The sequence below is a fragment of the Variovorax sp. CF313 genome (assembly GCF_000282635.1).
GTDB lineage: Bacteria > Pseudomonadota > Gammaproteobacteria > Burkholderiales > Burkholderiaceae_C > Variovorax.
The window spans coordinates 1-56,079 of the sequence record NZ_AKIW01000097.1 but is presented as its reverse complement, the minus strand read 5'-3'; the positions used below and the strand labels follow the sequence as shown (position 1 = coordinate 56,079).

The following is a 56,079-nucleotide window of genomic DNA, read 5'->3' as shown; positions in this document are numbered from 1 at the left end:
GTCCCGCAGGGGCGCGGAGCCCTTGGTGGCAGTGCTGCCGATGGACGGCGCATAGCCGACGTCCTGCTCGGAGCTGACGGTCACTTCCTTGAGCGTCGCATCAGCGCTCTGGGCCTGTGCCGCGCAGTGCGCGGCGGCCAGGGCGGCAACGAACAGGGACGGATGGCGCAGGCGAAAACGCGGCGCGCGAGAACGGACGGACATGGCGAAATTCCCTCAGGGCGATTTGTTTTTGAAATCGCGAAGCGCCACACCGGCTCCCCATCGCTCGGATGGAGAAACCGTGTACGCCCTGCCTGGAGGAAATCTGGGTTGGGTGCCTTCGCCGGCCCGCACCGGCTCGATGGCCGGGGCTTTGGGCGAAGGGATCGCGTCGCGCGACCGCAGCATTCTAGATGCAGCGGCGCGTCAGCAGCAACGCCCCTTGCCTGCCCCGTAGCGCGCCTCCAGCCGTTCGCGGAAGAAGGCCTCGTAGCTCATCGGCGCGCGGTCCGGGTGGGTGGCCGCCATGTGCGTCAGGTAGGCGTCGTAGTCGGGCAGCCCGACCATGAGCCGCAGAGACTGCTTGAGCGAGCGCGCAAAGTAGCGCCCGGCTTCCGGCAATGCGAGGCCCATGGCGTCAGTGCGCGGCCGTGGCAGCGGCAGCGGCCACTGGCTCGAACGGCGTCTCCTTGGTGGTCGGCCGGTTGGCCGCACGCGCTGCCAGGCAGGCCTTGATGCTGTAGACCAGCACGCTCAGCACCACGAAGATGAAGAGCGCGCACAGCGCCGCGTCGAGGCGGTCGTTGAACACGATGCGCGACATGGCCTCGGGCGTCTTGGCCGGAGCCACCAGCACGCCGCTGGCGATGCCGTCGGTGTACTTGGCCGCATGCGAGAGGAAGCCGATCTTCGGGTCGGCCGAGAAGATCTTCTGCCAGCCCGCCGTGAGCGTGCACGCCAGCAGCCACACGGCAGGCGCAATCGCCACCCACGCATAGCGCTCGCGCTTCATGCGGAACAGCACGACCACGCCCAGCATCAGCGCCACCGCGGCCAGCATCTGGTTGGAGATGCCGAACAGCGGCCACAGCGTGTTGATGCCGCCCAGCGGATCGACCACGCCCTGGTACAGGAAGTAGCCCCAGGCCGCGACGCACAGCGCCGTGGCGACGAGGTTGGCCGGCAGCGAATCGGTGCGCTTGAGCGCGGGCACGAAGCTGCCCAGCAGGTCCTGCAGCATGAAGCGGCCGGCGCGCGTGCCGGCATCCACAGCCGTGAGGATGAACAGCGCCTCGAACAGGATCGCGAAGTGGTACCAGAAGGCCATCATGGCCTGCCCGCCGATCACCTGATGAAGGATGTGGGCCATGCCCACAGCCAGCGTCGGCGCACCGCCTGCGCGGCCGAGGATCGTCGTCTCGCCCACGTCCTTGGCGGTCTGCAGCAGCATCTCGGGCGTGATCACGAAGCCCCAGCTCGACACCGTGGCCGCCACCTGCTGCGCGGTCGTGCCGACCAGCGCGCCGGGGCTGTTCATCGCGAAGTAGATGCCGGGCTCGATGCACGAGGCCGCGACCAGCGCCATCACCGCGACGAAGGACTCGGCCAGCATCCCGCCGTAGCCGATGAAGCGCGCATGGCGCTCGTTGTCGAGCATCTTGGGCGTGGTGCCCGAGGAGATCAGCGCATGAAAGCCCGAGACGGCGCCGCAGGCGATGGTGATGAACAGGAACGGGAACAGGCTGCCCGCCCACACCGGGCCGTTGCCCTGCGCGAACTGCGTGACGGACGGCATCTGCAGCGTAGGCATCACGAACACGATGCCGATGGCCAGCGCGATGATGGTGCCGATCTTCAGGAAGGTCGACAGGTAGTCGCGCGGCGCCAGCAGCAGCCACACCGGCAGGCTCGCGGCAATGAAGCCGTAGCCCACCAGCATCCACGTGAGCGCCTTGCCGTCGAAGGTGAAGAGCGGGGCCCACTCGGGGTTCTGGCTCACGGCCTGGCCGCCGAAGATGGCCAGCATCAGCAGCACGAAGCCGATCAGCGACACCTCGCCGATGCGCCCCGGGCGGATGTAGCGCAGGTACACGCCCATGAACAATGCCACCGGAATCGTCGCTGCCACCGTGAAGGTGCCCCACGGCGATTCGGCCAGCGCCTTCACCACGATCAGCGCCAGCACCGCGAGGATGATGATCATGATCATGAAGGTGCCGAACAGCGCGATCATGCCGGGCACCACGCCCATCTCCTGCTTGACGAGGTCGCCGAGCGAGCGGCCGTCGCGCCGCGTGGAGATGAACAGCACGATGAAGTCCTGCACCGCGCCGGCGAACACCACGCCGGCCAGGATCCACAGCAGCCCGGGCAGGTAGCCCATTTGCGCCGCCAGCACCGGACCCACCAGCGGGCCCGCACCAGCGATGGCCGCGAAGTGGTGGCCGAACAGCACGTTCTTGTCGGTCGGCACATAGTCCAGGCCGTCGTTGTGGCGGTGTGCCGGCGTCTTGCGGTTGCCGTCCAGGCCCAGCACCTTGTCGGCGATGAACAGGCTGTAGTAGCGGTAGGCGATCAGGTAGGTGCAGATCGCGGCGGCCACCACCCAGAGGGCGTTGACGCTTTCGCCTCGGGTCAGGGCCACGGTGCCGAGCGCGAATGCGCCGACCACGGCCACGACCAGCCACACCAGATGGCGTCGGATGCTGTGCATGCGGATGTCTCCTCTATATTGAACCCGAGGAGTTTTGCCGGGCTTCGGCGCGGGCGCATCCGTCGGACTGCGCGGAGTGCATGCGTGGCTTTGCGTAATGGAAAACCCGGGTACGGCAGGCGCCGTCCCGCAGTGCAATGCCTGCGGGCCTACACGCAGGAACCGGACCAGGCGCGAACATGTGAGCCCTCATCAGGACGCGATCAGGGGGCGAAAGAATCGAAGCCATGGACACACAACCACGCTGCTGCATCGCAGGTGGCGGTCCTGCCGGCATGGTGCTGGGCCTTCTGCTGGCCCGGGCCGGCGTGCCCGTCGTCGTGCTGGAAAAGCATCTCGACTTCCTGCGCGACTTTCGCGGCGACACCGTGCACCCGTCGACGCTCGAGATCCTGCACGAGCTGGGCCTGCTCGACGTCTTCCTGCAGCGCCCGCACGACCGCATCGAGGAACTGCGCGTCACCTTCGAAGGCCGCTGCATCCCGGTGGCCGATTTCACGCACCTGCCCTCGCACAGCAAGTTCCTGGTGTTGATGCCGCAATGGGAGTTCCTCGATTTCATGTGCGACGAGGCCCGGCGCTATCCGGGCTTCGAGCTGTGGACCGATGCCGAGGTCATCGGCCTGCTGCAGGACAAGGGACGCGTCAACGGCGTGAAGGTGCGGCGCGGCGCCCGCGCGGGCCAGCCGCAGGATGTCGAGCTGCACGCCTCGCTGGTGGTGGCGGCCGATGGCCGGCATTCCGCGCTGCGCGATGCCGCGGCGCTGCCGCACATCAGCTACGGCGCACCCATCGACGCGCTGTGGATGGCCATTCCCAAGCAGGCCGGCGACCCCTCCACCACCGGGGGCTACATCGCGCGCGGGCGCTTCCTGGCGATGCTGAACCGCGGCGACTACTGGCAATGCGCCTTCGTGATTCCCAAGGGCGGCCACGCTGCGCTGCAGGCCCGGGGCATCGGTGCGTTCCATGAAGAGATCGGAAAGGTCGCTCCCTTTCTCGCCGCCCGGCTGCCATCGGCCCTGCCCGGCTGGGACGCGGTGAAGCTGCTCGAGGTGACGGTCGACCGCCTCGAGGCCTGGTCGTGCCGCGGGCTGCTGTGCATCGGCGACGCGGCCCATGCGATGTCGCCGGTGGGCGGCGTCGGCATCAATCTCGCCGTACAGGACGCCGTGGCCGCCGCGAACCTGCTGGCCCAGGCCTTGGCCGGCGCCGCGAGCGAGAAGGAAATCGACGCCCTGCTGCCCCAGCTCCAGCGCCGCCGGGAATGGCCGGTGCGCGTGACGCAGGCGGCGCAGCGCCTGATACAGGACCGCGTGCTGGTGCCCGTGCTCGGCGGCGAGCTGGCGTCCGGCTCCGGGCACCTGCCCTGGCCGCTGCGGCTGCTGGCGCGCTGGCCGCTGCTGCGCAGGCTGCCGGCGCGGACCGTGGGCATGGGCGTGCGGCCCGAGCACGTGAAGTCGCCGCGGGCGTGATGGAACTGGCATTTCGTTACACAGCCGGGGCCTGGGGAGGCCGCCGGGCAGGCCTCTGCGAGAGGTCGCTGTTGTAGACTGCCAGGTTTTTCGATCAGGCGCGTTCAAGCGGTATGGGGCAAGTTTTCAGGCGCACAAGTTTCAACGGCTCGGCGCTCATTCGCTTGCTTTCCCGACTGGCTGACATCGATGCTCGCGAACCCGCACAACCCACCGCCGACCGACTGAGCCAGTGGTTCGGCTGGACCGATGCCATCTCGCTGTCCGCGGCGCTCGATGGCGCACCGGCAACGATGGCACAGCCCGGCACCCGCGCTCCCCGCAACACCGAAGAAGGCGAATGCCAACGCGTGCGCACCGCCCTGGCGAATGCCATCGCCGAAGACAGCACCTTCGGCACCGGCAAGGACGCGACGCCCGAGTTCACCCCGTACCGCCGGCGCTACCTTGCCCGGCAACAGGCGATGGAGGCCGGTGTCGGTTCGCTGCGCAGCCGGCTGCGCTCGGCGCTGGCAGCCAGATCGCCGGCCATGGCCCGGCTGGCATCGGTGGACGTGGTCATGGCGCAGGTGCTGGAGGCGCGCGAGCACAGCCTGCTGTCGGCCGTGCCCGGGATGCTCGAAAAGCACTTCGAGCGCTTGCGCAAGGCCGCCGGGACGCCTGACGAAGCAGAGACAGACAGCGGCACCCAGCCCCCCGATGCGTGGCTGGACGTGTTCCGCAAAGACGCCCAGGACGTGCTGCTCGCCGAACTGGACTTTCGATTTCAACCGGTCGAAGGGCTGCTCGAAGCACTTCGCACCCAGGCCACCAGGACCCCATGACCCGCTTCCTTCAATACGCCGTCTTTGTCGCAGGCCTGGCCGTCGTCGGCTGGGTGGGCGCCGGATACATCGGCACGAACCCGCTGGCGCTGGCCGTCACCGCGATCATCGGCGCGTCCTACCTCATGGGCGCACTGGAACTTCATCGCTTCCAGCAGGCCACCTCCACATTGACGCAGGCCGTGGCGGACCTCTCCACCCCGCCAGAGAACCTCGGCGCATGGCTCGGCCGGCTGCATCCTTCGCTGCGCAACGCGGTGCGCCTGCGCATAGAGGGCGAACGCGTCGGCCTGCCCGGCCCGGCGATGACGCCGTACCTCGCCGGCTTTCTCGTGCTGCTGGGCATGCTCGGCACCTTCGTCGGCATGGTGGTCACGCTCAAGGGCACCGGCCTCGCGCTGGAAAGCTCGACCGACCTGCAGACCATCCGCGACTCGCTGTCCGCTCCCGTGAAAGGCCTCGGACTGGCCTTCGGCACCTCCGTGGCAGGCGTGGCCGCGTCGGCGATGCTGGGCCTGGCCTCGGCGCTGAGCCGGCGCGAGCGGCTGCAGGCCGGGCAATTGCTCGACACCCAGATCGCGACCACCCTGCGCGTCTTCTCGCTCACGCATCAGCGTGAGGAATCGTTCAAGCTGCTGCAGCAGCAGGCCCACGCCATGCCCGAGCTGGTCGGCCAACTGCAGGCCATGATGCTGGCGATGGAACGCCAGAGCCACGCGCTGAACGAACGCCTCGCCACCAGCCAGGACCTCTTCCACAGCAAGGCCGAGGCCGTGTACGGCAGCCTCGCCGCTTCCGTCGACCAGTCGCTGAAGCAGAGCCTGACCGAGAGCGCACGCGTCGCCGGCGCGGCAATCCAGCCGGTCGTCGAAGCCACCATGGCCGGCATCGCGCGCGAAACGGCCACGCTGCACGACACCATCTCGCAGACCGTGCAGCAGCAGCTCGACGGCCTGTCGACCCGCTTCGAGGCCACCACCACCCGCGTGGCCGATACCTGGAAAACAGCGCTCGCTGAACACCAGCGCACGAGCGAAGCCTTGTCGAAGGACATGCGCAGCTCGCACGACCAATTCGCGCAGACCTTCGAGCAACGCTCGGCTGCGCTGGTCGACACCGTCTCCGCCCGCCTCGAGAGCGCCGTGGGCAACGTGTCGGACACCTGGGGCAGCGCGCTTGCGCAGCATCAGCGCGTGAGCGAAAAACTCTCGGGCGATGCGCGCCAGGCCCTGTCGTCGGCCGCCGCCGCCTTTGCACAGCACTCCGCGTCGCTGCTGGACACGGTCGATGGCGCACACGCGAGGCTGCAGACCGACATGGCATCGCGCGACGAGCAACGCCTCGCGGCCTGGACACAATCGCTCACGGCCATGGCCGCCTCGCTGCAAAAGGAATGGCAGCAAGCCAGCGCACACAACGCGGGCCAGCAGCAACAACTCCTCGGCACCATGGCGCAGGCCGCGCGCGACATGTCGGCCCAGACCGAAGCGCACGCGAAGAGCACCGTCGCCGAGATCGCCCAGTTGCTGCAGGCGGCTTCGGAAGCTCCACGGGCCGCGGCGGAGATCGTGTCCGAGATGGCATCGCGCGACGAACAGCGCCTCTTGGCGTGGACGCAATCGCTGGCCACCATGGCCGCATCGCTGCAGCAGGAATGGCAGCAGGCCGGCGCACACAACGCGAGCCAGCAGCAGCAACTGATCGACGCCATGGCGCAAACCGCGCGGGACATGTCGGCCCAGACCGAGGCGCATGCGAAGAACACCGTCGCCGAGATCGCGCAGCTGCTGCAAGCCGCAGCGGAAGCACCGCGCGCCGCAGCCGAGGTTGTCACCGAGCTGCGCCAGAAACTCGCCGACAGCATGACCCGCGACAACGCGATGCTGGAAGAGCGCAGCCGCATCCTCGAAACGCTGGCCACCCTGCTCGATGCCGTGAACCATGCCTCCACCGAACAGCGCACGGCCATCGACACGCTGGTGTCCGCATCGGCCGACCTGCTGGAGCGCGTGGGCAGCCGCTTCACCGAAAAGGCCGATGCGGAGTCCGAGAAGATGGCCGCCGTTGCCGCGCAGATCACCGGCAGTGCCGTCGAAGTTGCGAGCCTCGGTGAAGCCTTCGGCCTTGCCGTGCAGCTGTTCAGCCAGTCGAACGACAAGCTCGTGGGCCACCTGCAGCGCATCGAAGGCGCGCTGGGCAAGTCCATCACGCGCAGCGACGAGCAATTGGCCTACTACGTTGCGCAGGCGCGCGAAGTCATCGACCTGAGCATCATGTCGCAAAAGCAGATTGTCGAAGACATGCAGCAGATCGCCAGCCGGCAGCAACAGCAGGCACCGGTGGACAGCGAAGCATGATGCGCGAAGACCTCGATGCCGGCTTCGACGAACCGGGCGTGCCGGTGTGGGCGGTGTTCGGCGACCTGATGGCGGGCCTGCTCGGTGCCTTCGTGCTGATCCTGGTGTGCGCGATCGGCATGCAGCTGGAGCTCGCGTCCAGGCTGGAGACCGAGGTCAAGCAGCGGCAGGCCGAGGCCAAGCGCCGGCAAACGCTGGAGCAAGCTCTCGCGGGGCCGCTCGCAGCCGGCCGCGTGACGCTGAACAACGGCCGCATCGGCATCAGCGGCAGCGTGCTGTTTGCCTTCAATTCCGCGGAGCTTCAGCCCGAGGGCCGGCAACTGCTCAAGAGCCTGGCCGCGCCGCTGAGCGCGTACCTCAAGTCGCGCGACGAGATCCTGATGGTGAGCGGCTTCACCGACGACCGGCAGATGCGCGACAACGCGCGCCAGTTTGCAGACAACTGGGAGCTCTCGGCGCAGCGTGCCTTGACGGTGACGCGGGCGCTGATCGAATCGGGCATACCGTCGTCGTCGATCTTCGCGGCGGCGTTCGGATCTGAGCAGGCAGTGGCCTCGAATGCAGATGCCGATGGGCGCTCGAAGAACAGGCGCGTGGAAATGGCGCCCACGCCGAGGCCCTCCAACAATGCCAGCGCAAAGCCCCGTGACTGATCACGAGACGTGCCTCGACACCGCCGCGATGGTCGCCGCATCGATCAAGCGCGGCGATCATCGTTTCGATCCCGTACGCTTTCGTGTCATCGAAGCGATGGCCAGGCGCGCGGCCGCGTACAGCGGCGAGGCCCGGCGCATCCTCGACGACAAGGTCGCCACGCTGCTTGCCGTGTACGGCGAGGATCTTGGAAAGGCACAGCCAGCGGATGTTGCGAAGCAGGAAGCCGCACCAGAGCGCGGGGCGCTCGCCGGCCTCGTCGATCACATTGCCCGGCATGCACCGGTGCCTGGCGACAGCTCGCCGCCCGCGGCGGGCAATGCGGCACGCGGCCTCCCCGCCTTTTCGCCTTCCACCGAACTGAAGTCGATCCGCTACTTCAAGAGCACATGGTCCAGGCTCAGCGCGGATCGGCGCTTGACGCAATCACTGGCGAAGGTGCCGGAGAACGCGGGCCCCCTCAACTCGCATCACCTCGTGCACCGTTCGCTCACGCTGATGCGCGACCTGTCGCCGGAATACCTCAACCGGTTCATGTCGTATGTCGATGCGTTGTCGTGGGTCGATCAGTTGAACGGCAGCAGCGCCGCGGCGGGCGCGGCGAGCCCGCGCACCGAGGGCCCTGCCAGGAAGAGCGGTCGCGGCAAGTCCGCCTGAACCCTCAGGGCCGCCGAGCCTGCGTCGGCTGGCGCGACCAATACACGCCGTCGAGCCTGTCGAGCCGCACTTCGCCGCCGGTCGACGGCGCATGCACGAAGCGGCCTCCGCCCACGTAGATGCCGGCATGCGTCGGTGCGAACGAACCGAAGAGCACGAGGTCGCCGGTGCGAACGTCGGACATCGCCACCGGACTGCCGAAGGACGCCATCCGCGCCACCGTGCGCGGCGGCGACTGCCCCACGCTGTTGAGATAGACGTAGCCGATGAGGCCGCTGCAGTCGAAGCCGCCATCCGGCGTGTTGCCCCCATAGCGGTACGGCGTGCCGACCAGCCCCAGTGCATGGATCGCGATGCTGTTGGTTTGTTCGGCCGTCAGCGTGCTGGTGACGGCGGCTCCCGGCCGTGGCCCGGTGGGGCCTGCGCAGCCCAGAACCAGAAGACAGGCCCCTATCGGAAGGAGTCGAAGCAGCCACTGCGACAGCGGCAGCAAGAGCGCGTGGGAACGTTGCGTTGGCACAGGTGCGTCGGGCATGTCTGATGGCTGAGCTTGTGAACGTGCACGGACTCTAGCGCGGAACGCGACGGCTACCTGAAGACGGCCCCTCCGCAGGCCGTGCGCTGCTGCGCCGGCGCCACGGAGGAAGGAAAGAAGCTCTTACTGGCCTGCGGCGGGCGCGTTGACCGCGTCCTTCAGCGCCTTGCCGGCGGTGAACTTGGGCGCTTTGCTGGCCTTGATGGTCATCGGCTCGCCGGTCGACGGATTGCGGCCCGTGCGCTCGGGGCGGCTCGCCACGGCGAAGGTGCCGAAGCCGATCAGTTGCACCGTGTCGCCGCCGGCCAGGGCGCGCGACAGGTTTTCGATGGTGGCGTCGAGCGCGCGGGCGGCGTCGGCCTTGCTGAGGTTGGTGTCGGCGGCAATGGCCGTGATGAGGTCGGTCTTGTTCAAGATGAGGTTCTTTCTTCGATCGGACGGTTGAAGGGAAATGAGTGGCGCGGAGCGCACCGGGCTCGAACTTTAAACGCCCCGCCGAGGGAGCGGGACATGCGCGCGTTTCAAAAGTGAAACATCGTGATCGATGCACGCTGGCGCGGGAAGAATCTGCAGCGCAACGGACTGCACCCACGCATTCACCGGAAGCCGAAGACCAGCAGCAGGTTGTTCGCGGGCATCGCGTGCCGCTCGCGCAACACGAGGCCTGCTCGGTGCGCCTCTGCCGTCACGTCTTCCACGCGGCGAATGCCCCATGCGGAATTTCGGGCGCGCAGATCTTCGTCGAACGCGAGGTTGCCCGGCGCCGTTGGAACTTCATCTTCCAGATACGGCCCGTACGTGATCAACACGCCGCCAGGAAGCAGATGCCGCGCGGCCCCCTGCATCAAGGCAGCGCATGTGGTCCAGGGCGCGATGTGCAGCATGTTGGCGCAGTAGATCGCGTCGAACTTCTTTTCTTCTTCAGCGGGTGCGGAACCCTGCAATGGCCATCGAGGGGCCATCACGTCGAGCAGGAGCGGCGGGCGGAGATTCGGTCGCGCGGCTTCCGCGACTCGGCTTGCAATCGCGGGGAGCATGCGGGCATCTGCGTCGGTGGGTTGCCATACCCATTGAGTCATGGTTGCCGCGAACCAGGCGGCGTGCTGCCCCGTACCGGACGCAATCTCCAACACAGTGCCACGCTCGCCGAGGAGGTGGATCAGCGCGTCCAGAATGGGCTGCTTGTTGCGGTCGGCGGCGGGGCTATGGGGAAGGTCGGGCATTCGAGGGGATTTTGATGAGGTTGTTTGAAGGACATCGGGGCAAGGGTATTTCGATGTTGCCATGAAGGCCTGGCTACCGTGCATCGAGCGCCAACCCGCAAATGAAAAAGCCCCGCCGAGGCGGGGCCGTGCAACGGGCTCGATGCCGATTCAGTGGAACTCGTAGAGCGCCACTTTCTTGCTCATCTCCAATTGGCGGGACGTGCGTGCCCAGAGCTCGAAGTTGTTGACCGACGTGCCCGCGGCGTACTGCAGTCCGAGGCTGCTGTCGCAGTGCAGATCGTTCACGGTCTGCGTCGAGCAGCGCAGGACCACCGAGCGTGCCTGGCTCGCAACGCCCGTGCTGTCGTTGAAGCGCGCGCCCTGCTGGCCCGGGCCGGGGCTCGGTGCGCGCCCGTACGCCGTGAACGACGTGGGGGGAAGCGCGCCTTGCGGCACGGTCCACGCGTCCAGGTTGCCGTCGGCGCTGAAGTCGATGAGGTTCGGATCGTTCTGGCTTGGCGCACCGAAGACGAGGTTGCCCGTGGCCGAGCTTGCCGAGATCAGCTGCGAGCGCATTGCCGCCGTCAGGCCGACGAAGGCGACCTGACGGATCTCCCCGATGCTCTGCGCCCGCGACAGCGTGCGGTAGGACTGCGTCACATTGCCGGGATTGCCGACAGCGCCGCCCACCGGCACGAACTCGAGCTTCCAGACGCTCTGGTCGTTCAGCGCGCTGATCTGCGCGTCGCTGTACTGCGGGTTCAGGAAGAACAGGCTGCTCTCCCTGTCGCTCGGGTTGCCCGCCGTCGCGGTGTTCTGGTACTCGCCGCGCAGGCGGAAGACGCTGCCGGATGTCGGCGTCACGCCATCGTCCTTCGCGGCGACGAGATAGGACAGCCCCGCGGTCGGCAGGTAGACCCGCGTCGAGCCGGTGGGGGTCGTCAGCACCACCTGGCTGAAGATCGAATTGCCGTTGCCGTCCGTCTTGTTGTCGATGTTGACGTTGTAGCCCGTCGTGTAGTAGCTGAAGTCCGGCGTGTTGATCAGCTCGCGATGTTCGGAATAAGGCCGCACGCGGGCGGCATAGGTGTAGCCGTTGCCCGACAGCTTGAGCGTGCCATTCACGTTGCGCGCAACGATGGTGTCGTAGTCGACGTTGCCGGACACGTCCGTCGTGCGGTAGCTCAGGAGCAGGTCGCCGTTCGCGCGAACGTGCTCGAAGTTGCCGCGGTCCCACTTGAGTCCGGTGGTGCCGGGCCTGAACAGGCCCGCGAAGGCGCCGGCGTTGCTGCCGTCGCGCCCCACGTACGAGCCGTTCTGGTAGTAGGTGCCGGGGTCGTCGCCGACGAACATCGTGCGGCAGGCGGGCGCGATCACGTCGGTGGCGGTGCCCGTCACGGCCGACGTGTCGTTCGGCGCGTTGACGCGCTGCGACAGCGGCAGTGCAAAGCATGCCGTGACTTTGTCGAACAGCGCCGCGACCGCCGCGGGCGACGGGACCTGCGCCAGATCGCCGGCCGCGATCGGAGGCAGCGTCGGCGTGGTGCTGTCGCTGGAACGGAAAGTGATCGAAACGGGCGCGCTGCCTTCGGTCGCGGGGACGGTCTTGACCGTGATCTCGATGTTGGCGGCGGTGCCGTCGGGGCGTACGCTCACCGAGATGGCGTCGAGCACCTTGTCCGGGCCGGTGCCGTCGGCCACGAAGACGCCGGAGACCGGATCGAGGGTCCCCTGGCCCAGCGTGCTCAGCAGCGGCTGGAGGGCGGCCACCAGGCTCGTCACCTGCTGCTGGATCGAGGCTTCGGTCAGGGCGCCGGGGTTCGCCTGGATGGCACCGGCCAGGCTGGCGGGGTTGCCGTCCGGCGACAGCCGGGAAACGATGATGGTGGTCAATGGCGAGACGTTGGCCGTGCCCCCCGTGGTGCTGGCGGTCGTGCTGTAGAGCGTCAGGTCGTCGCGCTGGGCCGTGATCACCAGCGGGGCCTTGGCGCTGGCGGGCAGAGGACAGGCGTAGGCCCCTGCGATGTCGGTCTGCGTCGTGCACACGGTGGCGCCGGTCTGGTCGACGACGACGATGCTGGCGCCCGCGAAGGGCGCGCCGGTGGCGGCCACGCCGGACAGCTGCGATGAGGTCTGCGGCGGGTTCGAGGCTGGCGGCGCCGATGGCGGCGTCGACGGCGGGGCCGCTGGCGGCGACCCGGCAACGGGGAACAGGGCGGCGCCGCTGCCCCCGCCGCCGCCGCCACCACAGGCGGCCAACAACACCAGGCTGGTACTTGCCGCAGTCGCACACAGCGTTTTCTTGAAAGATGTCATGTCGGGAGGTCCTCGTAAAAAAACAGAGCCGGATGTCACAAAATGTGGAGCGCAGTGTGCGAAAGATGGCTGAAGGCCGCCTCCCCTGATCGCGGGATACGCGGCCTGTGCAAAGCAGGCAAAGCTCGCGCATCGGAAGCCCACGCGCGCCTGCGTGCGGGCCTGTCACTCACCGGTTCCCAGGAAAGAGACCTGAATGAAAACTGTGCTCGCGACACCCCCTGCGGCCGCGCTGTGCAATGACCGCCATTGACCGCGTCCGCGTCGCGCTGGTCGAGGACGAGGCCGGCACGCGCGCGCGCCTGTGCAGCGCGGTGGCCCAGAGCCCGGCGCTGGAACTGGTGTTCACGGCAGCCACGGCCGGCGAGATCCATGCCTGGCTGCGCGAGGGACGGCCCGACGTGCTGCTGGTCGATCTCGGCCTGCCCGACGGCTCGGGCTTCGAGGTCATCGAGTGGTGCCGCCAGCTCGCGCCGAAGGCCGAGACGATGGTGATCACGATGTTCGGAGACGAGGCCAACATGATCCGGGCCTTCGAGGCCGGCGCGCGCGGCTACCTGCTCAAGGACGGCACCGAGGACGATCTGTCGCGCCACGTACTGCAGCTGCACGCCGGCGGCTCGCCCATGTCGCCGATCATTGCGCGTCAGCTCCTGACTCGCATGGCGCCCGGCACGGCCGCGCCGATCGCTGCGGCCGCGCCCGCCGTCGCCTCGCTGTCGCCGCGCGAGACCGAAGTCCTCGCCCTAGTCTCCCGCGGCTATACCTACCCCGAACTGACGAGCCTGCTCGGCGTTTCGCTCAGTACCATCCAGACCCATGTCAAGAGCATCTACAGCAAACTTGCCGTGCATTCGAAAACCGAGGCGGTCTTCGAGGCCCGTCAACTGGGCTTGCTGGATCGCTAGCCTGGCGCTCGCGCTGCTGTTGGCCGCTCCGCGCGCCGAAGCGGGCAATGCCGGCGATGCGGGCGGTGGGGCCGACGCGGGCTTCGTGCAGATCGACCGTGCGCTCGTCACGCTCTGGCCCGATGGAAGCCCGGCCGAGGCGCCCGTCGAGCGCGCCCTGCCACATCGGTGGGACATCGACCACCCGCACAGCGGCGGCAGGGCCCGCTATCAGCTCATGCTGCCGCCGGTCCGCGGTGCGGAGCCATACGCGCTTTTTTTTCCGCGCATCGGCAACCAGGTCGAGGTGCGCGTCGGCGGCCATCTGGTGACCAAGCTGGGCGAGCTGGGCGATGAATCGACGGACATGGCCAAGCTACCGGTCCTGATGACCGTGCCGGCCGCCCTGCTCTCGCATGACGCCCCCACCGAACTGCAGGTGGATGCGGCGGTGCAGCCCGGCCGCTGGGGCGGACTCAGCGCGGTCATCTTCGGCGTCCAGTCGGTGGTCGTTCCGATGTATCGCACCAATGAACTCTGGCGCCAGTCCGCTCCCACCGCAATCACCTGGGCACTCGTGTTCATGGGGCTGATTGCGGGCGGCCTGTGGTGGCAGCACCGGGAGGGCCTGTATGGCATCTTCGCGCTGATCTCGCTGTTCGGGGTGACGACCATCTCCGGCCGGCTGCTGATCACGCCGCCGCTGCCGTGGCCGGCCTGGGGCGCGGTCGGCGGCATCGCGCTATGCGTGCTCCTGCTGCTGATGGCGCGCTTCGTCATGGTGGCGATCGCCGAGCTGCGCCCCTGGATGCGGGTTGCCTTCTGGGTGTACCTGGGGCTGTGCGTATGCGCCGTCACGGCCAGCTTTCTGTGGCACCAGCCGTTGATCTACACCTTGGTGCTCGGCAGCCTGCTACTGCCGGCGATGGTGATGATGTACAGCATCGTGCGAAAGATGTGGATGGCGCCCACGTGGGAGTCGACGCTGATGTGCCTGGCAGGCGTCACGGCGATCGTCGCCGGTGCGCGCGACTTCATGGTGGTCCGCATTCCCGAGTCGGGTTCGATGTCCTACGCCATGCTGCCGCTGGCCGTGTTCTTCCTGGTGCTGGCGATGGGCGGGACGGTCGTGGGGCACTACGTTCGCCAGGTGGCCGCATACAGGGAGCTCAATGCCTCTCTGGCGCGGCGCATCGCCGAGCGGGAAGCCGAGCTCGGCGAGTCCCATCGGCTGCAGCAGCGTCAGAGCGAGGAGCAGGCCGCGCTGCAGGAGCGCCAACGCATCATGCGCGACATCCATGATGGCGTGGGCGCACATCTGGTGGGACTGCTCAGCATGATGAAGAAAGGCGGCGCCGCGGCCGAGGCGCTGCAGGAACAGGCTCACGCGGCGCTCGACGAACTGCGCATGGCGGTCGATTCGCTGCAGCCGGTGAACGGCGACCTCGCCACGGTCCTCGCCACGCTGCGCTATCGGTTGCAGCCGCGGCTGGAGGCCGCGGGGCTGCGGGTCGAATGGGAGGTGGCGGCGCTGCCCGAGATGCGCAGCCTGACGCCGACCACGGTGCTCAACGTCCAGCGCATCCTGCTCGAAGCCTTCACCAACGTGCTGAAGCACGCAGCGGCCACCACCGTGCGCGTGACGGCAAGGCGGGTCGAAGGCCCCGACCGGCTCGAGCTGCGCGTGCAGGACGACGGAGCCGGTATTTCCGCGGAGCAGGGCCGCGTGTCCGGCCACGGCCTGGGCAACATGCGGGCACGGGCGCAGTCCATCGGCGCGGCCCTTGTCGTCCAGCATGCGCAGCCGCATGGCACCATCGTCGAGCTGAGTTTGCCCATGGCTTAAGCACTAAGCGCACAGGAAGAACGGGATTCTGACAATGTGATTTTGGCAATGAGTCTGGATCTCCGATGACCATCACCATCACCGCCTTTGAACGGTCGCCCGATGGCGGCAAGGACGAAGCCGTGCACAACTGATTCGTTTCGCCTCGGCCCCAACACTAAGATCCAAAATCGCACACCATCTTTGCCAAACCAGGAAAATCAAGGAGGCCTCCATGCAACGAACGATCGTTCTCGCTCGTCTGGCTTTGCTCTTGCCGCTCTTTTTTGCAGCGGCTTCGGCAAGAACTCACCCGGAGCAATTCGTCTGTACCGGCACATTGAGCTCTGGCTCTGGCATGGCGGGTTCATCGCTGGAAAAGAGCGGTCGGGCGACCTGCTTCTTTGAGGCCGACACCTACGCCGAACAACGGGCGCAAAAGATCTGCAGGCAGAACCAGCCGTGCGAAGTCGTCGCCATGACCCGCATCGACGGAGACAAGCGCATCATTGAACAGGTGCTTTCCATCAATGGCGTCCGGCAACCCGCGGGTGCTCTCCATGCACAAAAGGATGATGCTGCTGTGAACGGGCAAGCACGTGCAGAGGCGCTGGATTGCCCCGGCAAAACCTTCGAAACCTTCGTGGAGAAATTCGCAAACAGCATCTCCCTCCAGGCGAAGTTCACGCGCTGGCCGCTGCAATCCACTGCCATCGATGCCAAGGCGGAGCCAGAACCGAAGCCCGTGACGAAACAACTCACGCAGCGGCAAGTGACTTATCCGCTGATGACGGCGCTAGATCGCGCCAAACGCGAAGGCAAGATCATTCGGATCGCAAAGGACGAGGACTCGGGAGGTCAGATCGAAATTGCCGGATCGAACTCCGGAGAGAAGGTCCGCTATCTCTTCAAGCGATCGGGAATGTGCTGGAAGCTGACGGCTATCGACGATCAATCGATCTAGCACGACGTTAAATCTCTCTTGGGCATTGCACCTCTAACGCGAGGTCCGAAATGCGCATTCCTTCCTTCTGGCAGTTGGCGATCCTCAGTAAGCTGGATAGATGATCGTCCCCGTGCTACTCCTGCGACCATCGCGGGCTGGGAGGACGTCAATCAGATGGAAATTCGATATGAAACGACTCTTCCTGGTTTCGATGTTGATGTGGGGCCCAGTCTTGGCATACGCCCAGCAGCCACCTAACAGCGGATCACCCTGCCCGCCTGGAATGATCCCCGGTTACGGAAAATGCTATTCACCTAGCGATCCGGATCTGTATGGTCCAAACGAACAACGGCAACGCAGCGCCAGGCCGGACGGCGCAGCCAACCACGGGGATGGCTGGCTTCGCTATGAAACTGGCAAGTGGACGGAGAGCTTCGGAGCGTTTGCCGACGATGGGAGAGGCGTAAAGGGCTCTGGTGGCAGGTCGGAGGACAGCACAAGCGCCCAAGCTGCAAGAAAGGAAGCATTGCGCGATTGTGGCAAGCAGGATTGCCAGATCAGAATTGAGATGCGCAATGGATGTTGGGCGGTGGCTTATGGAAAAAGGAGCACGTTTTATTTTGGTACGGAGGTCGACATGGTTGGGCCCGACCCGAAAACGGCCGGCTTGAAGCTGGTTTCAAGCAAAGCGTTGGCCATGTGCAAGCAAGCAGGCGATGTGAACTGCGAAGTCAGAAACACCTCTTGCAGCCTCCCGTCTCAGTGAGGGTTCGATGCTGCGCACCTTTCTAAAAGGGCACATCACGCTGATGTTCGAGATGCCCGGGAACGTCACGCGCAAGATCCGGGTTCCGATCGATCTCTCCATCGCAGACAAGGATCCGCGGCCCGCCATCTAGGGTTCTGGCTGTTCGATAGGCATCCCCGACGCTCACCGCCAGCCGACCGCCTCCAGCGCACCGACTTCTTGTAGGCGGCCATCCCACTTCCTACCAGAGGTGCGGAATGAGACGATGACGTACACGGCTTGCGTATTCGTTGTACCCGGGAAGATCGCGGCGCAAGATTTTTTCCTCATCGAGAAGCCGCCAGAAGAGCACCGGCAGGATGAGCGGGACGAGACAGATCGTGAGCCACGAGCCAAGTGCAAGCGGCATGCCAATGAAAAGCCAGAGTGCGCCAGCGTACATAGGATGACGCACATAAGCGTAGGGGCCGCTGTCGATCACTTTTTGATCATCCGCGACACTGATGTTGGCTGCTGCATAACTATTGACCTTCAGCACCCAGAAAATAAAGAGGAACGACAAGACGATCACGATGTTCCCGACAAAGGACAGGTACGCGGGCACCAGCGAGACGCCAAATCGGTAGTCGAGTGAAGGCAGGATGATAAAAATAAAAAACGCGAGGATGATGAGCGACACGATGATCTTCTGCGACCACTCTTTCTCATGCTGCGGTCCGGCATTCATACGGCGTTCGAGAAGCGGCCTGTCGTGAAGGGCGAGATAGACGGTGAAGCCGATGGTCGAGACGGAAAAGACTGCGATAAAGAGCCAGCCTTGCCAGTATTTCCACGTGCCCGCGGGCAAGAAAATGAAGGCAACGAATACGGCCATCCCCGCAACCCCTTGCGCGATGGCTTTCTTGTAGAGCGGGTCCATAGACGAGTGAATGGTATATCCGACGCTCCGCAACAAGCGACCCAAGTGCGAAGTTTCCGATGACCGCTCTGGAGGGCGAGAGCCGGCAGCTCAGAGGCCTTCGCGCCAACTTCTCCTGCGGCTACAGTCGGCCACACGCAGACGCTTGGGGAACACGATCAGTTCGCCCCGAAGCTGATTCAAATGGAATGCTCAGAGCCCATAACTGCCATCTTCACTTTAGAAGGCCTGTCTCGCGCAGAAAGAACTTCTGTTGAAGATTCCTCGATTCCTTGGCGCAATCGTCAATCGGCAGCGCCGGTACACAAAGCGCTGGCAGTCAACGAAGCAGGCAAGCGATTCAGGAGCCCTGCCCGAACTCCCGCGCATGCTCCACCGCGTACTTGATGAGCTCCGCCTGCCCCTCGATCCCCAGCCGCCGCTTGATGCTCTGCCGATGCGCCTCCACAGTGCGCACGCTCAGGCCCAGGTCACGCGCGATCTGCTTGCTCGACTCCCCTCGCCCCAGCGCAGAAAGAATCTCGCTCTCGCGCGGGGTGAGCAGCGGCCTCGGCTCCTGCGTGCGAAACAGCTTCTTCGACACGGCTGGGCTCAGGAAGGTACCGCCCGCCGACACAGCCTCGATGGCCGCGACGATCTCCGCCGCGGGCGCGTCTTTCAGCACGTAGCCGCGTGCGCCCGCCTGCAGAGCCTTCTGCACGTACTCGGGGTTGTCGTACATGCTGAGCATCACGATGTGCGGCGCGCCCTGGCGTTGCAGCAGCAGCGCCGCGAGCTCGATGCCGTTCATGTCCTTCATGCCGACGTCCATCAGCATGAGGTCGGGCCGCAGGCTCTCCACCAGCGCAAGCGCTTCGGCGGCGCTGCCGGCCTCGCCGACGATCTGCAGGTTGGGCATGGAGCCGAGCCGGGCGCGCAGGCCGTCGCGCACCAGCGGGTGATCGTCCACCAGGAACAGGCGCACGGCCGCAGTAGGCATGTCCTTGGCTTGTTGTGTCGTGGTCATGCGGCCTGTGCCTTCGCGCTGCGGGCCGGCACCTCGGCCTCGATGGAGGTGCGCCCCGCGTTGGAGTTCATGGTGAGCCGCCCGCCGATGGCCTCCATGCGCTCGCGCATGTTGCGCAGGCCGATGCCGCGCCGCGGGTCGAGCTGCACGGCCTGAATGTCGAAGCCGGTGCCATCGTCGCTCACTTCCAGACGCACGCCCTCTTCGTCGTCGAAGTTCAGCGCAATGTGCACGTGCTGTGCGTGCGCGTGCTTGCGCACGTTGGTCAATGCTTCCTGCGTCAGGCGGAAGAGCGCTGTCTTCACTTCGGGCTGCAGCTCGAAGGATTCGCCGCCCATCATCATCGACGCATCGACTCCGCCCTCCTCCCTGAACTCGTCGACCAGCCGCTCCAGCGCGGCGGGCAGGCCCAGTGTGTCGAGCAAGGCGGGGCGCAGGCGGTGCGAGATGCGGCGCACCTCGATCAGCGAATCGTTGAGCCGCTGCAGCGCCTTGGCCAGCGCGGGCGGCGTGGTGGTGTGCTGCTGGCGGTCGAGCGATTCCACGGCGGACTCGATCAGCAGCTTGGCCGACACCAGCGTCTGGCTGGTGCCGTCGTGCAGCTCGCGCGCGAGGTGGCCGCGCTCTTCTTCCTGCGACTGCACCACGCGCCGCGCGAGCAGGCGCAGCTTGGCCTCTGCCGTGCGGTGCTCGCTGAGGTTCAGCAGCAGGCCGGCGGCGCTGACCACGCCAAGGCACAGTGCGGCGATGCCGGCAATCCACAGCAGCGTGGCGGTGACGTTGGCGTTCATCTGCCGATCGAGGGTGTCCATGGTCGACTGGATGTCGTCGAGGTACAGGCCGGTGCCGACCATCCAGTTCCAGCGCGGCAGCGCCGTGACGTAGCCGAGCTTGGGCGCCATCTGCGCGCTCGACGGCTTGCGCCACTCGTATTCGATGTAGCCGCCGCCGTTTTCCTTCGCGCCCTTGATCAGTTCCTGGATGGTGTAGCGGCCGCGCGAATCGCGCAGCTCCCAGAGGTTCTTGCCGACCAGTTCGGGCTGGCGCGAGTGCATGAGCGAGTTGCCCTCGAGGTCGTAGACGAAGAAGTAGCCGTCGTCGCCGTAGTTGAGCGCGGCGAGGCGGCGCAGAGCCTCGTTGCGGGTGGCTTCGTCGTCCTGGCCGGATTCGTACAGCGGAAGCAGGTTGCTCACGGCCAGGTCCACGTAGCTGCGCAGTTCGCTGCGGCGCTGGTCCATGTAGCTGCGCTCGATGAGGGCGCGCTCGCGCTGGGCGAGGTCATGCTCCTGGTGGCGCACCGCGAGGGCCACGAGCACCAGTGCGATGAGCAAGGGTGCCACAGCGAGCGCAACGATCTTGGTGCGGAGGTTCATCGGGGGGCAAGGCTACCACCGCCGCCTGGCCGGCCTTTCAGAGCTCGGGGTTCGTCAGTGGCAGCAAGGCGCGGTCGTTCAGGGCGTCCAGCAGTGCATCTTGATCGGCGCCGCCTTCGAGCATCAGGTCCAGGTTCTTTCCCGTCAGCGGCCGAATGGCAAGAAAGCTGAACTCGTAGCCGAGGCCGCTTGCACGACGGCGGCTGATACGGGCCTGCCGCAGGTCGGCTTGCCAGCTGCCGTCGGTGCTGCGCAACTGCACACCGTCGAGTTCGAAGGCGCGCACCCGCGAGGGCGCGAAAGTGCTGACCTGCGAGAAGGGAATGAACCACACGAGCCATGCAGCCAGCGGCACGACCACGCACAGCCCCACCATGGTCTTCAGAAAGCCCGCGTCGGAAGCATTGAGCAGCAGCGCAATGGCCGCCGCACCCGCCAGCGCGTAGCCCGCCGCAATCCAGGCCAGGAAACAACGCCAGCAGAAAACCATGGCGCGGCTTTGCAGCACGCCTGTGGCCGTCGGCGTGGGGCAGGCTCGAAGCGAGAGGTAGTGATTGAGGGCCGGCACCAGGTCATCGACGGGCACCGCCAGCATCAGCTTCTTGAAGGGCCGGGTATGAACGATCAGGTAGTTGTCGCTGTCGGGAATGCTCTCGAAGGTCAGCACGTCGATCCAGTCGACGTGGCCGAGCCCTTGCACCGAGAGGCCGCTTTCGTCGACGTCGACCTGCACGCTTTCGTTGAAGGGCTTGGGCCGGCGCTCGCCGGGTTTCAGCCAGCGCGCCTCGAGCCAGAGCCACGCGCGCACGACGACCACCAAACCCACCAGCCACAGCGCGAAGAGGGCAAGCCAGGCCACCATGCCCAATGCGATGTACCAACCCGTCGCCTCCAGGTCGATGACCCATACACCTGCAACGCCCATCAACAATGTGTAGGCCGTACAGAGCAACAGGATGGGCCAGATCAGGGCGGCGTCGTGCTGGGTGACCTGGATGCGCCGCGAAAAAACCGGAGGGCTCATTGAATGCCGCGGCTACCGTCCAACGGCGATGCCCACGGCCCGCGGGCGGAACTCGGTCGCGTAGTACAGCAGCGCCAGCAGCACATACCCGCCGCCCAGCAGGCACAAACCGCTCCATCCGTGGAAGGCATACACGGCCGCGGCGATGCCCGAGGCCACCGCCGCGCAGATGAAGATGAAGGTCATGAACAGCCCGTTGAGCCGGCCGCGCAGCTCCGGCGCCAGCATGAACAGGCTGCGGAAGTTGAGCACCTGGCACAGCTGCACCGCCCCGTCGAGCAGGATGCCCGCCGCGACCAGCCCGGCCACCGAGCGGTAGTGCATGGCGACCGCGCCGAGCAAGAAGGACAGCAGCGCGACCACGATGGCTGCGCCGGTCGCAGGCCGCGTCCACCCCTGGTCGGCCAGCCGGCCCGCCACCGGCGCGAGCAAGGCGCCAGCGGCGCCGGCCAGCGCGAACAGCGCAATGCCGCGCTGTCCCATGCCGAACTCGTGCACCAGCGCCAGCGGCACGGCAGTCCAGAAGGCCTGGAAGGCGGAGAACATCATCCCCTGGTAGAAGCCGCGCCGGCGCAGCAGCGGCGTGTTCAGCACGATGCCGGGCAGCGAGGCCATGGTGCGCGCATAGCCCACCGAGGCATGCGGCCGGCGCTGCGGCAGCACGCGCCACAGCACGGCAATGAGCGTGGCCATCAGCGCGGCCGAGAGCCAGAACACCGCGCGCCAGCCCAGCGCGGAAGCCACCACGCTGGCAAAGGGCCGCGCCAGCATGATCCCGCCCAGCAGGCCGGCCATGATGTTGCCGACCACCTTGCCGCGCGTGGCCTCGGGCGCGAGGTGCGAGGCGAAGGGCAGCAGCACCTGCGCCGCGACCGCGCATGCGCCCACCACGAACGAGGCCACTAGGAAGGTGATGGCGGAGTTCGAAAGCGCGATGCCCACCAGCCCGATCACCGCGCCGAACAGCGCGCCCACGATGAGCTTGCGGTTCTCGACCACGTCGGCCAGCGGCACCAGCAGCAGCAGGCCGGCGCCGTAGCCGAGTTGCGTCAACGTCATGATCAGGCCGGCCAGCCCGGCATGCAGTTGCAGCGTGTCGGAGATGGGGCCGATCAGCGGCTGGGCGTAGTAGATGTTGGCCACGCACAGGCCGCAGGCGATGGCGAAGACCAGCGTGAGAGCGGGCGTAAGACCGGCCGGAGAAACAGAAGCTCTGGAGGCGGAAGAAGACATGAGGAGTCCCGGTTCGAGAGGGCAACCTTAGGGGTTAACCCGAAGCCGGAGGACCATAGCACGGGAGGCCGATTCCTGCAGCGCTCAGGCCTTGCGGTCAATCCACGCTCGTGGGCCTGCCCGAGGCCACCCACGCATCGAGCCCGCCCGTCAGCGGCAGGGCCCGCCGCGCCCCGCGTGCCAGCAGCACGCGCGCGGCCTGCGCGGCCGACACCTCGTTGGGGCAATTGCAGTACAGCACCACGTCGCGCCCTGCCGCGTGCGACAGGTCGAGGCTGCGCTGCTGCAGCGCCTTGAGCGTGTACGACTGCGCTCCCGGAATGCGGCGCGGATCGACCTGCACGCCGGCCTGCCCGCGCACGTCGATCACCAGCGGCGGCTCCTCGCCGTTCAGCAGTTCGTGCAGCTCTTCCACCGAGATGCGCGGCATGCCCGTGAGCCGCATGAAAGCGCGCCGGCGCCAGTAGCGCACCGCGAGGATCACCACCAGCACAAGGGCCACTGCCGCGGTGGCGATGCCGCCGGCCTGCGCCAGCACGGCCAGCACTTCCTGGATCTGGTTGCGAAACACCCAGCCCAGCCCGAGGAACAGCCCCGTCCAGACCAGCGCCGCGCCCACGTCGAAGCCGATGAAGCGCCGCACCGACATGCCCAGCGCCCCGGCCATCGGCGGCGCCACCACCGACACGCCCGGCACGAACTTGGCAGCCACAAGCGAGAGGCCGCCCCAATCGGTGATGAGCGATTCGCCGCGCCGCACGCAGGTGTCGGGCGACAGCGAGATGCGGCACAGCATGCGCATGAAGCGGTAGCCGAAGCGCCGCCCGGCATAGAACCACGCACCGTCGCCCAGCAGGTTGGCGATGACGGCGGCCATCACCACGCCGGGCACCGAGACATCGCCGGCTGCCAGCAGCGCGCCCGTCAGCACGAGCACCGCGGCCGCCGGCACGGGCAGCCCAAGCCGCGCGGCGAAGCTGGCGGCAAACACCACCAGGATCGCGTTCTGCACGAGCAGGGACATCAGCTGCGCCATGGCTGCCTTTGTGGCCCGGATGCCGGTCGAAGTTGCGGGGATTGCGTGCGGTTCATGCCGGCAGCGATTCTCAGGCATGGCCCAAGAACGTACCGTGCGCGGGCCATTGCCGAATGGTTTTCGGTTTTGCTCCCTCCCCTCCTGGGGGAGGGTTGGGGTGGGGGCACGACGGCGATGGAAAAAGCGGCGCCTGTGCGAAGGCCTGCCCCCATCCCAGCCTTCCCCCAGAGGGGGAAGGAGCAAGACGAACTCAGCGCGGGGCGTCGCCCTTTCGGTATTCGGCAGTCAGTTCGTCGAGCTTCTGCTTCAGCGCCGGATCAAGCTTGTATTCGGCGGCGGCCAGCGTCGCATCCAGCTGATCGGGCCGGCTCGCACCCAACAGAGGCGCGGTGATCAGCGGATTCGCCATGACCCACGCCACCGCCAACGTGGCCAGCGGCACGCCGGCCTCGTCCGCCAGCCTGTGCAGCTGGGCCACGGTGTTGAAGCTGCGCTCGTTCCAGTAGCGGTCCTGGTACATGCCACCGGCGGTGCCGAGCGTGAAGCGCGTGTTCTCCTCCGGCTTCGCTCCGGGCTTGTACTTGCCGGTCAGCAATCCGCCGGCCAGCGGGTTGTAGGGAATCACGCCCAGGCCTTCCTCGCTGGCCAGCGGCAGCAGCTCGCGCTCGATCTCGCGGAACAGCAGGCTGTAGCGCGGCTGCACCGACACGTAGCGCGTGAGCTTGTGCAGCTCGGCCTTGCCCAGCGCGCGCGCCAGCCGGTAGGCCAGGAAGTTCGACACGCCGATGTAGCGCGCCCGCCCCGACTTCACGATGGTGTCGAGCGCCTCCAGGCTCTCTTCGAGCGGTGTCTCGCGGTCGTCGCTGTGCAGCTGGTACAGGTCGACGTGGTCGGTCTGCAGCCGCTTGAGCGAAGCGTCGATGGCGTCCAGCAGGTGCTTGCGCGACGCGCCCTGGTCCCAGCTGTTCAGGCCGACCTTGCCGACCGCCTTGGTGGCGACGACGAAGCGGCGGCGGCCCGCGGGGCCCTGCTTTTGCAGCCAGCGGCCGATGATTTCCTCGGTGCGGCCGGTGGTCTCGACCGTGCCGCCGAGAGGGTACACGTCGGCAGTGTCGAGGAAGTTGATGCCGCCTTCGGCCGCCTTGTCGAGGATCTGGTGCGACACCGTCTCGTCGGTCTGCAGGCCGAAAGTCATGGTGCCGAGGGCGAGCCGCGACACGGTGAGGCCTGTGCGGCCGAGACGGATGGTGGGAATGCTCATGGGGTCTCGCTCCGAGGAAAGAGAGGGATGAAGAATGGCGCGGCCATCATAGGCACGGCCGCGCGATCCTGCAGGCGGCGGAGATTCAGGTGGTTTCGAGATGCACGCCGGGCGCGCCCCGGGCCACCGAGAAGCGGGCCATGGGCGCCACGGCCGAATCGGCGTTCTTCTCGTCCTCCACCGCGCGGAACTCGACCTCGCAGCCGCGGGCATCGAGCGTCACGAGCGCGTAGCCGCGCTTGTCGCCGCGGCCGTAGCGCAGGTGCTCGTTCTTAGCGAGCATGTTCGCCACGTTGGCGGCGCTCGGCCCTTCGGAGGTGATGGCGCCGCCGACGAATTCGGTCGCCACCGCCTGTCCTTGCGCCTCGCGCTGCAGGTCGGCGGCCCAGAAGGCGTGCACGTCGCCGCTCGCGACCAGCGCGTTGCCGCCGCGCGCCTTGTGTGCGGCCAGCCCGTCGAGCAGGCGCGCGCGGGCGGCGGCGTAGCCGTCCCAGCCGTCCATCCAGTAGCCATGCTCGGGGCCGCGCTTGCGATCGGCCTCGGCGAGCAGGGTGGGCTGGGCGAGCACGGTCCACTGCGCGGGTGGCGCCGCGAGTTCGCGCGCGAGCCACGCCTCTTGCGCCGCGCCGAAGAAGCTGCGTTCGGGCGCGAGCCGGTCGGGGCAGTCGGCCAGCGGCGATGCGCTGCGGCCCGCGAGGCAGGCGTGGTGCGAGCGGTACTGGCGTCCGTCGGTCAGCAGCACGTCGAGCATGCGGCCGAAGCGATGGCGGCCGTAGATGGTGGCGTCGGGCCCGCGCGGGCGCATGCTGGCGGGCACCGGCATGTGCTCGTACCAGGCCTGGTAGGCGGCCGCGCGAATCGCGAGGAATTGCGCGGGGTCGACGGTGCGCGGCGATAAATCGTTCGCGTAGTCGTTGGCCACCTCGTGGTCGTCCCAGGTCACGAGCCAGGGAAAGACGGCGTGCGCGGCCTGCAGGTGCGGATCGGTCTTGTAGAGCGCGTAGCGGTTGCGGAACTCGGCCAGCTGCGTGGGAATGCCGCCCTCGTGGCGCCGCACGTGGCGCGAGCCCCAGGAGCTTTCATAGATGTAGTCGCCCAGATGCACCACGAAGTCCAGCGGCTGCGCGGCCATGTCGCGGTAGGCGGCGTAGTAGCCCTGCTCGTACTGCTGGCAGGAGGCGAAGGCGAAGCGCAGCGGCTGCTGCGTCCCGCCGTCCTCGGCGGGCGTGGTGCGCGTGCGTCCAATCGAGCTGCGTACGCCGCCGGCCGTGAAGCGATACCAGTAAGGGCGGCCCGGCGACAGCCCCTGCACTTCGACATGCACCGAGTGCGCAAGCTCGGCCGTAGCGATGGCCGAGCCCTTCGCCACGACGCGCCTGAAGCCCTCGTCGTCGGCGACTTCCCATCGCACTTCGACGGGCGCATCGCCCATGCCGCCGCCCTGCAGCGGCTCTGGCGCCAGGCGTGTCCAGAGCACGAAGCCGTCGGCGCGCGGCACGCCCGAGGCCACGCCCAGCGTGAACGGATCGCGCGACGCCGTGGCCGGCTGCGCATTCAGCCGCAGGAACGGATGGCCCAGCGAAGCGGCGGCCAGCCCGCCGCACAGCAGGCGTCGGCGCGAGAGTCTTTCTTCCTTCATCCGGGGCAATGTCCCCCGGTTCGCTCGCCCCTGTCAATCGGGCCGGAAGAAAGCCGACAGTCAGGACCCTGGCTGCGAGCCCACTACCGTGACCCGCGCCGTCATGTACGGATGCACCGAGCAGACATAGTCGTACACGCCCGGCTTGTCGAAGACGCGGGCGAAGGCCTTGCCGGGCAGCAGCAGGTCGATGCCCGTCGAGCCGTCCTTGAAGACCAGGCCGTGCGGCGCGCCGTCGTCGTTCTGCCAGCTCACGCGCTGGCCGGCCTTGACGGTGATCTGCGCGGGCTCGAAGGCGAAGTTGCGGATGGCCACGTGCGCCGAGCCGCCGGCGTGCGCGCCTTCGGAAGCTGCCGTGCGCTGCACCGCGATCTTGCGCGGCGCGTTGCCCACCGCCACCGTGTGCATGGGCCCGCCCGCAAGGTCGACCACGCTGACGTCGTTCGAGCCCTCGTTGCTCACCCACAGCTTCTTGCCGTCCGCCGACAGGTCGAGCCAGTGCGGCTGCTTGCCCACAGGGATGCTGCGCACCGCCGCGTGCGTGGCCGGATCGAACAACATGACCTCGCCTGGCCCCTGCACCACCACCACACCGCTCGCCATGCCCATGAAGTGCTGCGCGATGTGCGGCGACACGCCCGTGGGAATCGGCACGCCCCACTGGTTGGTGGCGGGGTCGAGCACCTGCACGGCGGCCACGCCGGCCAGCGTGAGGTACAGCGCCTTGCCGTCATGGCTGAACTCGAGGTCGCGCGGCGGCTTGTCGAGCGGGATCTGCGTGACCACGGCGCGCGTCGCCATGTCGATGACCACCAGCGCGAAGTGCCCCGGCTCCTGCGAAGCGACGTAGGCCTGCCGCCCGTCGGGCCGGATGGCGATGGTGTGCGGCTTGGGCACCGGCACGGTGGCGCTCACGCCGTGGGCCGATGTGTCGACGAAAGCCACGCGGTCGTCGCCGTTGACGGCCACCAGCAGCCACTTGCCGTCGGTGGTCATGGCCAGGCCCTGCGGCCCCTTGCCCACGTCGATGGCGCGCGTGACACGGTCGCTCGCGGCGTCGATCTCGCTCACGGCAGCGGCGCCCGAGCCGCTCACGAACACGCTGCGCCCGTTGGGTGCGACGATGATGCCGTCGGGCCCCGCCGCCACAGGCAGCGTGGCGACGACGCGCTCGGTGCCGGTGTCGATCACGCTGACGGTGCTGTCCTTGAAGTTGCCGACATAGGCCTTGGGGCCTGCTGCAAGCGCGGCGCCGGCCGAAGCCGCCAGGGCCGCAAAGATGACGAGGATTCGCGCGAAGCCGGGCATGGCGATCATGGTGAAGACCTCCTGGAAGAAGAAAGAAGAAGCAGAATCCGCAGAGGGCATGACGCATGGCATGCCCTGCTTATTCCAGCGGGGGCCGAAAAAAACTGGAATAAAAAACCGGGCTGCCACGTCATGCAGGAAGAAGGAGCCCTTGAGCCTGTCGACCGACCGCACACGCCAGTTCGAAGCCGCCGCGCTGCCGCATCTCGATGCGGCATGGAACCTTGCGCGCTGGCTGCTGCGCGACGACCAGCTGGCCGACGACGCGGTGCAGGAGGCTTATCTGCGCGCGTTCCGGTTCTTCGATGGGCTGCGCGGCGAGAGCGCCCGGCCGTGGCTGCTGGGCATCGTGCGCAACGCCTGCTACGACTGGATGCGGCAGAACCGGCAACTCGCCGACCAGGTGGAGTTCGACGAGCTGCGCGACAGCGAGGCGGTTTCAGCACCCTCCTCGCCCGAAGCCGGCGATCCGGCGCGGCAGTGGGAGCAGCGCGCGCAGGGCGAGCGAATCAACGCCGCCATCGATGCGCTGCCGCCGGTGTACCGCGAGGTGATCGTGCTGCGCGAGCTGGAGGAGATGCGCTACGAGGACATCGCGCGCATCGCGGGCGTGCCGCTGGGCACCGTCATGTCGCGGCTGTCGCGCGCGCGGGCGATGCTGCGCGAGAGCCTGCGCGACGAACGTCCCGGCGACGCGGGAGGAAGGACACGCCATGTCAATGTCTGACGAGGAACTGGGTACGCTGATCCGGCGCCATGCCACGCGGCACATGCCGCCCGAGGGGCTGGCCGCGCGCATCGGGCAGGCGGTGCGTGCGGAAGAAGTTGTTGTTGCCGCCTCGCCCACGCCCGCTCCGGTGCGGCGAAACCGGGGCCTGTGGCAAGGGCTGGCATGGTTCGGCACCGGCGCGGCCACGGCCTGGGGCCTGGCGCTCGTGCTTCTGGCAACGCCGGTGCCGCCTTCGGACGCTCTCGCCGAGGGCGTCACCGCCAACCATGTGCGCTCGCTGATGGCATCGCATCTGGCCGATGTGGCCTCGTCCGACCATCACGCGGTCAAGCCGTGGTTCGCCGGCAAGCTCGACTTTTCACCGCCGGTGGTCGACCTTGCCGCGGAGGGCTTTCCGCTCGCGGGCGGGCGGCTCGACTACCTGGACGGGCGCACGGTGGCGGCGCTGGTCTACCGCTCGGGGCCGCACGTCATCAACCTGTTCGTGTGGCCGGCTGCGGATGCAAAGGCGCAGGCGCCGGTGCTCTCCGCGCGGCAGGGCTACCAGCTCGTGCACTGGGCCCAGGGCGGCATGCAGGCCTGGGCCGTGTCGGATCTCAATGCAGTCGAACTGCAGAACTTCGCGGCGCTGCTGCGCGAGCGCGCCGCGACGCCCGCTGCGAAGTAGCCGGCAGCCGGCTCAGAAGGCGACGGCGGCCGGCCGGCGTGCGGCGGCACGGGCGCTTGCGATCGCCCAGCCGAAGATGCCCAGGCCCGCCAAAGCGAGCAGTGCGCCGACCCAGCCGGTCGAAGTCCAGCCCAGCCCGGCGGAAATCGCCACGCCGCCAAGCCATGCGCCGAGCGCGTTGGCCATGTTGAAGGCCGAGTGGTTGAGCGCGGCGGCGAGCGTCTGCGCGTCGCCGGCCACGTCCATCAGGCGGATCTGCAGGGCCGGGCCGATGGCCACGGTCGAGCCGATAAGGAACACGGTGAATGCTGCAGCCACGACGTGGTGCGCCGCGAAGGTGAACACCGCGAGCACCAGCGCCGCATAGGCCAGGACACCGCCGATGGTGCGCATCAGCGACTTGTCGGCCAGCCGCGAGCCCACGAGGTTGCCCACCACCATGCCGAGGCCGAAGAGCGCGAGCACGATGGGCACGCCGCCCACCGGCATGCCGGCCACCTCGATCAGCGTGGGCTTGATGTAGCTGAACACCGAGAACATGCCGCCGAAGCCGATGGCGGCGATGCCCAGCGTGAACCACACCTGCTTGCGCCTGAGCGCGCCGAGTTCGCGCCAGGGGCTGGCGCCGGCGGCGGGCGCCATGTCGGGAATGTCGCGGCGAAGCAGCGCGATGGCCACCAGCGCGATGAGGCCCACGAACACGAAGGCCGCGCGCCAGCCGAAGAACTGGCCCAGCCATGCCGCGATGGGCACGCCCACCAGCGTGGCACCGGTGAGCCCGAGCATTACGAGCCCCACGGCCCGCGCGCGGCGCCCCGGCGGAGCGAGCGTGGCGGCCACCAGCGCGGCCACGCCGAAGTAGGTGCCGTGCGGCAGTCCGGCGGCGAAGCGCAGCAGGTTCAGCAGCAGGTAGTTGGGAGCCGCGGCGCTGGCGAAGTTGCCGGCCGCGAACACGGCCATGAGCGCGATCAGCAGCGCGCGGCGGCGCCAGCCGGCGGCCAGCACCGCGAGCACCGGCGCGCCGATCACCACGCCGAGCGCATAGGCGCTGATGACGTGGCCGGCCTGGGGAATGCTCACGCCGATGTCTTTCGCGACCTCGGGCAGCAGGCCCATGATGACGAACTCGCCGGTGCCGATGGCGAAGCCGCCGACGCCAAGCGCGAGCACCGCGCGCAGGAAGTTGGCGGGCTTGCCCGAAGGCAGGGAAAAGGAAGAAATGTCGGTGACCGCGCTGTCCAGCGCGGGTGGGGAGGCGTTCAAGGCCAGGCTCCTGGGAGGGGTGCCCGGCGGCCGCGGGCAAGGCGCGATTTTAGGGTAAACCCTGAAATCGCGCCGGTACGCAATTGCCGAAGACCTTGTACTGGCAGGGCCGCGAGGGCCTGGTCAGTGGGCTCAGATCGCCACCAGCTGCCGCACGCCCTGCGCTTCCATGTCCTTGCCGAGCCCGCGCGCGATGACTTCACCGCGCTCCATCACGAGATAGTCGTCGGCCAGTTCCTGGGCGAAGTCGTAGTACTGCTCGCACAGCACGATGGCCATGTCGCCGCGGTCGGCCAGCATGCGGATGACGCGGCCGATGTCCTTGATGATGCTCGGCTGGATGCCTTCGGTGGGCTCGTCGAGGATCAGCAGCCTGGGCTTGGGGGCCAGGGCGCGCGCGATGGCGAGCTGCTGCTGCTGGCCGCCGGAGAGGTCGCCGCCTCGTCTGTTGATCATCTGCTTGAGCACGGGGAACAGCTCGAACAGTTCCTGCGGGATGGGCGTGCTGCCGCTCTTGTAGGCGAGGCCCATGCGCAGGTTTTCTTCCACCGTGAGCCTGGCGAAGATTTCGCGGCCTTGAGGGACGAAGCCGATGCCGGCCCTGGCCCTGTCGTAGGGCGTGGCCTTTTGGATCGGCTTGCCTTCGAGTTCGATGCTGCCGCTCTTGATGGGGACGAGGCCCATCAGCGACTTGAGCAGCGTGGTCTTGCCTACGCCGTTGCGGCCGAGCAGCACGGTGACCTTGCCGAGCGTGGCCTCGAAGCTCACGTCGCGCAGGATGTGGGAGCCGCCGTAGTACTGGTGGATGTTCTTGACTGTGAGCATGGGTTCGGTTCCTCAGCGGCCGAGATAGACCTCGATCACGCGCTCGTCGGCCTGCACTTCGTCCAGCGTGCCCTGCGCAAGCACGGAGCCGTCGCACAGCACGGTGACGATTTCGGAGATGGTGCGGATGAAGCTCATGTCGTGCTCCACCACCATCAGCGAGTGCTTGCCCTTGAGCGTGAGGAACAGCTCCGCCGTGCGCGCCGTTTCCTCGTCGGTCATGCCGGCCACAGGCTCGTCGAGCAGCAGCAGCTTCGGGTCCTGCATCAGCAGCATGCCGATTTCGAGCCACTGCTTCTGGCCGTGGCTCAGGTTGCCCGCGAGGCGCGACACGCTGTCGGCGAGATGGATGGTCTGCAGCACTTCGGCCAGCCGGTCGCTCTGCGCCGAGTCGAGCCTGAACAGCATCGACGCGCGCACGCCCTTGTCGGTCTTCAGCGCGAGCTCGAGGTTCTCGAACACGGTCAGGTGCTCGAACACGGTCGGCTTCTGGAACTTGCGGCCGATGCCCAGTTGCGCGATGTCCGCTTCGCGATGACGCAGCAGGTCGATGGTGCTGCCGAAGAACACGGTGCCCTCGTCGGGCCGGGTCTTGCCGGTGATGATGTCCATCATCGTGGTCTTGCCCGCTCCGTTGGGGCCGATGATGCAGCGCAGTTCGCCCGGCGCGATGTCGAGCGACAGCTTGTTGATGGCCTTGAAGCCGTCGAAGCTCACGCTCACGTCCTCGAGGTAGAGGATGCGGCCATGGGTGACGTCGACCTCGCCCGGCGTGACGTGGCGGCCGAAGTCGGCGGCGCGGCCACCCGATTCGGTGCTGCCGCTGTCGTAGGGCATGCCGCGGGCGCGTGCGGCGCGCTCGGCGCCGGCTTCCATCAGGTCGGGGGTCATGCGCGTGCTCCCTTCGGTTCGGCGCCCAGCGGCGCGTGCAGCGATTCCGGCTCCATGCCCTGCGAGGCGGCGAGTGCGCGTTGCGCTTCTTCGCGGCCGTCGCTCACCGCCGCCGTGGCGCCGGCCGCCGGTGCCTTCTCCCTCGACAACCACTTGCGCACCAGCCCCACGATGCCGTTCGGCAGGAACAGCGTGACGGCAATGAACAGCGCGCCCAGGAAGTACAGCCAGTACTCGGGGTACGCCACCGTGAGCCAGCTCTTCGCGCCGTTGACGATGAAGGCGCCGATGATCGGCCCGATCAACGTCGCGCGCCCGCCTACCGCGGCCCAGATCGCGATCTCGATGGAGTTGGCCGCGCTCATCTCGCCGGGGTTGATGATGCCGACCTGCGGCACGTACAGCGCGCCGGCCACGCCGCACATGATCGCGGAAATGACCCAGATCGTGAGCTTGTACGGCAGCGGGTTGTAGCCCGAGAACATCACGCGGGTCTCGGCGTCGCGAATGGCCTGCAGCACGCGGCCAAACTTGCTGCCGATGAGCCACTTCGCAAAGAGGAAGAAGCCCAGCAGCGTGGCGCCGGTGAGCGCGAACAGCGTCATGCGCATCTCCTGCGTGGCGATCGGAATATTCAGGATGCGCTTGAAGTCGGTGAAGCCGTTGTTGCCGCCGAAACCCGTCTCGTTGCGGAAGAACAGCAGCATGGCCGCGAAAGTCATCGCCTGCGTGATGATCGAGAAGTACACGCCCTTGATGCGCGAACGGAAGGCGAAGAAGCCGAACACGAAGGCGATGAGGCCCGGCACCGCGACGACCAGAATCAGCGTGGCGATGAAGCTGTCGCTGAAGGTCCAGTGCCAGGGCAGCGTCTTCCAGTCGAGGAACACCATGAAGTCGGGCAGGTCGCTCTTGTAGTTGCCGTCGCGGCCGATCTGGCGCATGAGGTACATGCCCATCATGTAGCCGCCCAGCGCGAAGAAGAGGCCGTGGCCCAGCGAGAGGATGCCGGTGTAGCCCCAGATCAGGTCCATGGCCAGCGCGCAGATCGCGTAGCACATGATCTTGCCGACCAGTGCCACGGCGTAGTCGCTCATGTGCAGCGGGCTGTCTGCGGGCACCCACATGTTGAGCGCCGGCGCGACCGCGCAAACCACGATGAGCGCGACGAAGAAGGCCGTCCAGCCCTTGCCGCTCAGCAGCGGCCCCTTGGTTGGAAGTACGACCTTGCTCATGCCTCAGCGCTCCGGCCTTTCATTGCGAAGATGCCCTGCGGCCGCTTCTGGATGAAGATGATGATGAAGACAAGCACCGCGATCTTCGCGAGCACCGCGCCCGCCCAGCCTTCGATGAACTTGTTGAGAATGCCCAGCCCCAGCGCCGCATACACGGTGCCCGCGAGCTGGCCGACACCGCCCATCACGACCACCATGAAGCTGTCGACGATGTAGCTCTGGCCCAGGTCGGGGCCGACGTTGCCGATCTGGCTCAGCGCGCAGCCGGCAAGGCCCGCGATGCCGGAGCCGAGCGCGAAGGCGTAGGTGTCGATGCGCGCGGTGTTCACGCCCATGCACGAGGCGATCGGACGGTTCTGCGTGACGCCGCGCACGAACAGGCCCAGCCGCGTCTTGCCGATGAGCCATCCCATCGCGAGCAACACCAGCGCCGCAAAAATAATGATGCAGATGCGGTTCCACGGCAACGTGACGTTGCTCAGCATCGAGAAGCCGCCGCTCATCCAGCCGGGGTTTTCCACACCGACGTTCTGCGCGCCGAACAGCGTGCGCACGAGTTGCTGCAGCATCAGGCTGATGCCCCAGGTGGCGAGCAGCGTCTCGAGCGGGCGGCCGTAGAGGAAGCGGATCACGCCGCGTTCGAGCACCGCGCCGACCAGCGCCGATGCGAGGAACGACACCGGGATCGCAGCGACGAGGTACAGCCCGAACGTCGACTCGGGCAGGTACTTCTGGAAGATGCCCTGCATCACGTAGGTGGCGTAGGCGCCGATCATCATCAGCTCGCCATGCGCCATGTTGATGACGCCCATCAGCCCGTAGGTGATGGCGAGGCCCAGCGCGGCGAGCAGCAGCACCGAGCCCAGGCTGATGCCGCTGAACACGGCGTTGATGCGGTCGCCCCAGACCAGCGAGCCGTCGATGCTGGCGATGGACGCGACGATGGCGGCCTTGACGTCCGCTTCGGTTTCGTCGGCCAGGCGCTGGTTGAGCAGCAGCTTGGTGTCGGGGTTGCGGTTGCTGCCCAGTTCCTTCGCGGCCACGAGGCGCTTGGCCTTGTCGGCGCTGGTGAGCATGCTGGCGGCGCGCACCAGTTCGAGTTGCGCCTTGATCTTCGGGTTGGTCTCGGCGGCCAGCGCCTTCTCGACCATCGGGATGCGTGATTCGTCGGGCTCCTTGAACAGGGCCTGTGCGGCTTCGGCGCGCACCGCGTCGTCCTTGCTCGTGAGCTTGAGCGCGGCCTGCGCGGCATCGAGCGCGCCGCGCATGAGGTTGTTGTTGACGACGTCTTCGGCGGTGTCGGGCACTTTCAGCTCGGCGCCGGTGACGGGGTCGAAGCCTTTGTCGTCCTTCATCACGAAGACCTTGTCTTCGGAGTACTTGACTGCGTCGTCGGACATCGCCTGGATGAAGGCGGCAGTCTTCTCGTCGGCCGTGAGCACGGCCTTGTTGAGCGCGGCGATGCGGGCTTCGGATTCGCCGGAGGCGATGGCCCGGGCTTCGTCGGCGGTCAGCGCGTGGGCGGCCGATGCCATGAGGAGCATGGCGGCAAAGGCGCAGTGAAGGGTTCGTCGAAGCATCTTGAAAGTGGGATTGGGGTTGGCTCCCTCCCCTTCCGGGGGAGGGTTGGGGTGGGGGCACGCGGCACCTGCACAAGCGCAGCGCTCGAATCGACCGCCGCCAGCCCCCACCCCTGCCCTCCCCCAGCGGGGGAGGGAGAAAAGCACACTTACAGCGACTTGCCAGCCGGCTGGTCCGGCTTCTTGTCGTTGCCTTCGATGTACGGACTCCACGGCTTGGCCTTGACCGGGCCCGGCGTCTTCCACACCACGTTGAACTGGCCATCGGCCTTGATCTCGCCGATGAACACGCTCTTGTGCAGGTGGTGGTTCTTCTCGTCCATCTTCGACACGATGCCCGAGGGGGCCGTGAAGGTCTGGCCGGCCATGGCGGCGATCACCTTGTCGGTGTCGGTCGACTTGGCCTTCTCGACCGCCTGCTTCCACATGTGGATGCCGATCCAGGTGGCTTCCATCGGGTCGTTGGTGAGCGGCTTGTCCTTGTGGCCGGCGATGTTCTTGGCCTTGGCGTACTCGCTCCACTGCTTGATGAAAGCCGTGTTGGTCGGGTTCTTGATCGACATGAAGTAGTTCCATGCGGCAAGGTGGCCCACCAGCGGCTTGGTGTCCACGCCGCGCAGCTCTTCTTCACCCACCGAGAAGGCAACCACGGGCACGTCCTTGGCCTTCAGGCCGGCGTTGCCGAGTTCCTTGTAGAAGGGCACGTTGGAGTCGCCGTTGATGGTCGAGACCACCGCCGTCTTGCCGCCGGCCGAGAACTTCTTGATGTCGGCAACGATGGTCTGGTAGTCGCTGTGGCCGAACGGCGTGTACTTCTCGTCGATGTCGGTGTCCTTCACGCCCTTGCTCTTCAGGTAGGCGCGCAGGATCTTGTTGGTGGTGCGGGGGTACACGTAGTCGGTGCCCAGCAGCACCCAGCGCTTGGCGCCGCCGCCTTCCTTGCTCATCAGGTAGTCGACGGCCGGGATGGCTTGCTGGTTGGGCGCTGCGCCCGTGTAGAACACGTTCTTCGAGAGCTCTTCACCCTCGTACTGCACGGGGTAGAACAGCAGGCCGTTCATTTCCTCGACCACCGGCAGCACCGACTTGCGCGACACCGAGGTCCAGCAGCCGAAGATCACCGAGACCTTGTCCTGGCCGAGCAGCTGCTTGGTCTTTTCGGCGAACAGGGGCCAGTTGGAGGCCGGGTCGACCACCACGGGTTCGAGCTGCTTGCCCAGCACGCCGCCCTTCTTGTTGATGTCGTCGATGGCCATCAGAACGGTGTCCTTCAACACGGTTTCCGAGATGGCCATCGTGCCCGACAGCGAGTGCAGCACGCCGACCTTGATGGTGTCGGCGGCAAATGCGGGCGCAGCAGAAATGCTGGCCAGCGCGACGGCGGCGGTGAGCGCCTTGAGTGTGAAACGACGTTGCATGTGGACTCCTGCTCCGGGGTTGGTTGACCTTGGCGCCAGCGCTGTGCTGGCGTGGGAGGGAGTTTGCGGAATGCACCAGGACGGGGAAATACGCCGGGTGGCGTACACGGAGGTACTCAGGCGGACGGCGGCGGTGCCGGGTACTTCCGGGCGTTGACCAGCATCTTGCTTCTTGCCGCTTCCACCAGGTCGATGCCGAGCTTGTCGGCAAGCTGGAGCAGGTAGAGGAAGACGTCGGCAATCTCCGTGCCGATCTCGGCGCGCTTGTCGGCCGGCAGCGAGCGGCTCTGCGCTTCGGTGAGCCACTGGAAATGTTCGAGCAGCTCGGCGGCTTCGACCGAGAGCGCCGACGCGAGGTTCTTGGGGGAGTGGAACTGCTCCCAGTTGCGGGCCTGGGCGAAGTCGCGCAAGGCTTGGGTGATTGAGGTCAGATCGGATTCCATGGCACACCAGTCGTCGGGCGGCGAGTGTGGCACGCTCCAGGGAAGAAGCCCAATCCGGGCATGCACATACCCGGATTGGGCAAGGCGTCACAACCGGGGCGCCGAGGGCCGGGTGCCTCGCCAGTGGAACATCGCGACGAGAAGAGCCGACACCATCAGGTACACCAGCGCCACCCCGAACGCGCCCGAATACGCAGCGGTGTCCGTCGCATTCTCCAGCCTCCCATAGAACAGGATCCCGATCAACGCCACCCCCAGCGCATTGCTCGCCTGCTGCACCATCGACAGCACGCCCGAGGCCACGCCCGCATGCTGCGGCGGCAGGCCGGCCAGCACGGTGGACACCAGCGGCGCCATCACCATGCCGAGGCCTGCGCCCTGCACCAGCAGCAGCGGGACCATCCAGGCGACCACATGCGAGTGGCCCGCCCATCCCGCCACGTTGACGAACTGCAGCGCATGCCCCGCCGCCAGCACGAGGGCGCCGAGCGCGATGGGCGGCTTGCCGCCGAAACGCCGTGCGAGGCGCGCACCGGCCATCGACGTCGCGAAGAAACCGACCGCCAGCGAAGTGAAGACCATGCCCGACGCCAACGGGCCCAGCGCCAGGCCCTGCTGCAGGTACAGCGCCAGCACGAAGTACAGCGAGGCGTTGCCCACGTAGAAGGCCAGCGTGGTGAGCAGGCCCGTGACAAAGCGGCCGTTGGCCAGCAGCGCCGGCGCCACCAGCGGCGCACCGCCGCGCAGGGCGAGCCGGCGCTGCTGAAAAGCGAATGCGGCCAGCAAGGGCAGCGCGGCCGCAAGGCACAGCCAGCTCCACAGCGGCCAGCCTTGCTCGCGCCCTTCCACCAGCGGCAGCACCACGGCCACCGATCCCGCGGCCGCCAGCAGCATGCCGGCGAGGTCGAGCCTGCTGTTGCCGCTGTTCGCCAGCGGCGGAATGACGCGCGGCGCGAGCACCCATGCCAGCAGCCCGATGGGCACGTTGATGAGGAAACAGCTGCGCCAGCCGAGCCCCGCCGGATCGGCGTGGATCAGCAGGCCGCCGACCAGTTGCCCGAGCGTGGCACCGAGCCCCAGCGTGAGCCCGTAGGCCGCGAAGGCGCGCGCCCGGCCTTCGCCGATGTAGGCCAGCCCGATCATCGCCAGCACCTGCGGCTGCAGCAGCGCCCCGGCCAGGCCCTGCAGCACGCGCGCGGCCACCAGCATCTCGGCATTCGGCGCGAAGCCGCAGGCCGCGGAGGCCAGCGTGAACAGCAGCAGGCCCAGCATGAACATGCGGCGCCTGCCGAACAGGTCGCCGAGCCGGCCGCCGGTGATCAGTCCCGCCGCGGTGGCCAGTCCGTAGCCCGCCACCACCAGCTGCAGGGTGCCGGCGCTCGCCAGCAGTTCGCGCTGCATCGACGGCAGCGCGACGTTGACGATGAAGAAATCCAGCACCACCAGGAAAGTGCCGCTGAGCATGACCCACAAGCCGAGCCGGCCGGGCCCGGTCGCGCCTGCGCTCTGCTGGCCGCCCGATGGAGAAAGCGATGCTGCCGAGGCAGCGATGTTCGACTGAGTCATGGTGGTAACCAGTGTTGGGAGAAAGGGGCGCGACGACAATGACCTGCGAGGTCATGGCCGATGCGCCGGCCGCTCAGACGGAAGGCGTCGGCAGGATGAATTGGTAATCGACGGCAATGCGGCCGTCCCCGGCCAGCACCAGGAACTGCAGCCCCAGCGCGGCCACCGGGCCGCCCGCGGCCGGGACCATGTGCCAATGGAACATCACCGCGTCGTGCAGGAACTGGGCATCGCCCGCGCAGACGAAGCGAAAGCCCGCATCGCGCACGTTCTTCTCGTGCGAGCCGGTGACCCGCCGATGCAGCGCCTCGTAGCCTTTGGCCTGCAGCGTGCGCACGTAGTGCTCGCCCTCGGGCACCCAGAGGCCGGCGATCGCGGTGCGGCGCGCGGTGGCATCGGGCTCGTTCCAGGCTGCGACGTAGCGCTCGGCGAGTTCGGCGGATTCATTGCGTTCATTCATGGTCTGCTCCGGTGTGCTGCAAGAGTGAAGCCGCAGTTTCGGCCTCGACTGCTGGACAGTGAATGCCCGAAAATCCACCCTTCTTGTCCATTCGTCCAACACCACAGGAGCCGCCCATGGACCCGCTCGACGATGTCTTTGCCGCGATGCGCGTGCGCAGCGCCTTGTATGCCCGCCTCGAGGCCCGCGCACCCTGGGGCCTGAGCCTGGCCGGCGGCGAGAGCGCGCGCTTCGGGCTCGTGGTGCGCGGCGGCTGCCTGCTCGAGGTCGAGGGCGTGGCGCAGCAGGTGGCGCTGGCGGCGGGCGACTGCTATGTGCTGGCGCACGGCACGCCCTACGTGCTGCGCGACCATCCGAACACGCCCACGGTGAGCTGCACCTCCGTCGTGCGCGACCGCATCGGCGGACTGGTGGAACTGGGCGGCACGGGCACCGCGGCCTCGGTGATCTGCGGCTGGTTTCACTTCGACCAGCGCGCCGCGCAGCCGCTGCTGGCGCTGTTGCCAGTGCTGCTGCACGTGAAGATGGAGCAGGCACGCGCCCTGGCGCTGCAGGGCACGCTGCAGCTGCTGGCCATGGAAACCGGCGAGCCGGGTCTCGGCTCCAGCCTGCTCGTGAGCCGGCTGGCCGACATCGTGTTCGTGCAGGCGGTGCGCGCGCACGTCGCGGCGAATGGCGAATCGCAGACCGGCTGGCTGGCCGCGCTGGCCGACGCGCGCATCGGCCCGGCCCTGCGCGCCATGCACAAGGACATCGCACACGGCTGGACGGTGGAGGCGCTGGCCGGTGCCGCGAGCCTGTCGCGCTCCGCCTTCGCGCAGCGCTTTCGCGAGCGTGTGGGGCAGTCGCCGCTGGAGTACCTCACGCAATGGCGCATGTTCAAGGCCGGCAACATGCTCGGCCAGGGCGATGCCGCGGTGGGCGCGATCGCAAGCGCGGTGGGCTACGAATCGGAGGCCGCATTCAGCAAGGCCTTCAAGCGCGAGAAGGGCATTGCGCCCGGTGCGTGGCGGGCGGCCGCGCGCGAAGGCGCCACGGCATAGCGCCTCCTCTCTTCAGGCCTTCGCTACGGCACTGCGGCCTTGAACTGCGCCGCCGCGAACGCCCAGGCCATGCGCGTGGCATCGGGCCCCTCGGGGTCGCTGAACAGCAGCTTCGGCGCGCCGCCGCTCCACGAATGGCCCAGCCCCGCGATCTCGCACAGCGTGACGAGCGCGCGGCCCTTGCGCCTGAAGTCGGTCACGCGCATTGCGCGGCGCTTGCCGCGCTGCATGTCGCGCGGCAGTCCGGGCCGCGCGCCCACGGCCGTGGCCCACACCGCGGCGCTGCTGACGGCATTGCTCGGCGCGACCACCGCGTCGGCATCGCCGTGCAACACCAGCATCGGCGGCAAGGTGGTGAAGACGGCCGCAGCGCCCATCGCCTTGCCGACCGCCGTGGCAGGCATCGGCGGCACATTCTGTCCACGCATGGCGCCGAGGGCGGTGGCCGACGACTTCGCTGCGCCGGGCGCCACACCCGAGTGCATGACGACGGCGCGGAAGCGGTTCGGATAGCGCGTCGCAAGCAGGGCCGCCATGCTCGCGCCGGCCGAGAGACCGGCAAGCGCCACGCGGTCGCGGTCCACGGGATACAGCATGCAGGCCTGGTCGATGGCGGCCATCAGCGTCGCGGCTTCGGCGTCGGCCTTGCCGGAGCGGCGCTCGTACCAGTTCCAGCAGCCCTGCGGGTGGGCGATCCGGTCCTGCTCGGGATAGAGCACCAGGAAGCGCTGGCGCACGGCCAGCGCGTTCATGCGCGTGCTCGCGGCAAAGTCGCGCCCGGTCTGGCCACAGCCGTGCAGCATGACCATGAGCGGCAGTTTCTCGCCGGGCTGCAGTTGCAGGTCGGCCGGACGGAACAGGTGATAGCCGCGCGCGCCGCCCGGCCCCATCGCCATGCCGCTGAGCCAGTCGCCACGGCCTGGCGGCGGCTTGAGCCGCTTGGCGGTGGCGCGCTGCACCTGCCCCGCCACGCGCTTGCTGTTGCTCAACGTGAGCTTGGTGAGTGCCTTGAGGTTGCGCTCGTAGGCGCGGGCGAAGACGGAAGCGGTGGAACGACGGGCCATGGCGCGCAGTGTGAAGGCAAAGCGCCGGGCGGCCAAACGGCGGCCCCCCGCCATCCGGCGCCTCAGTAGATCTCCGGCACGATCATGTTGGCCGGCACGGGCTGGCGCAGGTAGTCCGCATGGCGTACGCGCTCCGGCAGCTCCACCGGCGGATGCGGCACCTCGTTGTAGGGCAGCTGGCCCAGCAGGTGGCTGATGCAGTTCAGCCGCGCCTTCTTCTTGTCGACCGCCTGCACCACCCACCACGGCGCCTCGGGGATGTGGGTGCGCTCCAGCATGATTTCCTTCGCCTTGGTGTATTCCTCCCAGCGGCGGCGGCTCTCGAGGTCCATCGGGCTCAGCTTCCATTGCTTGAGCGGATCGTGGATGCGGCCGAGAAAGCGCATGTGCTGCTCGTCGTCGGTGATGGAGAACCAGTACTTGATGAGCTTGATGCCCGAGCGCACCAGCATCTTCTCGAACTCGGGCACGGTGCGGAAGAACTCCTCGTACTCGTCGTCCGTGCAGAAGCCCATCACGCGCTCGACGCCGGCGCGGTTGTACCAACTGCGGTCGAACAGCACCATCTCGCCCGCGGCGGGCAGGTGCGCGGCGTAGCGCTGGAAGTACCACTGCGTGCGTTCGCGGTCGTTGGGCGCGGGCAATGCGGCGACACGGGCCACGCGCGGATTCAGGCGCTGCGTGATGCGCTTGATGACGCCGCCCTTGCCCGCCGCATCGCGGCCTTCGAACAGGATGACGACCTTCTGCTTGCTGTGCTGCACCCAGTCCTGCAGCTTGACCAGTTCGCCCTGCAGGCGGAACAGCTCCTTGAAGTAGGCCTGGCGGGCAGCCTTGTCGGCGGACACGGTGGCTGACGGATCGAGGCCGTCGATGTTGCGGTCCTCGATCTCCAGTTCGAGCTCTTCGTCGTAGCTGTCGATCAGGTCGCGGGCGATGCGTTGCATCAGGTCTTCGTGGTCGGGAAGTGCGCTCGTCAGCATGGTGGGCAAGAAGAAGTGAAAGGGTCGAAAAAAGCATGCTGCTCGCCCCATATGACGGCTGCGTGACGGCCCGAAGCCGATTGACACGCCGTTGTCACACGGCGCGAACACCATCCGAAGCCATTCCAACACCCCAGAATCGCCCATGAACACGCTCGCAGCCCTGCATGCCGAGTTGCCGTCCGCGTCCTCGGCGCACCGGCCCAGGCTCGACGCCAAGCCCGGCCCGCTCACGCTCATCACCTTCGTGGGCCTGCTGGCCGCCGGCCTGCTCTTCACGGCCTGGAGCCTGGTCGGCGACGTCGCGGCCTCGGGTGCGCCGGTCACCACCTGGGTGCCCTACATCCTGCTGGGCGTGGCCTTGCTGATTGCACTGGGCTTCGAGTTCGTCAACGGCTTCCACGACACGGCCAACGCGGTGGCCACGGTGATCTACACGCACTCGCTGCCGCCCAACTTCGCGGTGGTGTGGTCGGGCTTCTTCAACTTCCTGGGCGTGCTGGTGTCCAGCGGCGCAGTGGCCTTCGGCATCATCGCGCTGCTGCCGGTGGAACTGATCCTGCAGGTGGGTTCGGGCGCGGGCTTCGCGATGGTGTTCGCGCTGCTGATCGCCGCCATCATCTGGAACCTGGGCACATGGTGGCTCGGGCTGCCGGCTTCTTCCTCGCACACGCTGATCGGCTCGATCATCGGCGTGGGCGTGGCCAATGCGCTGATGCATGGCCGCGACGGCACCAGCGGTGTCGACTGGGCGCAGGCCACCAAGGTGGGCTATTCGCTGCTGCTGTCGCCGATGGTCGGCTTCGGCTGCGCCGCCCTGCTTCTGCTGGCGCTGCGCGCCTTCGTGAAGAACCGCGCACTGTATGAAGAGCCCAAGGGCAGCGAGCCGCCGCCGTGGTGGATCCGCGGCCTGCTGATCCTGACCTGCACGGGCGTGTCGTTCGCGCACGGCTCCAATGACGGCCAGAAGGGCATGGGACTGATCATGCTGATCCTCGTGGGCACGGTGCCGATGGCCTATGCGCTGAACCGCGCGATGCCCGCCAACGAGACCGTGAAGTTCGTGGCCGTGGCCGAGATGGCGCAGAACGCGCTGAACCGCAGCGTGTCCGGTTCTCAGCCCGCGCAGCAGGCGGCGCCGCAACCCGCCGCTGCGCGCGAGACGCTTTCCACTTACGTGCGCACGCGCGAGTTCGGCCCCGCGGTGGTGCCCGCGCTGGCCGCGACCGCGGGCAGCATCGGCGAGCAGGTGCGCAGGCACGGCTCGCTGGCCGCGGTGCCGTCAGAGGCCGTCGCCAACGTGCGCAACGACATGTACCTGGCCTCCGAAGCCATCCGCCACCTCGACAAGAGCGGCGCCGCCAGGTTCGACGGCGAGACGAAGCTGCGCGTGGGCGCGTTCCGCCAGGAGCTGGACGATGCGACGCGCTTCATCCCGCTGTGGGTCAAGGTTGCGGTCGCCATCGCATTGGGGCTGGGCACGATGATCGGCTGGAAGCGCATCGTCGTCACGGTGGGCGAGAAGATCGGCAAGACGCACCTGAGCTACGCGCAAGGCGCCTCGGCCGAAGTGGTGGCGATGATCACCATCGGTGCGGCCGACATGTACGGGCTGCCGGTGTCGACCACGCACGTGCTGTCCTCCGGCGTGGCCGGCACCATGACGGCAAGCGGCTCGGGCCTGCAGATGTCCACGCTGCGCAACCTCGCGCTGGCCTGGGTGCTGACGCTGCCGGTGGCGATGCTGCTGTCGGGGTCGCTCTACTGGCTGTTCACCCGCATCTTCTGACCACGCATCTTGTCGGCACTCCATGACCTCGCCGCCCAGTCCTATGGCGGCGACGAAGCCGGGCTGATCTCCGGTTACCTCTTCGACGCCTCGGCAGCGGAGCCCGCGCGGGCCATCGACTCGGCGCAAGCCGCCGCATGGCTGGCCGAAGAGCGCGACCGTGAATGCACCGAGGAAAACCCCGCGTACGTCTGGCTCCATTTCAACCTGAGCCACGCGCATGCGGAGCGCTGGCTGTTGCGGCACGCGAACCTCTCCGACACTTTCTACGAGACGCTGCACGAAGGCCTGCCCTCCACGCGCATCGAGCGCGACGACGATTCGCTGATCGCCGTCATCAACGACGTGCATTTCGAGTTCAGCTTCGAGCCCTCGGACATCTCCACGCTGTGGATCAGCGTGGGCCCGCGCCTCGTGGTCACGGCGCGCACCAAGCCGCTGCGCTCGGTCGACACGCTGCGCACGGCCGTGAAGGCGGGCGACGCGCCGCGCTCGAGCACCGAGCTGCTCGAGCACCTGCTGCGTGCGCAGGCCGATGTGCTGGTGAAGATCGTGCGCGGCGTCACCTCGCGCATCGACCGCATCGAGGACGAGTTGCTCGCCGGCCGCCTCGACCACAAGCGCGCGCGGCTCGGCGTGCTGCGCCGGCTGCTGGTGCGGCTGCAGCGGCTGCTGGCGCCGGAGCCGGCCGCGCTGTTCCGCCTGCTGCAGGGGCCTCCGGGCTGGATGTCCGAGCCCGACGCGCAGGCGCTGCGCGGCTCGACCGAGGAGTTCTCGGTAGTGCTGCGCGACATGCAGGCGCTGCAGGAGCGCATCAAGCTGCTGCAGGAAGAGATCGCCGCCAACGTCAACGAGGACAACAACCGCAGCCTGTTCGTGCTGACGGTGGTCACGGTGCTGGCGCTGCCGATCAACATACTGGCGGGCCTGTTCGGCATGAACGTGGGCGGCATTCCGCTGGCGGACCACAAGCACGGCTTCTGGATCGTGGTGGCGATCGTCGCGAGCTTCACCGCGGTGGCGGCCTGGGCGGCTTTCCGCAAGAAGCGCTGAGCCCCATGCCACGGCGCAGTAATGCTATTTATTTAGTAGCGTCTCGCGCAGCATCCATGCGCCCGCATCGATGTTCCAGACCCCCTAGAATGGCGGGGTGTCCTCCATCCTCAATGCCGATCTTCACTGCCACTCCGTGGTCTCCGACGGCACGCTGACGCCCGAAGAACTGGCCGCGCGCGCAGCCGCCAACGGGGTCGAACTCTGGGCCCTCACCGACCACGACGAGGTCGGCGGCCAGCATCGCGCCGCCGCCGCGGCCCGTGCCAACGGCATGCGCTACCTCACCGGCACCGAGATCTCCGTGACCTTCGCGGGCGAAACGGTGCACATCGTCGGCCTGGGCTTCGATGCCGACGACGCGGCCATGTTGCAAGGCCTCTACGACACGCGCGGGGGCCGCGGCAAGCGCGCACAGGAAATGTCCGAGGGGCTGGCCAAGGTCGGCATCCACGGCGCGTACGAAGGTGCGCTCAAGTTCGTCGGCAACCCCGAACTCATTTCGCGCACGCACTTCGCGCGCTTCCTCGTCGAGAAGGGCCACTGCCGCGACACGCCCGAGGTGTTCCGCAAGTTCCTCACCGAAGGCAAGCCCGGCTACGTGCCGCACCGCTGGGCCACGCTGAAGGACGCGGTGCAATGGATCACCGGCGCCAAGGGCATGGCCGTGATCGCGCACCCGGGCCGCTACAAGTTCACGGCCAACGAGGAGTACGCGCTGTTCCTCGAATTCAAGGCGCACGGTGGCAAGGCGATCGAGGTCGTCACCGGCAGCCACACGCCGGCCGAGTTCGTCGAGTACGCCGACAAGGCGCTCGAATTCGATTTCGCCGCCTCGCGCGGCAGCGATTTCCACAGCCCCGACGAGAGCCACTGCGACCTCGGCAAGCTGCCGCCGTTGCCCGGTGCGCTCACTCCTGTGTGGGAACTGCTCGGCGATCGCATCCAGCAGTGAGGCAGAGTTCCGGGCCCGGTATCGACAACGCGGCTACCGTTGCGCTGGCGAATGCGCGCGTGGCGCAGCAGCGCAGCCGCAGCAAGGAATCGGAACGCATCCTCGCGGGCATCGGCATGGTGCTGGTCGCGAGTGCCTGCTTCGCCACGCTCGACACCGCCACCAAGTTCTCGACCATCGGCGTGCCCATCTTGATGGCCGTCTGGTTTCGCTATGCCTTCCAGGCCGCGGCAACCACGGCGGTGCTGCTCCCGCTGCACGGCACGGCGCTGCTGCGCACGCGGCACCCGCGCTACCAGTTGCTGCGCGGCGCATTGCTGCTGGTGTCGAGCACGCTGGCCTTCCTGAGCCTGCGCTACATGCCGCTGGCCGAGTTCACTTCGATCGTGCTGATCGCGCCGCTGGTGATCACGCTGTTGGCGGCCACCGTGCTCAAGGAGCAGGTCTCGCCGCTGCGCTGGATGCTGGTGGCGGGCGGCTTCATCGGCACGCTCGTCATCCTGCGCCCGGGCGGCGAGGCCTTTGGCTGGGCGGTCCTGCTGCCCATCGGGCTGGTGCTGACCAACGCGTGGTTCCAGGTGCTCACGAGCAAACTGGCGCAGACCGAGAACCCGCTCACCATGCACTTCTACACGGGCTGGGTCGGCACGCTGCTCGCGTCGTTCGCGCTGCCTTTCGTATGGGCCGCCCTGCCTTCCTGGCAATGGTGGGCGCTGCTGTGCCTGATGGGCTTCATGGGCACGGTGGGCCACTTCATCCTGATCCTGGCTTACCAGCGCGCGCCGGCGTCCACGCTCACGCCGTACCTCTATGCCCAGATCGCCTTTGCCATGCTGGGCGGCTGGCTCGTTTTTTCACAGATGCCCGACCGCTATTCGCTCATCGGCATGGCGCTGATCGCGGTCTGCGGCGCGGCCGGTGCGTGGCTCACGGTGCGCGAGCGCCGCGTGCCCATCGAACCCGCCGAATCCTGATCAGGAGATCTTTCCCTCATGGCCCAGTACTTCGAAGTCCACCCCGAGAACCCGCAGCAGCGGCTGCTGAAGCAGGCCGCCACGCTGCTGGCACGCGGCGAGATCGTGGCCGTGCCCACCGACTCCAGCTACGCGCTGGCCTGCCACCTCGACGACAAGGACGCGGTCGACCAGCTGCGCCGCATCCGCCAGGTCGACGAGAAGCACCACCTCACGCTGCTGTGCCGCGACCTGAGCGAGCTGGCCAACTACGCACGCGTCGACAACAAGCAGTACCGCCTGCTGAAGGCGGCCACGCCCGGCCCCTACACCTTCCTGCTCGAAGCGACCAAGGAAGTGCCGCGCCGCGTGAGCCATCCGCAGCGCAAGACCATCGGCCTGCGCGTGCCCGACCACAAGGTGCTGCTGGAGCTGCTGTCGCTGCACGGCGCGCCGCTGCTGGCCACCACGCTGATCGCTCCCGGCGAGACCGATGCGCTGAACGACGCGCAGACCATCCGCGAGCGCTTCGAGAAGCAGATCGCCGCGGTCATCGATGCCGGCGCCTGCTCTTCGCAGCCGACCACCGTGGTCGACCTCACGCCCATGGGCACGGGCGACGACCCGGTCGTGGTGCGTCAGGGACGCGGTGCATTGGCCGTGCTCGGCCTCTGAAATCGGGCTGATAACCACTCCCATCTGACACAATCGCCCAGTGGATTCCAACCTGATACAGACCATCCTGATCTACGCGCTGCCGGTGATCTTCGCGATCACAGTGCACGAGGCGGCACACGGGTATGTGGCACGCCATTTCGGCGACAACACGGCCGAGGTCATGGGACGGGTCACCCTCAACCCGATGAAGCACATCGATCCCATCGGGACCATCCTGATGCCGTTGATGCTGTACTTCGCGACCTCGGGCGCCTTCCTGTTCGGCTATGCCAAGCCGGTGCCGGTCAACTTCGGGCGGCTGCACCATCCGAAGCGCGACATGATCTGGGTGGCGCTGGCCGGGCCGATGTCGAACTTCATTCAGGCCTTGCTTTGGACGCTGGTTTGGGCGTCGCTCAAGCTTCTCGATATCGATGAGGAATTCTTTCGCGAGATGGCGGAAGCCGGCATCCGGGTCAATCTCGTCATGTGCGCCTTGAACCTGTTCCCGCTACCGCCGCTCGATGGTGGGCGCGTGCTCGCCGGCTTGCTGCCAAATGGGCCCGCACAGAATTTCCTGGCCCGCATTGAACCTTTTGGCTTCTTTATTGTGATGGGATTGATCATTGCAAGAATCCTGGACACCTTCTGGATGCGGCCATTGATGACCCTTGGCTACGACTTCATCAATCTCCTTCTTTCTCCGCTGCGTTAAGTTCTTCGTCAAATGGCCTCGTCTTCCAAAGCTTCCTTGCGCGTCCTGACCGGCATCACGCCCTCGGGCACGCCGCACCTCGGCAACTACGTCGGCTCGATCCGCCACTCGGTGCGGCAAAGCGTCGCGCCCGGCGTGCAGAGCTTCTTCTTCCTGGCCGACTACCACGCGCTCATCAAGGTACAGGAGCCGGCGCTGATCCAGCGCTCCACCCTCGAGATTGCCGCCAGCTGGCTGGCCTGCGGGCTCGACCCCGAGCGCGTCACCTTCTACCGCCAGTCGGACATCGTCGAGATCCCCGAGCTGACCTGGTTCCTCACCTGCGTGACCGGCAAGGGCGTGCTCAACCGCGCGCATGCCTACAAGGCGCAGCTCGACAAGAACGTGGCCAAGGGCGAGGACCCCGACGCCGACGTGACGGCCGGCCTCTTCATGTACCCGGTGCTCATGGGCGCCGACATCCTGATGTTCAACGCCCACAAGGTGCCCGTGGGCCGCGACCAGGTGCAGCACATCGAGATGGCGCGCGACATGGCGCAGCGCTTCAACCACCAGTACGGCGAGCACTTCACGCTGCCCGAAGCCGAGATCGACGACGCCGTCGCCACCCTGCCCGGCCTCGACGGCCGCAAGATGAGCAAGAGCTACGGCAACACGATCCCGCTGTTCGCACCGCGTGCACAGCTGCAAAAGCAGATTGCCGGCATCGTGACCGACTCGCGCGCGCCCGGCGAGCCCAAGGACACCGAAGGCTCGGCACTGTTCCAGATCTACCAGGCCTTCGCCAGCGCCGAGGAAACCGAGACGCTGCGCAAGGCGTACGCCGGCGGCATCGGCTGGGGCGACGCCAAGCAGTTGCTGTTCGAGCGCATCGACCAGGAAGTGGCGCCGCTGCGCGCACGCTACGACGCGCTCATGAACGACCCGGCCCAAATCGAGCGCATCCTGCTCTCCGGCGCCGCGAAGGCGCAGGCCCTGTCGAAGCCCTTCATGGCCAGCCTGCGCCATGCGGTCGGCCTGCGCAATCTCGCGGCCGGCAAGGACGCCGGGCAAGCCCGGGCGGCCAAGGTCGCGAAGCCCAGTTTCAAGCAGTACCGCGAGAAGGCGGACGGGCTGTTCTATTTCAAGCTGTTGGATGCGCGCGGCGAAACCCTGCTGCAGAGCCGTGGATTCGCATCGCCGCAGGAAGCGGGCCGTACCATCGCGCTCTTGCAGACGCAGCGCGGCGAAGCGCTGGCCGCGCTGGCCGGCCAGCTGGAACCCATCGGAACAGAAGAAACACGCGCCGTCACCGAGGCGCTTGAGGCATTGGCGGAGGCAACACCCACGACCAGCGGGAGTTGATCCGGCAAACCCATCGGCTTACCTGCCGGTGAGCAGGACGAGAGAAGACGGTGCGATCACAAAGGAAGAAAACATGAGCATTTATGTCATCGACGACCACCCCCTGATGCGCGACGCGATCGTGATGGTCTTGCGGCGCTTGCGCCCGGCCGAGAACATCGTCGAGCTCGAGCGCCTCGACAAGCTCGCGGGCTCTGTGCAGCAGCGTGGCGCGCCGACCCTCTTCTGCCTGGACCTGAAGCTCCCGGACACCAATGGCGTGTCGGGCGTGATCGCGGTCAAGCAGGTCTATCCGAACGTGCCGATCGCCGTGTATTCGGCAGCGCCGTCCGCGGACATGGAGGACGCCTGCATCGAGGCCGGCGCCGACACCTACATCGAGAAGTCGGCCAGCTCCAACGAGCTGGCCGCGGCGTTGCGCGGCCTGCTGATGGCAGGCTCGGAAGACGAAGCCGACGAGATGCCGGCCGCCAACAGCGGCAAGCTCTCGAAGCGGCAGACGCAGCTGATCGCCATGCTCGACAAGGGCATGAGCAACCGCGACATCGCCACCGACCTGGAGATCAGCGAGCACACGGTGAAGGTGCACCTGTGGCGCCTGTTCCGCAGGCTGGGCGTGAAGAGCCGTACGCAGGCGCTGCACTACGCGCGCACGAACGGTTTGCTATCTGGTTAACCCCCCTCGGGGTTTCTGGAAATGAAAAACCGCGCATCAGCGCGGTTTTTTTATGGGCGGCGCAAGAGCACCGGAGGACGATTGCTCAACCACCCGACGCACTCACCCGCGCCTGCGCCACCGCCTCGTCGGCGTCGTGCAGCGCCACCCGGAACACGCTGCCGCGGCCCAGGCGCGAACGCACGCTGACAGGGTGGCCCAGCACGTGCGACAGCCGCGCAACGATGGCCAGCCCGAGGCCGAAGCCGTCGGAGGTGCCGGCATGGTCCGCCACCTTGTAGAACTCAAGGAACACGTCGCGCAGATGCTCGGGCGCGATGCCGATGCCGGTGTCCCACACCTCCACGCGCAGGCCGTCGCGCGTCTGCCGCGCGGCCAGCAGCACGCCGCCTTCCGTCGTGTACTTGATCGCGTTGGCCAGCAGGTTGCCGATCATGCGGCGCACGCGGATCGGGTCGGTCAGGAACGAGCCCTCGCATGCGTGCACGCGGAAGTCCAGTCCGCGGCTCTCGGCTACCGGGCGGTATTGCAGTTCGAGGTCGTGCAGCAGCTCGGACATGTCGACCCGCTCGACGTGCAGGCGCACCTGGCCCGAATCGATGCGCGCCAGGTCGAACATCGAGTCGAACAGTGCATTCACTGCGTGCGTGGCGCGCACGATCTTGGGCGCGAGCTCCAGCACCAGTTCAGGCTCGTTGCGCAGCCAATCTGCGTACAACGAAAGTGCCAGCACCGGCTGGCGCATGTCGTGCGCAGCGCTGGCCAGGAAGCGGTTCTTCATGGCCACGGCCGATACCGCCGCCTGCCGCTGCTGGGTCAGCGACTTGATCAGGATATGGTTATGGAACAGCAGCTCCAGGCTGTTGCGCGCCGTCTCGTGAATGTGCCGCCCCGCCCGCAGCAGCAGGAACCAGTGCAGCACCGGCAGCACCGGCATCAGGTAGCCGAACTGGAACTGCGGATGCTGCAGGGTGATCGAGGCCAGGCGCAGCAACACCGCACCCAGCATCGTGATGAACAGCGTGTTGACGTAGCGCTTGAGCAGCGGCGGATGCAGCGCCAGCCCGTTGAGCGGAAAGGTGCCCACGCCGGCCACGATGAGCCAGCTCATGAACTGGTTGACTTGCGGCGTGCGCTCGAAGAACAGCAGCACCGAGAGGCCCCACACCACCGCGCTGGTGCTCCAGACGAAGCCATAGCGTTCCGTGAACTGCTGCTGTGCCGCCGCACTGCGCCCGGCATAGCGCACCGCGTAGACCTGTGCGCCCCAGGCGCGGCAAGCGGTGGCGAGCAAGCCTGCCACCAGCCAGGTCAGCAGTTCCCAGCGGGGCACGTAGGCCCAGCTCAGGCCGACCATTGCCGGCATCAGCGCACCCGAAACGAAATACGAGCCCTTCGCAGAGCGCATGAGGCTGCGAATGAGTTCGCCGCGCACCCATGATTCGGCTTCGTCGGCCGAAGCCGGGGCGGGGGTCATGCTGGCGATCGACGCATTGGCCATAAGACCGGGGATCTTAACGGGCCGCCCAACATCGTTTCACCAGGTAACCTTCGAAAACGGCGCCCGCCGATCCGGACCTTAAGCAGGAAGGATTCATGCCCTGCCGGCGGGCGGGGTGGGCACAGGCACCCCGGCTAACATGGCATCTGCTCGTGCAACCCGAACCCCATGCTGAACAACCTGACCCCCTTCCTCATCCACTGGGCCATCACCGCCCTCTCTCTGTGGGTGGCCAGCCACCTCTTTCGCGGGCTCAAGTTCGACAGCACCGGCGCGCTGGTGGTCTCGGCGCTGCTGCTGGGCCTGGCCAACGCGATCGTCAAGCCGCTGCTGATCGTGCTCACGCTGCCGCTGACGCTGGTGACCTTCGGGCTCTTCCTGCTGGTCATCAACGCGCTGATGATCCTGCTGGTGGCCGCGCTGGTGAAAGGCTTCCGGGTGTCGGGCTTCTGGACCGCGCTGTTCGCGAGCATCTTCATCTCGCTGCTGAGCATCTTCATCGGCTCGCTCGTCACGGGCAGCGACCCGGCCGAGAAGGTGCAGATGCCGCAGAGCGGCAACTGGCTCTGAGCGCCTCCACCTTCTGTCCCCGGACTTTCAGCCCTTCACCGCGCCCGCGGTCAACCCCGTGATGATCTGCCGCGCGGCCACGAAGGTAAAGATCAGCGGCGGGATGGCGATGAGGCTGCCCATGGCCATCACCTTGCCCCAATCCACGCCCATGTCGGTGACGAACAGCGACGCTGCCACCGGCAGCGTGCGCGTCTGCCGGTCGGTCAGCACCAGCGCGAGGATGAACTCGTTCCACGCGATGCGGAAGGTGAAGATCGACGCCGCCGCGAGCCCCGGCCCCATCAGCGGCAGCAGCACCTTGGTGAACACGCGCACCGGCCCACAGCCGTCGATGGCCGCTGCCTCTTCGAGTTCCACCGGCACCTGCAGCACGAAGCCATAGAGCAGCCAGATGGTGAACGGCAGGTTCACCGCCACGTACAGCAGGATCAGCCCCCAGAGGCTGTTCACCAGCTGCCACTGGCTCCAGATCATGAACACCGGAATCGCGAGCACCGCCAGCGGCACTGTGCGCAGCAGCAGCGTGGCATAGCCCACCGCCGTGCGCCCCGGAAAGCGAAAGCGCGCCAATCCATAGGCCGCCATGCAGCCGAACACCAGCGTGATGGCGGTCGCGATCACACCGACGAACAGGCTGTTGCCCAGGTAGCGGCCCAGGTTGTCCTCGGTGAGCACTGCGCGGTAGTTCTCCAGCGTGGGCATGAAGATGAAGTTCAGCGGCTGCGCGAAGATCTGCACCTGCTGGCGCAGGCTGGTCGCGAAGATCAGCGCAATGGGCGCCACGCACAGCAGGCCGAGCGCAGCCAGCATCGTGTAGTGCGCGACCACCAGGGAAAACGGCCGCTTCATGGCGACTCCTTCATCGGGTTGGACAGCCGCAGCGCGCCCCACGACAGCACCGCCACCACCGCCAGCAGCAGCACCGACACGGCCGCCGCCACGCCGAGCTGCTGCCCGACGAAGGCCGTCTTGTAGATGTGCAGCGACAGGATTTCGGTGCTGTCGCCGGGCCCGCCGAAGGTCAGCACGTAGATCACCTCCAGCACGCGGAAAGCGTCGATGAGCCGCATCATCAGCGTGATGGCGATCACGTTCATCACCATCGGCAGCTTGACCTTGAAGGTCATCTGCCACCAGCGCGCGCCGTCGATGCGCGAGGCCTCGATGACCGCGCCGTCGACGTTCGCCAGCGCCGCCGCCATCATGATGAAGACGAAGGGCGTCCACTGCCAGATGTCGGCGATCACGATGGCGATGAAGGCCAGCGTCGGGTCCGCCAGCCAACCCATGGGCGCCACGCCGAACAGGCCCAGCAACGCATTGAGCAAGCCGAACTGCGCATCGAAGATGTAGCGCCACGCCAGCCCCACGGCGATGGGTGCAATCATCATCGGCAGGATGAACAGCGTGCGGAAGAACGCCGTGCCGCGCACCGGGTGTTCGAGCGCGAGCGCCAGCGCAATGCCCAGCACCATCTCCGCGCTCACGCAGACGGCGGCGAACATCAGCGTGGTCCACAGCGACGACCACACGCGCGGGTTCGAGAAGGCCGCGAGGAAGTTGCCCATGCCCACCCAACGCGCCTCCGACCAGGGAGTGCCCAGGCTCCAGTCGAAGAAGCCCAGCTGGATCGCGGAGATCACGGGGTAGAGGCAGGCCGCCGCCATGACGAGCACGGCGGGGCCGACGTAGAAGGCTGGGAGCCAGCCGGGTCTGCGCATGACGAAGCGTCCGTTCAGCGTCAGGCCGCGTAGCCGGCTTCGCGCATGATCTTCGTCACCGCCGGAACCAGCTCATTGAGCGCGGTCTCGGCTGTCTTCTTGCCGATCAGCGCCTCGGAGATGCCCACGCCGAGCGCCTGCACGTTGATCTTGTCCCAGGCGGGGATGATCGGACGCCAGTCGGGATTGGAGTACTTGAGCGCCTCGCGGAACACGATGTACTCGGGGTATTGGCGCACAAGGTCGGCATCGGCCATGGTTGAGTGGCGGATCGGCACGCCGCCCACGCGCGCGACCGCCTTGTCCTGCGCCTTCGCCGTGAGCCACTGCATCAGCAGGAAGCCGGCGTCGCCGTTCTTCGCGTTCTTCGGAATCGCGAGGCCCAGCCCGCCCGATTGCGACGCGCGCCGCGTGCCCGCCGGATGCAGCGCCCAGCTGACCTTGCCCGCGACGCGGCTCTTGGCCGGGTCGTTGACAAGGCCCGCAAGCAAGGTCGAGTCGAGGTACATCGAGGCCTGGCCCTGCAGGAACGCGGTGTTGCTCTCGCCCTGCCCGTAGCCGGAAATGCCTGCGGGACCGGTAGCGACCACCTCCTGCAGGAACTTGAGCGCGGCCACGCCGACGGGATCGTTGAAGCGCGGCTTCCACTTGTCATCGAAGATCGCGCCGCCCATCGGGTTCAGGTGCAGCAACCACGCATGCACGCACTGGTGGCCGGCCTGCCCGCGCGAGGCCAGCGCGCCAATGCCCTCCTTGTCCTTGATGAGGCGCAGCAGCCTGCCGAACTGCTCGTAATTTTCCGGCGGCTGGAGGTTGTGCTTGGCGAAGATGTCGCGCCGGTACGCGAGCACCGAGGTCTCGGCACCATAGGGCAGTCCATAGAGCTTGGCGCCCGGCCCCGGCAGGTAGCCCTTCGGCCCGCCGACGAGGCCGAGGTTCTCCAGGTAGACCGGGATGATGTCCTTGATATCGTAGGCCGGATCGGCCAGCGCCGCATTCGCCAGGTACGGATCGAGCGGACGGATGAGATTCTTCGCGACGTACTCGCCCTTCCACATCACGACGTAGCTCGCGAGGTCGTAGTCGCCCTGCGGCTTGGCCATTTCAAGCAGCTGTTTGTCCTTCAGTCGCGCCATCGCAAGCTTGTCGACCTCGACCTTGATGCCGGTCTCTCGCGTGAATTCCGGCAGGATCTTCGCCATCGCGTCGTAGTGCGGATGCGATGGCACGTTGAGGGTCACGGTCTGGCCCGAGTACTTCGCGTGGCGGTTCTGCGCGTTCGCGCCACTGAATGGCAGGCCCGCGCCGAACACCGTGATGGCCGCGCTCTTGATAACGTCTCTGCGTTGCATAAACCTCTCCTTGGAAAAAACGAAAGCTGTCAGGGGCGCAGCGACTGGCCGCTGGCCGTGTCGAACACATGCATGTCCTCGGTGCCGGCCGTGAGTCCGACCGTGGTGTGCAGCAGGCCGTGCGCGTCTCCCTGCACCGTGGCCGTGATGCGCGCGCCGCCCGCCGTCGCGAGGTGGCCGACCACCTGGCTCTCTGTGCCCAGGTACTCGACCACGTCGACCCGGAGGTTCAGCGGCGCGCGCTCGCTCGCGATGCGCAGCGCCTGCGGGCGAATGCCGACCGTCAGCGGCTGGCCTGGCGACGTGACGCGGTCGCGCAGCCACCCCGGCGCCGGCAACTCGAAGCCATTGCCGCGCAGCAGCCCGCCGCTGCCCTCGTGACCGATGAAGCGCACCGACAGCAGGTTCATGCCCGGCATGCCGATGAAGGCCGCAACGAACAGCGTGGCCGGCCGGTTGAACACCTCGCCGGGCGTGCCGACTTGCTGGATGCGGCCCTTGTCGAAGATCACGATGCGGTCCGCCAGCGTCATCGCCTCGATCTGGTCGTGCGTGACGTACACAGTGGTCTTGGCCAGCCGCTCGTGCAGCAGCGCAAGCTCGGCGCGCATGTGGCCGCGCAGCTTGGCGTCGAGGTTCGACAGCGGCTCGTCGAACAGGAACACCCGGGGCTCGCGCACGATCGCGCGGCCGATGGCC

General features: G+C 67.3%; 54 protein-coding genes (1 of these 54 only partly in view). 22 read left to right on the top strand and 32 right to left on the bottom strand.

What is annotated here, in order from left to right; translation table 11 throughout:
- The 3 genes from PMI12_RS23120 to PMI12_RS23110 form a co-directional block, all read right to left on the bottom strand.
- Positions 1–204 carry the beginning of a TonB-dependent receptor gene (locus tag PMI12_RS23120; RefSeq protein ID WP_007837270.1) on the bottom strand. It extends 1,956 nt beyond the left edge of the window, so only the first 204 of its 2,160 coding nucleotides appear in the window; its start codon is at positions 202–204; its stop codon lies beyond the left edge, outside the window.
- Positions 205–408: 204 nt separating this feature from the next.
- Positions 409–615: a YbdD/YjiX family protein gene (locus PMI12_RS23115; RefSeq protein WP_007837269.1), complete on the bottom strand. Its 207-nt coding sequence runs from the start codon at positions 613–615 to the stop codon at positions 409–411.
- Positions 616–619: 4 nt separating this feature from the next.
- Positions 620–2,695: a carbon starvation CstA family protein gene (locus PMI12_RS23110; RefSeq protein ID WP_007837268.1), complete on the bottom strand. Its 2,076-nt coding sequence runs from the start codon at positions 2,693–2,695 to the stop codon at positions 620–622.
- A 227-nt stretch (positions 2,696–2,922) separates the two neighbouring features.
- Between PMI12_RS23110 and PMI12_RS23105 the strand changes: the two genes are divergently transcribed.
- The 5 genes from PMI12_RS23105 to PMI12_RS23085 all read left to right on the top strand — a co-directional run bounded on the left by PMI12_RS23105 (position 2,923) and on the right by PMI12_RS23085 (position 8,662).
- Entirely contained in the window at positions 2,923–4,170 is a 1,248-nt protein-coding gene (locus PMI12_RS23105; RefSeq protein WP_042674069.1) for an FAD-dependent oxidoreductase, read from the top strand.
- A gap of 113 nt (positions 4,171–4,283) precedes the next feature.
- Positions 4,284–4,994, top strand: a complete 711-nt coding sequence (locus PMI12_RS23100; protein ID WP_007837265.1) for a DUF3348 domain-containing protein — start codon at positions 4,284–4,286, stop codon at positions 4,992–4,994.
- The gene (locus PMI12_RS23095) at positions 4,991–7,351 is read left to right on the top strand and encodes a DUF802 domain-containing protein (RefSeq protein WP_007837263.1); all 2,361 of its coding nucleotides are present in this window, start codon (positions 4,991–4,993) and stop codon (positions 7,349–7,351) included. Before PMI12_RS23100 ends, PMI12_RS23095 begins: the two co-directional genes overlap by 4 nt.
- Positions 7,351–8,004, top strand: coding sequence for an OmpA family protein (locus tag PMI12_RS23090; protein ID WP_042674078.1), 654 nt, complete (start codon positions 7,351–7,353; stop codon positions 8,002–8,004). The genes PMI12_RS23095 and PMI12_RS23090 overlap by 1 nt, the downstream gene beginning before the upstream one ends.
- The gene (locus tag PMI12_RS23085) at positions 7,979–8,662 is read left to right on the top strand and encodes a DUF2894 domain-containing protein (RefSeq protein WP_007837261.1); all 684 of its coding nucleotides are present in this window, start codon (positions 7,979–7,981) and stop codon (positions 8,660–8,662) included. The genes PMI12_RS23090 and PMI12_RS23085 overlap by 26 nt, the downstream gene beginning before the upstream one ends.
- A gap of 4 nt (positions 8,663–8,666) precedes the next feature.
- Here the strand turns inward: PMI12_RS23085 and PMI12_RS23080 are convergent, their stop codons facing one another.
- From PMI12_RS23080 to PMI12_RS23065, 4 genes are all read right to left on the bottom strand, one after another.
- A complete protein-coding gene (locus tag PMI12_RS23080) occupies positions 8,667–9,197 on the bottom strand; it encodes a C40 family peptidase (RefSeq protein WP_007837260.1) in 531 nt (176 codons plus the stop codon).
- Between the two features lie 123 nt (positions 9,198–9,320).
- Complete coding sequence (locus PMI12_RS23075) at positions 9,321–9,611, bottom strand: HU family DNA-binding protein (RefSeq protein WP_007837258.1); 291 nt, start codon at positions 9,609–9,611, stop codon at positions 9,321–9,323.
- A 182-nt stretch (positions 9,612–9,793) separates the two neighbouring features.
- Positions 9,794–10,420: a DUF938 domain-containing protein gene (locus tag PMI12_RS23070; protein ID WP_007837256.1), complete on the bottom strand. Its 627-nt coding sequence runs from the start codon at positions 10,418–10,420 to the stop codon at positions 9,794–9,796.
- Positions 10,421–10,570: 150 nt separating this feature from the next.
- Positions 10,571–12,718 (bottom strand): hypothetical protein, encoded by a 2,148-nt coding sequence (locus tag PMI12_RS23065; RefSeq protein WP_007837254.1) that lies wholly within the window; start codon positions 12,716–12,718, stop codon positions 10,571–10,573.
- Positions 12,719–12,957: 239 nt separating this feature from the next.
- Between PMI12_RS23065 and PMI12_RS23060 the strand changes: the two genes are divergently transcribed.
- From PMI12_RS23060 to PMI12_RS29580, 5 genes are all read left to right on the top strand, one after another.
- Positions 12,958–13,626 (top strand): response regulator transcription factor, encoded by a 669-nt coding sequence (locus PMI12_RS23060; RefSeq protein ID WP_007837248.1) that lies wholly within the window; start codon positions 12,958–12,960, stop codon positions 13,624–13,626.
- A 19-nt stretch (positions 13,627–13,645) separates the two neighbouring features.
- Positions 13,646–15,451, top strand: coding sequence for a sensor histidine kinase (locus PMI12_RS23055; RefSeq protein WP_007837247.1), 1,806 nt, complete (start codon positions 13,646–13,648; stop codon positions 15,449–15,451).
- 214 nt (positions 15,452–15,665) lie between these two features.
- Positions 15,666–16,394 (top strand): hypothetical protein, encoded by a 729-nt coding sequence (locus PMI12_RS27875; RefSeq protein ID WP_007837246.1) that lies wholly within the window; start codon positions 15,666–15,668, stop codon positions 16,392–16,394.
- Positions 16,395–16,494: 100 nt separating this feature from the next.
- Positions 16,495–17,142 (top strand): DUF4189 domain-containing protein, encoded by a 648-nt coding sequence (locus PMI12_RS29680; RefSeq protein ID WP_007837245.1) that lies wholly within the window; start codon positions 16,495–16,497, stop codon positions 17,140–17,142.
- A 7-nt stretch (positions 17,143–17,149) separates the two neighbouring features.
- On the top strand, positions 17,150–17,275 hold the full coding sequence (locus PMI12_RS29580; RefSeq protein WP_007837244.1) for a hypothetical protein: 126 nt from the start codon (positions 17,150–17,152) through the stop codon (positions 17,273–17,275).
- A gap of 90 nt (positions 17,276–17,365) precedes the next feature.
- Here PMI12_RS29580 and PMI12_RS23045 read toward each other — a convergent pair whose 3' ends face one another.
- From PMI12_RS23045 to PMI12_RS23005, 9 genes are all read right to left on the bottom strand, one after another.
- On the bottom strand, positions 17,366–18,043 hold the full coding sequence (locus PMI12_RS23045; protein ID WP_007837243.1) for a methyltransferase family protein: 678 nt from the start codon (positions 18,041–18,043) through the stop codon (positions 17,366–17,368).
- Positions 18,044–18,383: 340 nt separating this feature from the next.
- Positions 18,384–19,049 (bottom strand): response regulator transcription factor, encoded by a 666-nt coding sequence (locus PMI12_RS23040; RefSeq protein ID WP_007837242.1) that lies wholly within the window; start codon positions 19,047–19,049, stop codon positions 18,384–18,386.
- Positions 19,046–20,422, bottom strand: a complete 1,377-nt coding sequence (locus PMI12_RS23035) for a cache domain-containing protein (protein ID WP_007837241.1) — start codon at positions 20,420–20,422, stop codon at positions 19,046–19,048. The genes PMI12_RS23040 and PMI12_RS23035 overlap by 4 nt, the downstream gene beginning before the upstream one ends.
- A 37-nt stretch (positions 20,423–20,459) precedes the next feature.
- Entirely contained in the window at positions 20,460–21,446 is a 987-nt protein-coding gene (locus tag PMI12_RS23030; protein ID WP_007837240.1) for a hypothetical protein, read from the bottom strand.
- 12 nt (positions 21,447–21,458) lie between these two features.
- Complete coding sequence (locus PMI12_RS23025) at positions 21,459–22,679, bottom strand: MFS transporter (protein WP_007837238.1); 1,221 nt, start codon at positions 22,677–22,679, stop codon at positions 21,459–21,461.
- Positions 22,680–22,776: 97 nt separating this feature from the next.
- A complete protein-coding gene (locus tag PMI12_RS23020) occupies positions 22,777–23,703 on the bottom strand; it encodes a VTT domain-containing protein (protein WP_237726160.1) in 927 nt (308 codons plus the stop codon).
- A 262-nt stretch (positions 23,704–23,965) separates the two neighbouring features.
- Positions 23,966–24,976 carry an aldo/keto reductase gene (locus tag PMI12_RS23015; protein ID WP_007837236.1) on the bottom strand — a complete coding sequence of 337 codons (1,011 nt, stop codon included), beginning with the start codon at positions 24,974–24,976 and terminating at the stop codon, positions 23,966–23,968.
- Positions 24,977–25,061: 85 nt separating this feature from the next.
- Entirely contained in the window at positions 25,062–26,615 is a 1,554-nt protein-coding gene (locus tag PMI12_RS23010; RefSeq protein ID WP_007837235.1) for an alkaline phosphatase D family protein, read from the bottom strand.
- 60 nt (positions 26,616–26,675) lie between these two features.
- Positions 26,676–27,932, bottom strand: a complete 1,257-nt coding sequence (locus PMI12_RS23005; RefSeq protein WP_007837234.1) for a YVTN family beta-propeller repeat protein — start codon at positions 27,930–27,932, stop codon at positions 26,676–26,678.
- Positions 27,933–28,074: 142 nt separating this feature from the next.
- On the opposite strand from PMI12_RS23005, the gene PMI12_RS23000 reads away from it, so the two are divergent.
- Together PMI12_RS23000 and PMI12_RS22995 are read left to right on the top strand one after the other, a co-directional pair.
- Positions 28,075–28,650, top strand: coding sequence for a sigma-70 family RNA polymerase sigma factor (locus PMI12_RS23000; RefSeq protein ID WP_007837233.1), 576 nt, complete (start codon positions 28,075–28,077; stop codon positions 28,648–28,650).
- Positions 28,637–29,320, top strand: coding sequence for an anti-sigma factor family protein (locus tag PMI12_RS22995; RefSeq protein WP_007837232.1), 684 nt, complete (start codon positions 28,637–28,639; stop codon positions 29,318–29,320). Before PMI12_RS23000 ends, PMI12_RS22995 begins: the two co-directional genes overlap by 14 nt.
- A 12-nt stretch (positions 29,321–29,332) precedes the next feature.
- Here the strand turns inward: PMI12_RS22995 and PMI12_RS22990 are convergent, their stop codons facing one another.
- The 9 genes from PMI12_RS22990 to PMI12_RS22950 form a co-directional block, all read right to left on the bottom strand.
- Positions 29,333–30,583, bottom strand: coding sequence for an MFS transporter (locus PMI12_RS22990; RefSeq protein WP_007837231.1), 1,251 nt, complete (start codon positions 30,581–30,583; stop codon positions 29,333–29,335).
- Between the two features lie 132 nt (positions 30,584–30,715).
- Positions 30,716–31,408: an urea ABC transporter ATP-binding subunit UrtE gene (gene urtE / locus PMI12_RS22985; RefSeq protein ID WP_007837230.1), complete on the bottom strand. Its 693-nt coding sequence runs from the start codon at positions 31,406–31,408 to the stop codon at positions 30,716–30,718.
- A 12-nt stretch (positions 31,409–31,420) separates the two neighbouring features.
- Entirely contained in the window at positions 31,421–32,299 is an 879-nt protein-coding gene (gene urtD, locus PMI12_RS22980) for an urea ABC transporter ATP-binding protein UrtD (protein ID WP_007837229.1), read from the bottom strand.
- Positions 32,296–33,534 (bottom strand): urea ABC transporter permease subunit UrtC, encoded by a 1,239-nt coding sequence (urtC, locus tag PMI12_RS22975; protein ID WP_007837228.1) that lies wholly within the window; start codon positions 33,532–33,534, stop codon positions 32,296–32,298. Before urtC ends, urtD begins: the two co-directional genes overlap by 4 nt.
- Positions 33,531–35,078: an urea ABC transporter permease subunit UrtB gene (gene urtB / locus PMI12_RS22970; RefSeq protein WP_007837227.1), complete on the bottom strand. Its 1,548-nt coding sequence runs from the start codon at positions 35,076–35,078 to the stop codon at positions 33,531–33,533. Before urtB ends, urtC begins: the two co-directional genes overlap by 4 nt.
- A 185-nt stretch (positions 35,079–35,263) precedes the next feature.
- Entirely contained in the window at positions 35,264–36,532 is a 1,269-nt protein-coding gene (urtA, locus tag PMI12_RS22965; protein WP_007837226.1) for an urea ABC transporter substrate-binding protein, read from the bottom strand.
- Positions 36,533–36,648: 116 nt separating this feature from the next.
- Positions 36,649–36,975, bottom strand: coding sequence for a nucleotide pyrophosphohydrolase (locus PMI12_RS22960; protein ID WP_007837225.1), 327 nt, complete (start codon positions 36,973–36,975; stop codon positions 36,649–36,651).
- An 87-nt stretch (positions 36,976–37,062) separates the two neighbouring features.
- Positions 37,063–38,541, bottom strand: coding sequence for an MFS transporter (locus PMI12_RS22955; RefSeq protein WP_007837224.1), 1,479 nt, complete (start codon positions 38,539–38,541; stop codon positions 37,063–37,065).
- A gap of 73 nt (positions 38,542–38,614) precedes the next feature.
- Positions 38,615–39,001: a hypothetical protein gene (locus PMI12_RS22950; protein ID WP_007837222.1), complete on the bottom strand. Its 387-nt coding sequence runs from the start codon at positions 38,999–39,001 to the stop codon at positions 38,615–38,617.
- Between the two features lie 116 nt (positions 39,002–39,117).
- On the opposite strand from PMI12_RS22950, the gene PMI12_RS22945 reads away from it, so the two are divergent.
- Positions 39,118–40,044, top strand: a complete 927-nt coding sequence (locus PMI12_RS22945; RefSeq protein ID WP_007837220.1) for an AraC family transcriptional regulator — start codon at positions 39,118–39,120, stop codon at positions 40,042–40,044.
- Between the two features lie 23 nt (positions 40,045–40,067).
- On the opposite strand, the gene PMI12_RS22940 is transcribed toward PMI12_RS22945, so the two are convergent.
- Complete coding sequence (locus PMI12_RS22940; protein ID WP_042674074.1) at positions 40,068–41,108, bottom strand: extracellular catalytic domain type 1 short-chain-length polyhydroxyalkanoate depolymerase; 1,041 nt, start codon at positions 41,106–41,108, stop codon at positions 40,068–40,070.
- A 62-nt stretch (positions 41,109–41,170) separates the two neighbouring features.
- Positions 41,171–42,091 (bottom strand): polyphosphate kinase 2, encoded by a 921-nt coding sequence (ppk2, locus tag PMI12_RS22935; protein ID WP_007837216.1) that lies wholly within the window; start codon positions 42,089–42,091, stop codon positions 41,171–41,173.
- 145 nt (positions 42,092–42,236) lie between these two features.
- Between ppk2 and PMI12_RS22930 the strand changes: the two genes are divergently transcribed.
- The 8 genes from PMI12_RS22930 to PMI12_RS22895 all read left to right on the top strand — a co-directional run bounded on the left by PMI12_RS22930 (position 42,237) and on the right by PMI12_RS22895 (position 50,233).
- Positions 42,237–43,880 carry an inorganic phosphate transporter gene (locus PMI12_RS22930; protein ID WP_007837214.1) on the top strand — a complete coding sequence of 548 codons (1,644 nt, stop codon included), beginning with the start codon at positions 42,237–42,239 and terminating at the stop codon, positions 43,878–43,880.
- Positions 43,881–43,889: 9 nt separating this feature from the next.
- Entirely contained in the window at positions 43,890–44,933 is a 1,044-nt protein-coding gene (locus PMI12_RS22925) for a transporter (RefSeq protein ID WP_007837212.1), read from the top strand.
- Positions 44,934–45,030: 97 nt separating this feature from the next.
- Positions 45,031–45,888 (top strand): 3',5'-nucleoside bisphosphate phosphatase, encoded by an 858-nt coding sequence (locus tag PMI12_RS22920; RefSeq protein ID WP_007837205.1) that lies wholly within the window; start codon positions 45,031–45,033, stop codon positions 45,886–45,888.
- Positions 45,885–46,862, top strand: a complete 978-nt coding sequence (locus PMI12_RS22915; RefSeq protein ID WP_007837203.1) for a DMT family transporter — start codon at positions 45,885–45,887, stop codon at positions 46,860–46,862. The genes PMI12_RS22920 and PMI12_RS22915 overlap by 4 nt, the downstream gene beginning before the upstream one ends.
- Before the next feature lie 18 nt (positions 46,863–46,880).
- On the top strand, positions 46,881–47,516 hold the full coding sequence (locus PMI12_RS22910) for an L-threonylcarbamoyladenylate synthase (protein WP_007837197.1): 636 nt from the start codon (positions 46,881–46,883) through the stop codon (positions 47,514–47,516).
- Between the two features lie 40 nt (positions 47,517–47,556).
- Positions 47,557–48,213 (top strand): site-2 protease family protein, encoded by a 657-nt coding sequence (locus tag PMI12_RS22905; protein WP_007837195.1) that lies wholly within the window; start codon positions 47,557–47,559, stop codon positions 48,211–48,213.
- 12 nt (positions 48,214–48,225) lie between these two features.
- Entirely contained in the window at positions 48,226–49,557 is a 1,332-nt protein-coding gene (locus PMI12_RS22900) for a tryptophan--tRNA ligase (RefSeq protein WP_007837194.1), read from the top strand.
- Between the two features lie 73 nt (positions 49,558–49,630).
- On the top strand, positions 49,631–50,233 hold the full coding sequence (locus PMI12_RS22895) for a LuxR C-terminal-related transcriptional regulator (protein ID WP_007837193.1): 603 nt from the start codon (positions 49,631–49,633) through the stop codon (positions 50,231–50,233).
- A gap of 85 nt (positions 50,234–50,318) precedes the next feature.
- On the opposite strand, the gene shkS is transcribed toward PMI12_RS22895, so the two are convergent.
- Positions 50,319–51,734, bottom strand: coding sequence for a surface-behavior sensor histidine kinase ShkS (shkS, locus tag PMI12_RS22890; protein WP_007837192.1), 1,416 nt, complete (start codon positions 51,732–51,734; stop codon positions 50,319–50,321).
- 168 nt (positions 51,735–51,902) lie between these two features.
- Here shkS and PMI12_RS22885 point away from each other — a divergent pair, with 168 nt between their 5' ends.
- Positions 51,903–52,304: a phage holin family protein gene (locus tag PMI12_RS22885; protein ID WP_007837191.1), complete on the top strand. Its 402-nt coding sequence runs from the start codon at positions 51,903–51,905 to the stop codon at positions 52,302–52,304.
- 27 nt (positions 52,305–52,331) lie between these two features.
- Here the strand turns inward: PMI12_RS22885 and PMI12_RS22880 are convergent, their stop codons facing one another.
- From PMI12_RS22880 to PMI12_RS22865, 4 genes are all read right to left on the bottom strand, one after another.
- Positions 52,332–53,156, bottom strand: a complete 825-nt coding sequence (locus tag PMI12_RS22880; protein ID WP_007837190.1) for a carbohydrate ABC transporter permease — start codon at positions 53,154–53,156, stop codon at positions 52,332–52,334.
- Positions 53,153–54,028: a carbohydrate ABC transporter permease gene (locus tag PMI12_RS22875; RefSeq protein ID WP_007837189.1), complete on the bottom strand. Its 876-nt coding sequence runs from the start codon at positions 54,026–54,028 to the stop codon at positions 53,153–53,155. Before PMI12_RS22875 ends, PMI12_RS22880 begins: the two co-directional genes overlap by 4 nt.
- Positions 54,029–54,048: 20 nt before the next feature.
- A complete protein-coding gene (locus tag PMI12_RS22870) occupies positions 54,049–55,380 on the bottom strand; it encodes an extracellular solute-binding protein (protein ID WP_007837188.1) in 1,332 nt (443 codons plus the stop codon).
- 29 nt (positions 55,381–55,409) lie between these two features.
- The coding region (locus PMI12_RS22865) for an ABC transporter ATP-binding protein (RefSeq protein ID WP_007837187.1) at positions 55,410–56,079 on the bottom strand (670 nt) is incomplete at its 5' end.

Bases quoted from the DNA above. Each gene is read 5' to 3' on its own strand.
- PMI12_RS22875 (WP_007837189.1), bottom strand. From the start codon at position 54,028: ATGCGCAGACCCGGCTGGCTCCCAGCCTTCTACGTCGGCCCCGCCGTG.
- PMI12_RS23005 (WP_007837234.1), bottom strand. From the start codon at position 27,932: ATGATCGCCATGCCCGGCTTCGCGCGAATCCTCGTCATCTTTGCGGCC.
- PMI12_RS23100 (WP_007837265.1), top strand. From the start codon at position 4,284: ATGGGGCAAGTTTTCAGGCGCACAAGTTTCAACGGCTCGGCGCTCATT.
- PMI12_RS22900 (WP_007837194.1), top strand. From the start codon at position 48,226: ATGGCCTCGTCTTCCAAAGCTTCCTTGCGCGTCCTGACCGGCATCACG.
- urtB (WP_007837227.1), bottom strand. From the start codon at position 35,078: ATGCTCCTCATGGCATCGGCCGCCCACGCGCTGACCGCCGACGAAGCC.
- PMI12_RS23080 (WP_007837260.1), bottom strand. From the start codon at position 9,197: ATGCCCGACGCACCTGTGCCAACGCAACGTTCCCACGCGCTCTTGCTG.
- PMI12_RS23030 (WP_007837240.1), bottom strand. From the start codon at position 21,446: ATGAGCCCTCCGGTTTTTTCGCGGCGCATCCAGGTCACCCAGCACGAC.
- PMI12_RS23020 (WP_237726160.1), bottom strand. From the start codon at position 23,703: ATGTCCCTGCTCGTGCAGAACGCGATCCTGGTGGTGTTTGCCGCCAGC.
- PMI12_RS22945 (WP_007837220.1), top strand. From the start codon at position 39,118: ATGGACCCGCTCGACGATGTCTTTGCCGCGATGCGCGTGCGCAGCGCC.
- PMI12_RS23045 (WP_007837243.1), bottom strand. From the start codon at position 18,043: ATGGACCCGCTCTACAAGAAAGCCATCGCGCAAGGGGTTGCGGGGATG.
- PMI12_RS22930 (WP_007837214.1), top strand. From the start codon at position 42,237: ATGAACACGCTCGCAGCCCTGCATGCCGAGTTGCCGTCCGCGTCCTCG.
- ppk2 (WP_007837216.1), bottom strand. From the start codon at position 42,091: ATGCTGACGAGCGCACTTCCCGACCACGAAGACCTGATGCAACGCATC.
- PMI12_RS22940 (WP_042674074.1), bottom strand. From the start codon at position 41,108: ATGGCCCGTCGTTCCACCGCTTCCGTCTTCGCCCGCGCCTACGAGCGC.
- PMI12_RS22870 (WP_007837188.1), bottom strand. From the start codon at position 55,380: ATGCAACGCAGAGACGTTATCAAGAGCGCGGCCATCACGGTGTTCGGC.
- PMI12_RS23110 (WP_007837268.1), bottom strand. From the start codon at position 2,695: ATGCACAGCATCCGACGCCATCTGGTGTGGCTGGTCGTGGCCGTGGTC.
- PMI12_RS29580 (WP_007837244.1), top strand. From the start codon at position 17,150: ATGCTGCGCACCTTTCTAAAAGGGCACATCACGCTGATGTTCGAGATG.
- shkS (WP_007837192.1), bottom strand. From the start codon at position 51,734: ATGGCCAATGCGTCGATCGCCAGCATGACCCCCGCCCCGGCTTCGGCC.
- PMI12_RS22960 (WP_007837225.1), bottom strand. From the start codon at position 36,975: ATGGAATCCGATCTGACCTCAATCACCCAAGCCTTGCGCGACTTCGCC.
- PMI12_RS23040 (WP_007837242.1), bottom strand. From the start codon at position 19,049: ATGACCACGACACAACAAGCCAAGGACATGCCTACTGCGGCCGTGCGC.
- PMI12_RS22880 (WP_007837190.1), bottom strand. From the start codon at position 53,156: ATGAAGCGGCCGTTTTCCCTGGTGGTCGCGCACTACACGATGCTGGCT.
- urtE (WP_007837230.1), bottom strand. From the start codon at position 31,408: ATGCTCACAGTCAAGAACATCCACCAGTACTACGGCGGCTCCCACATC.
- PMI12_RS22995 (WP_007837232.1), top strand. From the start codon at position 28,637: ATGTCAATGTCTGACGAGGAACTGGGTACGCTGATCCGGCGCCATGCC.
- PMI12_RS23095 (WP_007837263.1), top strand. From the start codon at position 4,991: ATGACCCGCTTCCTTCAATACGCCGTCTTTGTCGCAGGCCTGGCCGTC.
- PMI12_RS23090 (WP_042674078.1), top strand. From the start codon at position 7,351: ATGCGCGAAGACCTCGATGCCGGCTTCGACGAACCGGGCGTGCCGGTG.
- PMI12_RS27875 (WP_007837246.1), top strand. From the start codon at position 15,666: ATGCAACGAACGATCGTTCTCGCTCGTCTGGCTTTGCTCTTGCCGCTC.
- PMI12_RS23085 (WP_007837261.1), top strand. From the start codon at position 7,979: ATGCCAGCGCAAAGCCCCGTGACTGATCACGAGACGTGCCTCGACACC.
- PMI12_RS22955 (WP_007837224.1), bottom strand. From the start codon at position 38,541: ATGACTCAGTCGAACATCGCTGCCTCGGCAGCATCGCTTTCTCCATCG.
- PMI12_RS23035 (WP_007837241.1), bottom strand. From the start codon at position 20,422: ATGAACCTCCGCACCAAGATCGTTGCGCTCGCTGTGGCACCCTTGCTC.
- PMI12_RS23010 (WP_007837235.1), bottom strand. From the start codon at position 26,615: ATGAAGGAAGAAAGACTCTCGCGCCGACGCCTGCTGTGCGGCGGGCTG.
- urtD (WP_007837229.1), bottom strand. From the start codon at position 32,299: ATGACCCCCGACCTGATGGAAGCCGGCGCCGAGCGCGCCGCACGCGCC.
- PMI12_RS23115 (WP_007837269.1), bottom strand. From the start codon at position 615: ATGGGCCTCGCATTGCCGGAAGCCGGGCGCTACTTTGCGCGCTCGCTC.
- PMI12_RS22895 (WP_007837193.1), top strand. From the start codon at position 49,631: ATGAGCATTTATGTCATCGACGACCACCCCCTGATGCGCGACGCGATC.
- PMI12_RS22885 (WP_007837191.1), top strand. From the start codon at position 51,903: ATGCTGAACAACCTGACCCCCTTCCTCATCCACTGGGCCATCACCGCC.
- PMI12_RS29680 (WP_007837245.1), top strand. From the start codon at position 16,495: ATGATCGTCCCCGTGCTACTCCTGCGACCATCGCGGGCTGGGAGGACG.
- PMI12_RS22950 (WP_007837222.1), bottom strand. From the start codon at position 39,001: ATGAATGAACGCAATGAATCCGCCGAACTCGCCGAGCGCTACGTCGCA.
- PMI12_RS23060 (WP_007837248.1), top strand. From the start codon at position 12,958: ATGACCGCCATTGACCGCGTCCGCGTCGCGCTGGTCGAGGACGAGGCC.
- PMI12_RS22910 (WP_007837197.1), top strand. From the start codon at position 46,881: ATGGCCCAGTACTTCGAAGTCCACCCCGAGAACCCGCAGCAGCGGCTG.
- PMI12_RS23025 (WP_007837238.1), bottom strand. From the start codon at position 22,679: ATGTCTTCTTCCGCCTCCAGAGCTTCTGTTTCTCCGGCCGGTCTTACG.
- urtA (WP_007837226.1), bottom strand. From the start codon at position 36,532: ATGCAACGTCGTTTCACACTCAAGGCGCTCACCGCCGCCGTCGCGCTG.
- urtC (WP_007837228.1), bottom strand. From the start codon at position 33,534: ATGAGCAAGGTCGTACTTCCAACCAAGGGGCCGCTGCTGAGCGGCAAG.
- PMI12_RS23070 (WP_007837256.1), bottom strand. From the start codon at position 10,420: ATGCCCGACCTTCCCCATAGCCCCGCCGCCGACCGCAACAAGCAGCCC.
- PMI12_RS23105 (WP_042674069.1), top strand. From the start codon at position 2,923: ATGGACACACAACCACGCTGCTGCATCGCAGGTGGCGGTCCTGCCGGC.
- PMI12_RS23065 (WP_007837254.1), bottom strand. From the start codon at position 12,718: ATGACATCTTTCAAGAAAACGCTGTGTGCGACTGCGGCAAGTACCAGC.
- PMI12_RS23015 (WP_007837236.1), bottom strand. From the start codon at position 24,976: ATGAGCATTCCCACCATCCGTCTCGGCCGCACAGGCCTCACCGTGTCG.